Raw genomic sequence first — 57671 nt, 5'->3', positions numbered from 1 at the left:
CTGGCGATCTCGCCCGCCGGGGTGGATCCGCTCGCCGAGCCCGTGGCCTCGTTCGCCGAGACGGATTCGCTCGCCGAGCCCGTAGCCTCGCGCGGCACGGACCGTGGTGCCGGCACCCGCTCAGCCGCGAGGCAGCGGCCGGTCCCCGGGTCGAGCCGCAGACAAACGCGGCTGGCGGGCAGCCCGCCGAGCTCGTGGAGATCGAGGTCGTCACGCCCGGTGAGCAGCGCGAGGAGCGCCGCCACCACGGATGCGTCCGCCGCCACGACGACCGTGGCAGGAGGCTCGATCTCAGCGGACAGTCGGGTGAACGCGCGCAGCGCGCGACCGCCCAGAACGGCGGCGCCGAGCCAGTCGTCGTCCTCGTCCCGCAGCTGCACGACCGGGTGAGCCAGGCCGGCCAGCTCGGGATCGACGTGCAGTTCGCGGTCGAGGCGGTGCGCCAGAGGCGCCAGCAAGTCGGTGGCGCTCGGTTCGGTGCCGGCGAGCAGGGCCGTCACGGGTGGGTCGCTGCCGGCCAGCGTGCCGGCGAGATCCTCGGCGTCACCCGGTGATGTCCGAAGGCCGGCACGGACCAGTTCAACGCTCAGGACGTCACCACTGGGCTGATCGCTGGACGGTTCGGGCAGGGTGCGCATCGGCTGGCACCAGGATACGCCGTCAGCGGCCGCAACCGTGGAAGGTCGACCCGTCCCCACCGGCGGTTCATTCACTCCCCCCGGGAGCCCGGGCCACCGCCCGGAGCGCGACGTCGACGATGTCCGAGGCCCGGTGGAGCTCCGCAGCCATCACGGTCAGCGGCGGAGCCAGCGTCACCATGCGGTCGTTGGCGACCCCGCAGGAGAGTCCGCGCCCCCATGCGGCACGGCGAACGGCTTCAGCCGGTGATCCGCTGTCGGTGCATGACCCGCGGGGTGCGAGCATCAGGGCCCACAGCAGGCCGTCCCCGACGACGTCTTCCACGTGCGGGTGGCGCTCGGCGACGTCCGTCAGTTCGGCCCCCCACCAGACCCCGAGCTCGGCAGCACGTTCGGACAGCCCTTCCTCGGCGATGACGTCCAGCGTCGCCAGCCCGACCGAGGCGGCCCGCTGGGGCGGGGCGGCCGGATGCACAGGCACCCTTGTCACCGGAGACTCGAGGTGGTTGGTCGAGGAATCGCGGATCAATGCGCCATGGGCGGGCTCCCCGGCCTCGGACGCGGCCCGGAGGATCGCGGGCCCGGCGGTCACGGCCGCAAGGTGGGACTCCCCTCCCCCCAGTGCCTCCCCGGTGATGAAGAGGTCCGCCAGGCCAGCGAGCGGCTCACTCGCGAAAAGGTGGCCGGTTCTGCCGAGGCACGCCTCGGACCCGTCGACGATCAACGGGGCGCCATGCGACCGGCAGGCAGTGTGCAAGCGGTGCCAGAACCACGGGCTGGTGCGCCGCAGGGCCGGGTCCGAGGCTGCGACCACCACCGCCCCCAGGTCGCCCGCGTGCTCGAGGACACCTCGTATCAAGAGCGGGGAGGCCTCGTCACCGGGTGAACCGCCGTCTGTCCCGCCATCCGGGCGGACCCTGTGAGCCGCCGCCTCCTGTGCGTCCCACCACGTCACGACCTGGTGGCGACCCGTGGCCAGCCGAGCGAGCCGCACCGCGCCCTCGAGGGCGCTCCGACGATCCGTCGCGAGCCAGGTGCCACCGTTCCCCCGCCCCGCGGCGCCGAAAGGGCTCAGGGCCGTGAGCCATTCGGCCAGTGTCGCCTCAGGGGTCGGATCGTTCGGGGCCAGGCCGGCCGCGCGCCCCACACGGGACGATCGAGCGGCCTCCAGCACGCGTAGCACCACGGACCCGGCGCCCTGCATCGCAACGCCCGACGCTCAGGTGGTACCCCGGCCGGGCGCGCCGTTGGCCGCCCGTGACAATCGGCGCGTGGGTCACCCGTCGGTGCGGGTACCTGGCGTGGGACCCGTTCGGCAATCCGATCCCCCCTCGATCCCTTCTGGATGCGGGATCAGGCTGCACCGGGCGGATGTACGGATCGGAGCGAGCGTCTGATGGGTCAGTGGCGGTTCGGGGACGACCACGCGAACACCGGCTCCCGCCGTCAGGAACCGAACCGGCGCTCCCGGGACGCGTAGTCGCGCAGCGCGCGCAGGAAGTCGGTCTTGCGAAACTCCGGCCAGTACGCGTCGCAGAAGTGGAACTCGCTGTGGACCGACTGCCAGAGCAGGAATCCCGAGAGCCGCAACTCGCCGGAAGTGCGGATGATGAGGTCGGGGTCGGGCAAGCCGGTGGTGTAGAGGTGGTCGGCGACCTCCTCGAGGGTCAGGTCGCCGGCCACCGTCCCCAGGTCGTCGCCCGCGGCGAGGCGGCTGTGCAGCACCCCGCGGAGCGCATCCACGATCTCCTGACGGCCCCCGTAGCCGACCGCCACCTGCACGTGCAGCCGATCGCCGTCGGCGGTCGCTTCCTGAGCGTGCTTGAGCACCCGTCGAAGGGGGTCGGGCAGACCGTCGAGCGCGCCCACCGGCGTGATCTGGATCCCCCGTTGGGAGCTGCGGGCGACGAGGCGATCCACCGTCTGCCCGATGACCTCCAGCAGGTTCGCGACCTCGTTCTCGTCCCGCTGCAGGTTCTCGGTCGACAGGAGCCAGAGCGTGACGTACGGGATGTCGAGCTCGTGGCACCACTCGACGAGCTCGTCGACCTTGCGGGCGCCGAGTCGATGTCCCTCGCTCGGATCGCCGAGGCCGCGTTCCCGGGCGAACCTCCGGTTCCCGTCGAGGATGAGCGCGACATGGCGCGGCAGCACGTCGAGCCCAGCCGCGAGGCGACGCTCATAGAGACGGTAGAGGAGGTCACGCATGGCGGTGGGAGTCTAACCCGGCGCGGTCTCTCCCGGATCGCGATCGATGCCGAGACGCGAGTACGTGTTGTCCGCGAGCACCTTCCCCCCGGTCTGACATCCCGCGCAGTAGTGGACCGTGTAGGCGCGGTAGGCGACCTCCCGGACGACGTCACCGCACACCGGGCACGGTTCGCCCGTCCGACCGTGCACCGCGCTCGTGCGGTCGGCGGCGCGCCCGAAGTCGTCGCGGGCACGCTCCTCGGCGAGGCCCTCGGCGATGACCTCCTCGAGGGCCGTGTGGAGCCGGTCCACCATCGATGCGTCGAGGTTCGCGGTGCCCGCGAACGGCGAGCAACCCGCGCGGTGGCAGACCTCGTTCGCGAGCCGGCGACCCACCCCGGCCACCACCGACTGATCCCGCAGCGCGGTGTGCACCCGCGCTCGGCGGGCGCGCAGCCTCGCCCCGAGTTCTTCGACGGTCATCGCGTCCGCGTCCGGCCCGAGACCGGCGAGCGGCTCGACCTCCTCTGCCATCACCGCCTCCGGCGGGAGGACCCAGACCCCCGCGCGGCGCTCGGTGCCCGGCTCCGTCAACAACAACTGCGGGGCGTCGTCGAAGCGCCACCTCACGAGCCCGCCCTTGGGCCGTCGGGCGGTGGAGCCCCCGACGCGCAGCCTCCCGCCCTGCATCAGGTGGACGACGGCGACCGCCGACGGATGTAGCAGCAGCAGGTACTTGCCGCGGCGGGCAACCCGATCCAACGGCTCCCCCACCGCCGCGTCCGGGGACGGCGTCACCGTCTTCAGCGCGGTGAACGACAACGGCTCGACCGCCCGCAGCGTCGCGCCCCCCACCCGCGAGGTGAGCCGCTCGGCGTGCGCCTGCAGCTCCGGTAGCTCCGGCATCCCGCTCCTCGTTCCTCCTCACCACGGAAGCGTCGTCCCGTGTGGATCCACACAGCGAGCAGACGCGCACAGCGGCCAGCGGTCGGCTCAGCCGCTAGACTCGTCCGCTCTGGCATTACCCCTCGCTCCAGAAGGATCAACCCGTGAGCGACGATCCTGTGTGGCTGTCCCAGGAAGCGTACGACCGGCTCGTCGCCGAGCTCGAGCACCTCAAGACCGAGGGCCGTCGCGAAGCCTCGGAGGCCATCGAGAAGGCCCGCGAGCACGGCGACCTGAAGGAGAACGCCGAGTACGACGTCGCCAAGGACGAGCAGGGCAAGATGGAGCTGCGCATCCGCCAGCTCGAAGACATGCTCGCGCGCGCGGAGGTCGGCGACGCCCCTGAAGGCGACGTCGTGGCCGCGGGCACGGTCGTCACCACCGTCGACAGCGACGGCGACCGCGACGAGTATCTGCTCGGCAGCATCGAGGACAAGGCCGAGGGGCTGCGGGTGATCTCGACCGGCTCGCCGCTGGGCAAGGCGCTGCTCGGTGCCCGGGTCGGGGACACGGTGACCTACGACGCTCCCGCCGGCGAACTCTCCATCAAGGTCGAGGACGTCCGTCCCTACGAGGGAGCCTGAGCCACCGTCGGGATGCCGCCACCTCCCCGGCGCTGCGCGGACTTCTCCTCGTACATCGCGGTGTCGGCACGCTGAATCAGGGCCTCGGGATCGTCGCCCCCGTGGAGCATCGCCAGCCCGACGCTGGCCGAGAGCGGCACCTCGACGCCATCGAGCATCGCAGGGACGGCAAGGGCGTCCGCGAGACGGTAGCGGAGCCGCTCGGCCTCTGCCGGCGTCGCGACGTCACGGCAGACCAGGATGAACTCGTCGCCGCCGAGGCGGCTCACCGTGTCACCCTCACGCACGAGCGCACTCAGCCGCTCCGCCACGGTGCACAGCACCCGGTCGCCGACCTCGTGGCCGTAGCGGTCGTTCACGGGCTTGAACGCGTCGAGGTCCACGAACGCGACCGTGCCCCCGACCGCGCCCGCCGGCACCTCGGCCACGAGGGCCTCCAGGCGGGCCATCAGCTGGTACCGGCTGGCGAGCCGGGTGAGGCTGTCGTACAGCGCGAGCTCCCGGAACCTCGCCTCGCGGCGCTGGAGATCCGTACGGAGCCGCTCACGCTCCACGACGAGCCGACCGAGACGCCACAGGACCAGAGCCGTCAGCGCGGTCGCGCCGGCAGCGAGCGGCAGGACCTCGGAGCTGCGCGCGTCGAACTGGACCGCCTGGACCACCAGCAAGGCCGGGAGCACGAGCAACGCTGCGCCGAGCAGCAGCATCCGCCAGGGCGTGACGGGCCGCGCGGAGCCCTCCTCACGCTTCGTGAGGATGCGGATCGCGGGATGCAGCACGGCGGAAGCGATGAGCACCCCGGGACCGCGACGGGCCGCGTCGACGATTAGCTCGAGGGCGCCGTCCAGGCTCAGGAGCATCTGGGCGCCGGCCCCGACCGCGAACAGCGCGGAGGCCGCGACCAGCCGGAGCAGCACGGGCGCCGCCTCCCCGGCACGGAACGCGAGGCGCCATGTGACCGCGCACATCGCGAGCGCCACCAAGGCACTGACCGAGCCCACCGCCCCCAGGGCACTCCCCGAGCCCACCGCCCCCAGGGCACTCCCCGAGCCCACCGCCCCCAGGGCACTCCCCGAGCCCACCAACGGGACGGACAGGCCCGCGGATCCCCCCGCACCCGGGGCAGCACCGAACTGCCACCCGAGCAACAAGGCCGCGAGGACGATGGCGGCGGCATCGATCAGGCCGTCGTGCCCGCCCCGCGGGCGGCGCAGGGCCACGACGATGGTGATGGCCACGAGGTAGCAGGCACCCGTGACGAGGTGGAGGCCCACGAGGACGGGCCCGAGGATCCCGGTGGGCCCACGGTCGGGGACGACCCACGCTTCGATCCCGTACCCGGCCGCCGCGGAGGCGAGCCCTGCCGCCAGCGCGACGAACGGCAGACGCGGGCGTGGGGTGTGCCACCGGGCACTGAGCATCACCGCGCCAGCGGTCAGCCACAACACCACGCTCAGGTGCGCCTGGGCCGGTATCCCCGGCAGGAGGGCCTGGATGAGCGCCTGCACGAGGATCACGCCGGTGCCCACGAGGAGCACGCCCCTCGACATCGACGACGTGATCAATCCCAGCCCTCCTGCGGCGGCGCCCGCCGCTCACCCTTCGCGCTGAGGTCGGCCGCACGCCGCCGCGCTTGACCCGTTTCGCGCGGGACCGGCGTCCGGCCTCGCCGGAGGCCGCGCCGGCCGGGGCGACCACGGCCCAGCTCGTGGCGGCCCTTGTCGACGTCGATCGCGCGGTCAGCGCACGGGATCACGCACCACGGGACACGACATACAACGGGGTCCTCCCCGACCCCGCGGCAGCTCGGAGCCGGGGATCTCGAGCACCTCGATGCCGGCATCGGTGAGGCGCCGGTTCGTGTCGACGTTGCGCTCGTAGGCCACGACCGTCCCCGGTCGGACGGCGAGCGTGTTGTTGCCGTCGTCCCACTGCTCCCGGTCGGCCGCCACCTCGTCCTCGCCCGTGGTGATGACCCGCACCGCGTCGACACCCAGACCGCGGGCGAGGGCGGCGTCGAGATCGGACTCGCGGTGTACGCGCATCGGGCCGCCGTCGGGAGCCGGACGGATGCGGTAGAGCGTCGCGAGCTCCCGCACCCGCGGCCACAGCACGACGGCGTCGGTGTCGACCACGGTCAGCACCGTGTCCAGGTGCATCGTCCCCCGCGACTTCGGCAGGTCCACGGCGAGCACCTCATCGACGACGTCGGCGGCGAACAGGCGCGCGGCGAGGTTCTCGACCGCCACGGGGTGGGTGCGCTCGGACAATCCGATCGCCACGAGCCGGTCGGACAGCACGAGGACGTCGCCGCCCTCGAGCGTGGCCGGGAACCCCGGCCGGTCGTCGCCCCCGTACCACGTGGCCGCGGCCAGGCCCGCGAAGTCGGGATGGTGGTGGTAGACCAACTGCCAGAGCGCACGCTCGTCCTGACGGGCGGGGCGCTGCATCGGCGAGAGGACGACGCCCCCACCCACCCACGCGGACGGGTCGCGCGTGAACACCGCGTTCGGCAGCGGCGGAACGAGGAAGGCCGTGCCCCCGAGGACACCCCCGACGAACCCTTCGCGGGCGCCGGGGACCTCGTCGACAGTGACGCCGCCGACCAACCGCGTCGCCAGCTCGTCCCGCTCCAGCTCCGCGAGGTGCCGCCGCACACGTTCGACGAGCTCGACGCCGCAGGCGTCCACCGTGGCTCGCAGTGCCACGGCCTCGTCGCGCACGGCCCCATCGGCGAGCACCTCGACCAGCAGCCGATGGAGCGACCGAACACGGACGCCCTCCCCGGTGAGCACCTCGACGAACGCGTCGTGCTCCTCCTGCGCCTTGGCGACCCAGACGAGCTCGTCGAACAGCAACTCGTCCTTGTTCGCCGGGGTCAAGCGCCGCAGCTCGAGGTCCGGCCGGTGCACGATGACCTCTCGCAGGCGGCCGACCTCGCTGTCCACGCCAGGGGTTCTCGGGCTCGGATCCATGCGTCGCACACTAGGGCATGCCGAGCTCGACGCAGCGCACGAGAAGGGGCGCCGGAGCACGCCGACGCCCCTTACCGACCGGGACGAGCGGTCGACTGGCAGCGGATGAGTCCCTACCTGGTGATCGCCCTGGTGGCCGCGGCGCTACCTCTCGGCGCGCTGCTGGGTCTGCTGCTGCGCACTCCTGCGCGGGACCCCCGCGCCATGGACGGGACTGCGCCGATGTCACCAGCCGAGGGACGCGCCGCGCTCCGGGCGCACGCGAGCGATCCCCCGCCGCGCGCGGCCCTGCTCATCGCCACGATTCGGCCGACGAGCGCCGTGCCGGATGACGTGGACGGCGAGTTCGCCCCCGACATTGCGTCGTTCGCTCGGCGGCTCACCGCGCGCTTCAGCCCCGAACTGACCTTCCGGCTGGGCCAGCAGGAATTCGCCGTCCTCATCGAGCCCGCGGGCACGACCGAGGCCCAGGAGACCGCCCAACTGATCCTCCGCGTCGCGGGACAGTCCCGCATGTCCGGTCTGGTCCAGGTCGGTTTCGCGTTGGCGACGAAGGGTCGGGACCTCTGGGGCGATGCCGCCGCGGCTGCCGAGGAGGCCCGCCAGCGCGGGTCCGGGGCGGTCGTCGGGCACGACGAGATCCGCGAGACGGCGGTGACCGTCACTCGTGAGGACCTCGAACGCGTCGGCACCCTGCTCACCGACCGCCGGATGGCGATCAGCTACCAGCCCCTGGTGTCGTTGGACCGCCAGCGGCTGATCGGGTTCGAGGCGTTGAGCCGTCCGTCGAGCCGGTACGGGTTCGACGGCCCGGCGCAGGCCTTCGCGGCGGCCGCCCGCCTCGGTCAGGCCGCCGACCTCGACGCGCTCTGCCGCGAGGCCGTGCTCGACGACGGTCCCGGGTTCGAGATGCCCGCCGGGACGCTCCTGTTCCTGAACATCTCCCCCTCAGCACTGCATCACCCGTCGCTGCAGGGTCTCACCCCGATCCGCGCGGTCGAACGCGCCGGCCTCTCCCCCGAGCGCGTCGTCTTCGAGCTGACCAGCCCCAGTACCGTCGACCCGCAGGTCGTGGCCGAAGGTGCGGCGGCCCTGGCGCGCAAGGGCTTCAAGATCAGCATCGATGACCTCGGTGCACCGAACGCCGGTGTCGAGTGGCTCGGCGTTGTCCACGCCGACTTCCTCAAGATCGACGCGTCGCTGCTGGCCAAGGCAGGAGACGAGGAACGGTTCCGCGCGCTCGTCCGCGCGATCTGCGTCGTCGCGGAGCACACCGGGGCGACCGTGATCGGCGAGGGGATCGAGAGCCGCGAGATGCTCAGCCTCGCGCGCAGCCTGCCCGGCCAGGAGTCACGGCCGCTGCAGCTGCACGGCGGGCAGGGCTACCACCTCGGCGAACCCAAGCCGCAGCCGGTCGATCCCCGGCGGACCCACCCCGTGGCCGCCGAGGCCTGACGCGAACCACCGAGCCGACCCGCGCCACTGGGGGTGCGGCTGCCCGATGCGTGTTCATCGGCGACCGTTCCTATACCCTGACGTCGTCGCCGACCCAGGAGCACGTGTTGATCGGGTTCCTCATCATCGGGGTGATCGGGCTTGCCCTCCTGCTCGTGTCCGCGCTGCTGGGCGAGATCCTGGACGGGGTCTTCGACGCGCTCGACATCGGCGGGGGCGGGTTGTTGTCCGGCCCGGTCATCGGGGCGTTCCTGGCCGCCTTCGGGTTCGGTGGCGCTCTCACGATGAACGCGACGGAGGTCGGCGTTCCTGGCGGGGCGCTCGCGGGACTCGGCAGCGGCATCGTGGTGGGCGGCATCGCCTTCGGGATCACCCGCAGCCTCATGCGCATGCCGACCGACGAGACGATGCGCACCTCGGATCTCGTCGGCGCCACCGGCGTGGTGGTCACCCCGATCCCCGAGGGCTCGTTCGGCGAGGTGAACGTGCAACACCTCGGCCAGACGGTGAAGTACAACGCCCGCGCGAACCGGACCATCGACGTCGGCACGCCGATCGAGGTCACCACGGTGCTGTCGAGCTCCGCACTCCTCGTCAAGCGGCTCGACGACTCCTAGGCTGTCATCGGCACGGTGGTGCACCCCCTCGCCGTGCCCGCCATCCGAGCAGCACCAGCCATCGCGCCACACGGGGAGACGTCGCTCATGTTCGAGTTCCTGTTCGAGGCCCCGCTCGTGACCGGGATCATCGGGGCGGTCGTCCTGCTGATCCTCGTCGTCTACCTGATCGTGAAGCGCATCGCGGTGGCCGGGCCGAACGAGGCGTTCATCATCACCGGCCGCAAGGGCGAGGGGGCGGTGAAGAACCCCGAGACCGGCGAGGTTTCCACCGACCTGTCCGGCCAGAAGGTCGTGATGGGCGCGAGCGTGTTCGTGCTCCCGTTCATCCAGAAGCTGCACATCCTCGACCTGTCGAGCCGGCGCATCAGCGTGCGCATCACCGGCGCGGTCAGCCAGCAGGGCATCAAGACCGACCTCGACGGCGTCGCGGTGGTCAAAGTGGGCGGCAACGAGGACGCCATCCGCGCGGCCGCCCAGCGCTTCCTCGCCCAGCAGGGATCGATCGAGGAGTTCACCCAGGAGGTGCTCGCCGGGTCCCTGCGCGCGATCGTCGGGCGGCTCACGGTCGACGAGATCATCAAGGACCGTGCCGCGTTCGCGTCCGCGGTCGCCGAGGAGGCCGAGACGAGCCTCACCAACCAGGGACTCACGCTCGACACGTTCCAGCTGCAGGACATCCAGGCCGAGGGCAGCTACCTCGAGGACCTCGGGCGCCCCGAGGCCGCTCGCGTGCAGCAGGACGCCGAGATCGCCGAGGCCCGTGCGCGCCAGCAGTCCGAGCAGGAGCGGTTGCGCGCCGAGGAGGAGATCGCGGTCAGCGAGCGCCAGCTCGAGCTGAAGAAGGCCGAGATCAAGGCCGAGACGGATGAGGCCAACGCCCAGGCCGCGGCCGCGGGCCCCCTGCGGGAGGCCGCGCGCAACCAGGAGGTCGTCTCCGAGCAGGAGCGGGTCGCCGAACGGGAGGCGAGCCTGCGCGACCGCCAGCTCGACGCCGAGGTCCGCCGGCCGGCCGAGGCCGAGCGCTATCGCGTGGAGCAGGAGGCCGAGGGGCAGCGCAACGCCGCGATCTACGAGGCGGAGGCCGAGCGCGAGCGCCGCGCGAAGATGGCCGAGGCGACCGAGCTCGAGGGCCGCGCGGACGCGGAGGCGATCCGCGCGAAGGGTGAGGCCGAGGCCGAGGCCCGCCGCAAGAACGCCGAGGCGTTCCAGCTCTACGGCGACGCCGCGGTGATCGACCTGCTCACGAGCGTCCTGCCCGACATCGTGCGCGGGGCGAGCGAGCCGCTGTCCGAGGTCGAGAAGATGACCGTCATCTCCACCGACGGCGCCTCCAGTCTCACGAAGTCGGTCGCCAACAACCTCGAGCAGGGCCTGCAGGTCGGCAGCGATCTCACCGGCATCGACCTGCGGGGGCTGTTCAGCCGCCTCGGCCGCGGTGACGGCGACGAGTCCGCGCTGCGGGAGGCCGCGGGGGCGGCGATGCGCCGCACCGGGGACGGGGGCAACTCGGCCGAGGGCGAGGAGGACTCCTAGGCCGGCGCCGCGTCTCTCAGGCGATGATCAAGGGGCGCCACCGGGTCTCGACGCCGGCGGCGGAGCTCGAGCTCCGCTGGCGCGAGGCCGACGACGGCGCGACCGACCGGCCGCCGCTTCTGTTCGTGCACGGGGTCAAGGCGGGCGCATGGGTCTGGGAGCTGTGGATGGCGGCCGCTGCTGCCCGCGGCTGGCGATCGGCAGCGCTGAGCTTGCGTGGCCACGGGCAGTCGGGAGGCCGTGAGCGCCTCTCGCGCTGGCGGCTGCGCGACTACGAGGACGACGTGATGCGCGCCGTCGCCGAGATGCCGGAGCCACCGGTGCTCGTCGGACACTCGATGGGCGGCCTGCTCGTCCGACGTGTGCTGGTGCGCTCTACCCCACCCGCGGCCGTGCTCGTCACCCCCGCAGGGGCGCGGGACGGGTTGGGCGTGACGGCGCTGCTGGCTCGCCGCCGGCCCTGGCAGTTCCTGCGGTCGCTCGCGTTCCGCTCGATCCGCCTCGACGCGTCGGACGTCTTCTCGCCTGCCCTGCCGCCCGCCGCCGCGGAGGCCTACGTGGCGCAGCTGCAGGACGAGTCCCCGCTGGCACAGCTCGAGATCGCGTTCGCGCCGCGACCGCGCACCGCAGGCTGCCCGCTGCTCGTGCTCGGAGCCGGCGAGGACAAGCTCGTCCCGCCCGTCGAGTTCCCCCGGACCGCGCGGATCTACGGCGGCGGCTGCGTGATGTTCGCAGGAATGGGTCACGGGCTGATGGCCGAGGGCTTCTGGGACTGGCCGCTCGCGACGATGCTCGGGTGGCTGGACGCGCAGCGAAGGGACCCGTGACTGCTGGACGGTCAGGGGAACTCGAGGCGTCGCCGCAGCAGCTCCGCGCCACCCGCGAGTAGCGCGAGCACTCCGCCGAGCACGAGCACCGGCATGGGCAGGGGCTCGTCCGGCTCCATGACCAGGCGGTAGCGCGCACTGGCGATCGCCCCGTCGGGGCTGGCAGTGGGCTGCGCCTCGGCCGCCCGATCGCTCAACGCATCCAACTGCGCGATCTGCTCACGCGCCTCGTCGGCATCGTCGTCGAGCTGGCTCACCAGCTGCCCGAGCCCTTCGTCGGCGAGCTCCTGCAGGCCATCGCTGAGCTCGTCACCGCCCTCGGCCAGGCCCGCGATGGCCTCGCTGAGCCCGTCGATCAGCTCGTCGAGATCGCCGAGCTCGTCGAACCCGAGGTCCGCGAGCAGATCGTCCATGTCGAGGTCGAGCTCGGCCAGCAGCGCCTCGACCCCCGGGAGGTCCAGCCCGTCGAACAGCTCCGCCGGGTCGGGCGCGAGGTCCGCGAACATCTCCTCGAGCCCGAGATCGTCGGTGACGTCGGCGAGATCGGGCGGGTCGACCTGGTCCAGCAGGCCGGCCGGGTCCAGGCCGGCGGCGTCGAGGAGGGCCTCGACGTCGAGGTCCTCGGGATCGAGCAGGTCCTCGAGCTCGCCGAAGTCCAGCTCGTCGAGCACGTCACCGATCGCCTCGGCGAGGTCGATGTCCTCGAGGAGCTCCTCGAAGTCGATGTCGTCGAGCAGGTCGCCGGGCTCCAGATCGAGCTCGTCGAGCAGGTCCGCCAGTTCGGGTAGATCGGCGTCGTCGAGCAGATCCGACAGCTCGTCGAGGTCGATCCCGTCGAGCAGGTCGCCGTTCTCGAGCTCGCCGAGCTGGATCAGGTCGGCGAGGTCCAACTCGGCCAGGAGCTCATCGAGATCGAGGCCGGCCATCAGCTCCGCGGGGTCGAGATCGAGATCGAGCTCGTCCAGCAGCTCCGAGAGCGGGATCTCGTCGAGGATCTCGGCGAGAGGCACGTCGGCGACCGCGTCGAGCAGACGGTCGTTCGCGTCGAGCAAGAGCGGCTCGAGATCGACCACCGTCCCGTCCAGCCGATCGAGCAGGAGCTCCTCGAGGTCGGCCTCGTCACCGACCTCCTCGGCCAGCTCGTCGACGCGCTCGCTCGCGTCCCCCAACAGCTCCTCGAGGTCGGCCAGGCCCTGCTGCACCTCGGTCGCCGCCGAGGCGGCGGCATCCAGGTTCTCGCGGTCGACGCGCTCGACGAGCTGGTCCTCATCACCCAACAGAGCGCCCAGGCCGTCCATCTCGTCGGCGACCCCGTCGAGCTCGTCGGCCACGGCCCCGAACTCGTCCAGCAACGCCTCCCGGGTCCCGGCGACGTCGTCGCGAGCCTCGCGGATGCGATCGCGGGCCCCGGTCAGCAGGTCACGCAGCTCCTCGACCGGGTCGCCGTCCTCGGCCTCGAGCTCGCCCAACAGCTCGAGCGCCCGGTCGAGGTCCGCCCCGGTCTCCTCGAGCCGCGATTCGACGCGGGCGAGCCCGTCGAGCCCCAGACTCCTCAGGCCCTCGGCGCCGCTTCGTACGTCCGCTGCGAGGCGCTCGGAGAGTGCGGCGAGTTCCTCGTTGGGCGCGGTATCGATGGCGCCGGGAGCGTCGTCGCCGGCCTCCCCCAACGCGGCGAGGGTCGCTTCGGCGGCGCCTGCAGCGTTCTCGGTCAGGCCGAGCGCCCCGCCGAGGTCCTGGCCGAGCGCCTGCATGCGCTCCCTCTCGATGGTGCCGAGGTCGACGTCCAACTCGTCGAACAGCCCGGCCACCGCCATGGCGACGTCGACGTCGAGATCGGCGCCTCCGAGCAGTGTGGCGAGCAGCGTCTCCACGTCCAACTCGGCGAGCACGTCACCCACGGTGTCGTCGCCGAGGAGGTCGAGGAGTTGCTGTTCCAACTCCTCCGGATCGAGCTCCGGAAGCTCGAGCTCGTCGAGCAGGTCCTCGAGCAGCTCGTCGAGGTCGATGTCGCCGATGATGTCTTCGAGGTCGAGATCGTCGAGCAGGCCCTCGAGCGACACGTCATCGAGCCGGTCGCCGAGGTCGAGCTCCTCGTCGAGGTCGAGGTCGTCGAGCAGGTCGCCGAGGTCGAGGGCCTCGAGCAGGTCGGCGAGATCGGCATCCGGTGCAAGGTCGGCGAAGGCGTCCTCGAGGGCATCCTGCACGGCATCGTCGTCGAGGTCGATCTCCTCGAGATCGGGGGCGAGCTGCGCGATCAGCTCCTCGAGCAGCGCGTCGAAGTCGGCGTCGGTGAGCAGCGCGGCGGGATCGAACCGATCGAGGAGACCCTCGAGGTCGAGGTCGTCGAGCAGGTCGTCCGGGTCGAGGTCGGCCTCGAGATCGGCGAGGAGCTCCTCGGGGTCGAGATCAAAGGCGCCGGGATCCACCAGGTCGTCCAGCAGCGCTTCGGGGTCCAGCTCGTCCTCGAGGCCGGCGAACGCGTCATCGGCCAGATCCTCGGGATCCATCTCGTCGAACTCGGCCGTGGCCTCGGCCAGCCCCTCGTCGAGTTCATCGAGTCCCCCGGCCAGCTCCCCGGCCCCATCGGCGACCTCCGACAATGCCTCGAGCAACGTCGCGGCGAGGAACGCGCCCACTGCGTCGATGGTCGCGCGATCGGTGAGCAGGTCCTCGCCCGTGGCCAGCAGGTCACTCGAGTCCTTGGTGATGGGGGTCGCGTTGACCTCGAGGCGCGGCACGGACGCATCCTCGACGTAGCCCCGCACTTCGAGGTCGGTCGTCGACTCCCCGAACGGCTCGAACAGCGCGGACGACCAACGCACGTCGGTGCCGCCATCGACGCCCGCGCTCGCTCGGCCGGCGTCGGTGCGGACGCTCTGCCAGGAATCGTCGAGCGCGAGCTCGGTCTCCGCGAGCAGCGGGAGCGGAACGTCGGCGGCGTCGGCGGTCCGGTCCACGCCCTCCCCGACGAGGACGACCCGTGGCTCGGCGGTGGGGTTGCGCAACTGCACCTTGACGGCCGCGTCGCCCGTGGCCCCCTCGAGTTCTTCGGCGCCCACGGCTTCCCCGTCCAACTCGTAGCGCACCCGCGCGCCGAACGGAACGTCGGTCGGCGGATAGCCCTCGACGGTCCAGCGGGTCTGCGGCTCCGAGAGATCGAGCCGCCACACGACCGCGTCGCCGTCCATCGTCGGCGAGGCGAGCCGACCGGCCTCACGCACGTCGGGTCCGGCGGCCGGATCGGTGATCTCGACCTCCCCGTCACCCCGCACGTCGAGACGACGGTGCAAGGTCGCGTCCCGAACCTCCCCGTCGGCCTCGAGAGCCGCCTCCACGGTCTCGAGGACCCGCAGGTCGCTCACCTCCCCATCGGACGTCCCGGTCGCCGGCGCCTCGAGGGGCGCGACGAGCAGCACGGCCACGAAACCCCAGAGCAGCGGGATCGCGACCAGCCGGCCGGAGCGTCCGAGACGGGTCACGACCGCCCGTCCCCGGATTGCGCGCCGCTCGTCGCACTCTCCGCCGGCAGCCCGAGCACCGCCCGCGTGAAGCCGCGCAGCACCGGCTCGATGAGCTCGAGGTCCACGGTCTTGCCCGCCACGATCGGCTCGAAGGCCACCCCGGTCACCTGCCCGAGCAACGCCTGGGCGGTGATCCAGGGCTGGTCGCACGTGATGACACCGGCCGCGGCCTCCTCCTCGAGCCGGCGGGCCATCGGGCCCGTGACCTCGGCGTCCAGCCGCGCAACGATCTCGCGTGGCTCATTGGGGTCACCCGATATCCCCCACAGCTCGGTCACGAGCAAGCGGCAGAGCACCTCGTTCGCGGCGAAGAAGCGCAAGGCGACCAGGACGAGCTCCTCGGTCGGCGCGGACGCGACGGCCCGCTGCATCTCACCGACGAGATCCCCGAGCCCCCGGTCGAGCAGCGCGGACAGGAGCTCCTCGCGGGACCGGAAGTGGTAGTACACGCTCTGGCGGCTGAAGCCCGCGGCGGCGGCGACATCCTCCATCCGCGCGTCCCGAAGCCCGCCGCGCTGCAGAACCTCGAGGGCTCCCTCGAGGATCGCGTCGCGGGTCGATTCGCGTGTCGTGCTCGACATGCCCCCATCTTGACACGGTGACCAATCGCCTACACATGCTGTCTGGACACCGTGTCAAAGGGGGACGAGGGCTTCAGGCGAGCCCGCGGTCCTGCGAGCCGACCAGGCGCTCATCGAACAGGCGCTGGCTCACCCCGGTCTGGTCCAGGTACAGACAGATGCCGCCGTTGAAGAACGGCCACCCGGCCCCGAGCAACATGCAGGTGTCGATGTCCCGCGCGTCGGCGACCACGCCCTCGTCGAGCATGATCTTGATCTCCTCGGCCACCGCCTCGATCGCCGCTCGGCGGATCTCCTCGGGCGTCATCGGGGTGGCGTCGGCGTCCACCTGCCACCGCTCGACGACCTCGTCGTACGGCACACGGCCCCGGGACCAGTCGTAGATCCCGGGCAGGCCGGTCTGCGCGAGCTCCTGGAAGTTCGGGTCGAGGTCGAACCGGTCGGGGAACGCCTCGTGCATGACCCGCGCGACGTGGGCGTTGACCTCGAGCCCGACCAGGCCGATGAGCTCGAACGGCCCCATGGGCAGGCCCAGCGCCTTGATCGCGTCGTCCACCTCCGTGAACGGGGTGCCGGTCCGCGGGGCTCGCGCGCAGGCGCCCATGAAGCGGAACAGCACGCGGTTCACGACGAACCCGGGGGCGTCGCCGCACAGCACCGCGGACTTGCGCGTCCGCTTCGCGATCTCGAACGCCGTCGACAGGGCCTCGTCGCTGGTCGACTCACCGCGGATGATCTCGACCAGCGGCATCACCTGAACGGGGTTGAAGAAGTGCAACCCGACGACCCGCTCGGGGTGCGTGAGGTCGGATGCCATCTCCGAGATCGACAGGGTCGAGGTGTTCGACGCCAGGACCGCGCCCTCGTCGAGCACGCGCTCGAGGTCGGCGAACACCTTCTTCTTCACGTCCATGACCTCAGCGACCGCCTCGACGACGAGGTCGCTGCCGGCGACATCGGCGTCGTCGAGCGAGTACGTCACGTTCGACTTCAGAAAGCGCGCCTTGCCCGCGGACAGCCGCCCGCGCTGCACGCGCTTGTCCAGGTCACCCTCGATGGTCTGCCGGGCCTGATCCAGCACGTCCTGGTCGAGGTCCTTCATGACCAGGGGCACCTCGAGGCGCTGCAACAGCAGCCCACCGATCTGCGCGCCCATGAGACCCGCTCCGACGATCGCGGCCTGGGTGACCCCCCTCGGCTGGACGTCGGGCTTGCCCGGCTGTCGCCGCACGCGGCGCTGGGTGAGGTCGAAGCTGTAGACCGAGGCCTGGGCCTGCCGGGCGGGCAGGAGCTCGGTAAGCGCAGCGCTCTCCTTCTCGCGGCCCTCGCCGAGGTCCCCGCCGCGCCCGGCGAACTCGACGAGCTCGATCGCCCGGTAGGGCGCGGGCGTCGCGCCGTGAACGCGATCATCGGCAGCCTGGCGCGCTCGGTCGAGCGCCTCGTCGAGCCCGGTCGCCCCGCCCACGGTGGGGTCGATGCGCTCGATGGTCTCCTCGCCGGCGACGAGTCGAGCGAGCAGCGCGACGCTCTCGTCGAGGAAGTCCACGGCGGGTACGAGACGGTCGGCGAAGCCCCGCTCGACCGCCTCGGCGGCGTCCATCATGCGGTTGTTGGCCAGCGGCTTGTGGACGATGGCCTCCAGCGCCTGCTCGACGCCGACCACGCGGGGTGCGAGCTGTGTACCGCCCCACGCGGGCAGGATCGAGAGGAACACCTCGGGGAAGGCCACGTTGCCCACCGCAGTCGACATCGTGCGGTAGTCGCAGTGCAGCGCGATCTCGAGGCCTCCACCCAGGCACACGCCGTTGATGGCGGCCAGCGTCGGGATCGGCAGATCCGACAAGCGGGAGAACGCCTCGTGGCCGGTCCGACCCGCCTGCTCGGCGAACTCCGCGTCGACGCCGGCGAAGTGGTTGAGGTTCGCGCCGGCCGCGAAGACGTGCGGTTTGCCGGTGAGCATGAGGCCGATGACGTCCTCCCGACGCTCCACGTCGTCGAGGACGCGGTGCAGGGAGTCGAAGGCGCGGTCGCCGAACGTGTTCGGCTTCCGGTAGTCCTCGCCGTTGTCCATCGTCATGATCGCGAGGCGGCCGGCCCGCGGGGCCTCGTGATACCGCACGCTGAACTGGGTGATCGGGTCGCTCATGAGTCGCTCATCTCCTCGGGACGTCGGGTGGTGGGATCGTCCACGGCGGCGTCAGCAGCGCTCCCAGAGGACCGTGCAGCCCATCCCCATGCCGATGCAGAGGGTGGTGATGCCGTAACGCGCCTCCGGCTGGGCCCGGAAGGCGTGCGCCAGCTGCATCGACAGGCGGGCGCCGCTCATCGCGAGCGGGTGACCGAGGGCGATGGCCCCGCCGTAGGGGTTGACCTTCGGCGAGTCGAGCGGGAGGCCGAAGTGGTCGAGGAAGGCGACGCACTGCACGGCGAACGCCTCGTTCATCTCGACCAGGTCGATGTCGTCGATCGTGAGGCCGGCTCGCGCGAGGACCTGCTCGGTGGCCGGCACGGGCCCGTAGCCCATCGTCTCGGGCTCGACGCCGACGAACGCGTAGTCCACGAGGCGCATGGTCGGGGCCAGGCCCATCTCGTCGGCGGCCTCGCGGCTGGTCAACAGTGCGCAGCCGGCACCGTCGTTGAGGCCCGCGGCGTTCCCCGCGGTGATCCGCCCGCCGGGACGGAACGGGGTGGGCAGGGCGGCGAGGTCCTCGAGCGTGGTGCCAGGACGCGGGTGCTCGTCCTGGGTCACGACGCGCCAGCCGCCCCCCGGACCCTCGGCATCGTCGCTGGGGGCCTGCCAGACCGTCATCGGCACGACGTGGTCGTCGAACACCCCGTCGGCCTGGGCCTTGGCGACCCGTTCCTGGGACTGAAGTGCGTACTCGTCGCACCGGGCGCGGGTGACGCCGGGCAGCTCGTCGTGCAGGTTCTCGGCCGTGGCTCCCATGACCAGCGCGGAGGAATCGACCAGGCTCTCCGCCACGAAGCGGGGATTGGGGTCCACCTCTTCACCCATCGGGTGGTGGCCCATGTGCTCCACACCGCCGGCGATGACGACGTCCTGGGCACCGACCCGGATCGCGTTCGCCGCGTTCGTGATCGTCGTGAGCGCGCCGGCGCACATCCGGTCAACCGCGTAGCCGGGGACGCTCTTCGGCAGCCCGGCGAGCACCGCGGTCGACCGCCCGAGCGTGAGACCCTGGTCGCCGACCTGCGCGGTCGCCGCCCAGGCGTTGTCGTCCACACGGGCGGGATCGAGCCCCCCATTGCGTTCGAGCAGCGCACGGATCGTGCGCACGGCCATGTCGTCGGCACGAGTGGCGCCGTAGTACCCGTCGGGACGCGCCCGGCCGATGGGGACGCGCACTCCGTCCACGTAGACGGCGTCACGCAACTGTGCGGCCATGGGGACCTCCTGGTCGGGTCTCGGGGCGCGGGGCTCGAGCCACGCGCACCATATGTTACCGCCCAGTAACTACTCGGTCGACGAGCCTTGGGTGCTGCGCTAGTTGACCGGGTAGCCACCCTCGACCAGGGTGTTCACCAGCTCGTCGATGTGACCGGGGCCACGCGTCTCGACCTCGAGCTCCACCTCGACCTCGAGCACGCCCAGCCGGGTGTTGAGCCGGTGGTGGTCGACCCGCAGCACGTTCGCGCCGGTGGTCGCGATCCGGGCCAGCAGCGCCGACAGCGCGCCGGGGCGGTCCCTGAGACGGATGCGGAACGCGAAGTACCGGCCCTCCTCGAACAGCCCCGACTGCAGGATGCGGTGCAACAGGATCGGGTCGACGTTGCCGCCGCAGAGAACCGCCACGACCGGTTCCACGAGCGTCGCCGAACGATCGAGCAGGGCCGCGACGCCCGCGGCCCCGGCCGGCTCGACGATCTGCTTCGCCCGCTCGGCGAGCAGCAGGACGCCCCGGGCGATCGATTCGTCGCTGACCGTGACGATCTCGTCGACCCGCTCGGCGACGTGCGCGTAGGTCAGGTCGCCCGGCCGCTTGAGCGCGATGCCGTCCGCGATCGTCGAGACGTGGTCCAGTCCGCGGGGCTCCCCTGCGGCCAGCGACCCGGGGAAGGAGGCGGCGCCGGCAGCCTGCACGCCGACGACCCGCGTCCCGGGGCTCACGAGTTTGACCGCGCTCGCGACCCCGGCGGCGAGGCCTCCCCCACCGATCGGGACGACCACCGTGCCCGCGTCCGGAACGTCCTCCACGATGTCGAGCCCGAGCGTGCCCTGCCCCGCGATCACCTCGGGGTGGTCGAACGGGTGCACGTAGGTGCCGCCGGTCTCCTCGAGGAAGGCGCAGCTCGCCTCGTAGGCCTCCTCGAAGCCCGAACCGACCAGCCGCACGTCCGCGCCGTAGCCCCGCGTGGCCGCGACCTTCGGCAGCGGGGCTCGCTCGGGCATGAACACGGTCGCTCTCGCCCCGAAGCCCCGGGCGGACAGCGCGACGCCCTGCGCGTGGTTGCCCGCCGACGCGCACACGACGCCTCGCGCCCGCTCCTCCTCCGACAGGGCGGCGATGCGGTTGCCGGCCCCGCGCAACTTGAACGACCCGGTGCGTTGCAGGTGCTCGCACTTCAGCAGGGTCCGGGCACCCGCCTGCTCGGAGATCGTGCGGCTCTCCTCCACGGGCGTGTGCTGCACGAGGCCTGCGAGGCGAACCCGTGCCGCGTCGATGTGCGGTCGTGCGACCAGGTGATCGTCGGCCACCACGCCTCCCTCCGTCGCGCCGGACCGATGGACGTCCGGCGACCCGCTACAGCGGGGGCCAAGGGTAGGGGCGGCGGTGCTCCGGCGGGAGCGGCAGGCGCTCCAGCGTGGCCGCGTGGGCCGCGCGACGGGCCAGGGTGTCGATCTCCTCGGGCTCGAGCAGTCGCGTCAGTCGCCGCGCGACCCGCTCTCCGGCCGACAGCGCCGTCGCGGCGCACTCGAGGTCGTCGCGCCACGACGCCGGCAAGGGCACGTCGTGCAGATCCCACATCACGGTGCGCAGCTTGGCCTCGACGTGGAACGTCAGCCCGTGATCGATGCCGCGCAGCTCGCCGTCGGAGGCCTCGATGACGTGGCCGGCCTTGCGGTCGGCGTTGTTGGTGACGAGGTCGAACAGCGCGATACGGGCGAGCTCCTCGTGGCGACCGGGATCCTCCACGAGCGTGAAGTAGTGCTGGCTGGGATCGTGGGGCACGAACAGCTGCACCGAGCCCTCGCCGAGCGGCCCGTCCCGCAGGACCGTCGGGGGCACGAGATCCCATCCGAGGAAGGCGCTCAGCTCGTAGGCGGCGACCTCGCGCTGGCACAGCGTCCCACCGGGGAAGTCCAGCAGGGGCCGCTCGCCCGCGCGCGGTTTGTAGATCGCCAGCACGACCCCGTGGCGGTCGGGATCGGCGACGAGCTCGTCGGGGTCGACCGTCGGCGCGCCACCGACCGACACGAGCACCGTGCCGTTGCTGGCGTTCGCGAGGCGCCCCAGCGGAGCCAGCCGCGAGTCGGCGAGACGCGCCAGGGCGTCAGGTGGTGAGAGGGCCATGACCGTTCTGCGCGGGGCACACGTGCCCCTCGACGGGGTCGATGGGGCGGGAGCAGAGCCGGCACGTCTCGCGCGCCCCCGCTTCGACGGCGTAGGCCGCGTACGCGGCCAGGGCGGTCAGCTGCTCCCGGGTCATCCAGAACCGCGCCTCGCCAGGTTCCTCCGCGGGATCGAGCTCCTCGGGTAGTTCCTCGACCTCGAGCACGAAGCGCTCGGCCTCGTCGTCCATGCCGAGCGACATGGAGCCGGCGCGCCACCACGGCTCGACGGGCTCTCGCAGCCGCTGCGACGCCTCGTCGAGGTCGTCGGGCGTCACCGTGATGCCCGCTCGGCCGAGCAGCTCCTGCGCGAGTTGGGCCAGCGACCGGATCTGTGTCTTCTCGGCCAGCAGCGCGACACGCTGGCCCTCGCCCTCGGCCTGGACGTAGAAGGCGCGCTCGCCCGGCTCGCCGACGGCGCCGGCGGTGATGAACTCCACGGACTCGAACTCGACCGATTCGCCCATCGGGCTCACCCCTCGCTGGGACGACGGCTACGGGACCCGGCACGGGGCCGGCGGCTGGGTGGAGCCCGGAACGCCGCCGGGTCCAACGGCCCGTCGTCGTTGAGGCGCAGCAGGGCCGGTCGACCGCCGGGCGCGAGCTGCAGCGCGCTGACCGAGCCCGGCGCGATCACGAGCCGCTGGAAGAGGTCGAGCGGTTGGCCGAGGTAGAACGCGATCACTCCCTTGATGACGTCGGCGTGGCTCACCGCGGCGACGACATCGCGGCGGTGCGCCGCCACGAGGTCCTCCACCGTCGCCACGGCGCGTTCCTGGGCGCCGCGGATCGTCTCGCCCTCGGGGAAGGTGACGAGGCTCGGACGGTTCTGCACGGCCTCCCACAGCTTCGTCTTCGCGACCTGGGTGAGGGGTCGGTCGGTCCACCGACCGTACTCGACCTCGATCAGACCGTCCGCGCGGCGGGGGTCGAGGCGGCGGGCGGCGGCGATGTGCTCGGCGGTCTCCCAGGTGCGCCGCAGCGGGCTCGCATAGACCGCGCGGATCGGCAGCGAGGCGAGCCGCTCGGCAGCGGCTCGGGCCTGGGCCACCCCGCGCTCGTCGAGCGGGGCCTCGGTGCGACCTCCGAGCCGCTTGCCGGTCGCGGAGGTGACCCCGTGGCGGATGAGCAGGAGCGTCGTCACGTGCGATCCGGTTCGTCGGGTCCGGGTTGTCTCGGCGGTGCACCGGTCGGCCGGCGGGGCTCGGGCGTGCGCGCCTCACCGTAGGCGCGGTGCCGGCTCGTTGTCGTCGGCCGGGGCGACGCGGCGTTCTGACCCGCAGCAGGCGACCAGCGTGCGGCGGTCGGTGTGCCCGCGCTAGGTTGCCCCGCAATGCTTACCCCGCCGTGCAGGAGTGACGCATGAGGACCGAACGCGATTCCATGGGCGAGATGCAGGTCCCGGCCGGGGCCTACTACGGCGCGCAGACGCAGCGGGCGGTGCAGAACTTCCCCATCTCGGGCCAACGCATCCCCCGGCGGGTGATCCAGGCGCTCGGGCTGATCAAGCACGCGGCTGCCACGTTCAACGAGGGCGCGGGGGTCCTCGATGCCGACCGGGCCGGGGCCGTCCGGCGGGCCGCCGACGAGGTCGCGTCCGGCCAGCACGACGCCGACTTCGTCGTCGACGTGTTCCAGACGGGGTCGGGGACCTCGTCCAACATGAACACCAACGAGGTGATCGCCAACCGTGCCAACGAGCTGCTCGGCGGGCAACTCGGGGCCAACGACCCGGTGCATCCCAACGACCACGTGAACGCCGGCCAGTCGTCGAACGACGTGTTCCCCACGGCGGTGCACGTCGCGGCGTACCTAGCCTCGACCGAGGAGCTCCTGCCGGCGCTGCGCACGCTCGAGAGCTCCCTCGCCGGCAAGGCGCGGGCGTTCGCGGACGTCGTCAAGCCGGGCCGCACGCACCTCATGGACGCGACGCCGGTGACCCTCGGCCAGGAGTTCGGGGGCTATGCGCGCCAGCTCGCGCTCGGGATCGAGCGGGTGGAGGCGGCGCTGCCGCGGGTGGCGGAGCTCCCGCTCGGTGGCACCGCGGTGGGCACCGGGCTGAACGCGCCCGCCGGGATGACCGAGGCGATGCTGTCCGAGCTGCGCGAGCGGACGGGGGCCGACGCGCTGCGCGAGGCGTCCGACCACTTCGAGGCACAGGGTGCGCGGGACGGCCTGGTCGAGCTGTCCGGCGCGTGCAAGACGGTGGCGGTGAGCCTCACGAAGATCGCGAACGACGTCCGGCTCCTGGGCTCGGGTCCCCGCACGGGCATCGCCGAGCTGCAGCTGCCGGCGGTCCAGCCGGGCAGCTCGATCATGCCCGCCAAGGTCAACCCGGTGATCCCCGAGTCAGTGACCCAGGTCTGCGCACAGGTGATCGGCAACGACACCGCGGCGACCGTCGGGGGGATGAACGGTCACCTCGAACTCAACGTGTACATCCCGGTGATGGCCCGCAACGTGCTGGAGTCGGTGCACCTGCTCGCGACGAGCGCCGAGAACTTCGCGCGCCAGTGCATCGACGGGGTCGAGGCCAACGAGGCGCGAGCGACCGAGCTGGTCGAGAAGGACCTGGCGATCGTCACCGCGCTCGTGCCCGCGATCGGCTACGACAAGAGCGCGGAGCTGTCGAAGCGGGCGCTCGAGCAGGACCGTCCGCTGCGCGAGGTCGTGAAGGAGGCCGGGGTGCTCTCCGACGAGGAGGTCGACCGAGCCCTCGACACGAAGGCGATGACCGAGGGCGGCGTCATCGGCGAGTAGCCGCGGGGTCGACCACTCGGTGCAGCGTCGCCGCGAGGTGGTGGGTCATGGGCTCCCCCACCGCCGCCATCCGGAGCCGGTAGTCGAGCCGGTCCCCGACGACCTCGACGTCGCGCTCCAGCGCATCGACGCGTTTCGCGGTCGCGGTCGCGCCCACCGTGCGGGAGACCAGCCGCAGCCGATGGACGCCGTCCTCGACGTGCAGCTCGCCCTCCTCGACCTCGGCGAACCCCGTCGGGTGCGCGAGCATGAGCTCGACCCGCCCGGACGCGGGGCTGCGCACGTAGCCCACTTCGACGTGCAGCGGCGCTCCGCTGGTCGCGTCGAACGTCTCCTGCTCGTAGCGCAGGAACGGCTTCGGCATCGCCGTGAACTCGATGCGCTCCCGGTAGTCGAACGGGTCGATGGTGGGGTACTGCCCCCGCCCCTCGCCCTGCCAGACGCCCTCGAGGAAGGCGAGCGCCGCTGGCGGCTCGGGTGGGGTGTTCGGATCCGGGGGCACCATGCATCCTCCTCGGGCACGGTCGTGTTCACGCCTCGCGCGGGTCCCCCGCCGCCTCACGCAATCGGGAGGCGACCCGTCCGGTGTCGATAGGGCCACCGGAGGGGCGGACGAAGAACACGTCGCGAACCTCGGGACCCATGGTGGCGACCCGCGCTCCGACGACGTCGAGGCGCTCCTCGGCCAGCACTCGGCCGAGCCGGAACAGCAGGCCGGGGGCATCCGCACCACGCACCTCGACGCGGGTGAGTGTCGGCCCCCGATCGAACGTGACCTCGACCGGGGTCCGCGCGGGGCGTGCCAGGCCGGTGACCTCCCCATCCGCTCGGTCGAGGAGCGTGGCGACGTCGATCTCACCGGCGACGGCGTGGCGGAGGGTTGCCGGCAGCTCATCGAGGGCGGCCTCGTCGACCGACGACCCGTCGCCAACGAACCAGTCGAGCGCGACGCCGTCGCCGCGGGTGAACGCACGCGCCTCGAGCACGACGAAGCCGTGCGCGAGCAGGGTCCCGGCAACGTCGGCCATGAGGCCACGCCGGTCCTCCGCGACCACGGACACCGCCGTGGTGCCGTCGACCGGGCCGGCACGCAGGTCCACGGCCGGCGGCCCGGCGGCGAGCAACCGCGCGTGTGTGGCGACCTGCTCGGACGGGGCCACGAGCAGGTAGCGGCGCGGAAGGCCCCGGACCAGGTCATCGAGCTGGCCCGGCGTCATCGCCGAGATGCGTGCGCACGTCCTCGAGCCGGGCCTCGGGGCCGACGAGCTGGCGGGTCGCCTCGGGGTCGCCGGTCAGCACCGTACGCACACGCGCGTGCAGGTCGGCGAGCAGCCCGTCCTTCCACGACGACGTCGCCGCGGGACCGGTCGCGCGGGCGTCGGCGAGGGCGAGCAGGTAGAGCGCATCGAGGGTCGGCGCGTCGCCCACGCGATCGGCCACGCGGTCGATCTCGTCCTGATCGTCGAGGTCCCGCGCGGTCGCGGTCTCGGGCAGCAGCAGGTGCAGCCGCACGAGCTTGGCGACCCGGTCCGCGCGGCGCCGGTCGAAGCCCATGCGCAGCAGCCACTCACGCGCGATCTGAGCGCCGACGACGCTGTGGTCGCCGGAGGAGACCTTGCCGACGTCGTGCAGGAACGCACCCAACAGCAGCACGTCCGGGTCGTCGAGGCGTTCCCACACCGACGTGTGCCGCCAGTCCTCGGCGCCGTCCACCAGACGGACGAGCTCCGCCACGGTCCGCCGCAGGTGGGTGTCGACGTCGTAGCGGTGGTACGGGTTGCGCTGCGGTGCACCGCGGATCCGCTGCCAATCGGGCAGATGCGCGCCGAGCAGGCCCATCTCGTCCGCGTCGGCCAACGCCGGCTCCCCCGCCTCACCCCGGCGGAGGACCGCGAGCAGTGCCGCCCGCGCGGCGGCGTTCCACGGCAGCGTGCCGATCCCGGCGAGCTCGCGCCGCCACGCGCTCGCGGTCGCGCGGCCGAGGTTCGTCTCGCGCGCTGCAGCCGCCGCGACGGCGCGCAGGCCGAGCGCCGGATCATCCGCGAGACGCCGCCCGGGCTCGGCCTCGACGATCCCGTCGCGCAGCACGAGCCCGTCCTCGAGCGGCTCGGCGGGCGGCGCCAGGCGCGTGCGCCCGCGGCCGGCGTCGGCAACCAGGCGCGGCCAGGCGCGCGCGTGGAGGTGCGCGATCGACCGGGCGGCCAACCCCGCCCGGCGCAGCAACGCCCCACCATCACCTCCCATGCCGGCGACCTCGGCGACGTCGTCCTGTCGCTCCAGGCGGAGACGATCGGCCTCCGTGCCGGGCCGCACGGAGGGGCCGTGGCCGAGGTGCAGCGCCACTCGAAGGGCCAGCAACTCCCCCGCCGCGGAGGTCAGTGCGCGCTCGTCCGCGGCGCTCAGGTAAGCCGCTCCGATGAGGGCGTCGATGGATGGCTCGCCGAGGAGTCCGGCCGCGGCCCACCGAAGGGCGTGCACATCGCGCAGCCCGCCCACCCCCCGCTTCAGGTCGGGCTCGAGCTCACCGGCGACGCCGTCCGCGCGACGACGAGCCTCCACGGCCTCGAGCTCGGTGACGAGGCGACCGCCGCGGCGGCGCATCCACCGCTGCGCACGACCGGACAGCTCGTCGAGCAGCCCCACCTCCCCGGCGACCAGGCGCCGGTCGACCAGCGCGGTCGCGGTCTCCAGCCGCTCGGTCGCGGCACGGACCGCTTCGCGCGGCGTCCGCACCGCGTAACCCACCTCGAGCCGGGCGTCCCACAGCGGGTAGCAGACCGCGCGAACGAGCTCCTCGAGCCGGGAGTCCTTCCACCCGTCGTGCAGCAGGAGCAGGTCGACGTCCGATGCGGGACACAACTGCCGACGGGCATAGCTGCCCAGCGCGACGACCGCGACACCGCCCGCATCGACCGACGCGAGGCTCCGGGCCACGTGCGCGTCGACGCGGTTGCTCCACGCCTCCGTCCAGGCCCGACCGACGGGGGCGTCGACCGCGCGCACGTCGAGCGGGCCCACCGGTTCGCCGGCAGCGGGGAGAGCGGGGACGGCGTCGGCGATGTCGCGCTCGGGTTCGGCGGGTTGGGAGATCAGCGTCGCTCCGGCCGGGGTCCGGCGGCAGACTACAGCGCGTCGGGCCCGTGTTCCCCAGTGCGGATGCGCACGACCTCGTCGATCGGCATCACGGTGATCTTGCCGTCGCCGATCTTGCCGGTGCGTGCGGCCTTGGTGATCGCATCGATCACGCCGTCGACCTGCGCATCGTCGACCATCACCTCGACACGGCTTTTGGGGACGAAGTCCACCTGGTACTCCGCCCCGCGGTACACCTCGGTGTGCCCCCGCTGTCGCCCGAACCCGCGAGCCTCCGACACCGTGAGACCGGCCACGCCGACCTCCCTGAGCGACTCCTTCACGTCCTCGACCTTGAACGGCTTCACGATCGCCACGATGAGCTTCACGCCGTCTTCCTTTCGACCCGTGAGCGGGCGAGCCTCGCGAGCGCGCCGACGCCGTCTCCGCATCCTGCCGCCTCCAGCATGCGCCCGCGCGGTTTCCGCGCGGTCAGGTCGTCGTTTCGCCCCCGTAACATCCATCCCACGACACAGCCCCGGCGTCGCGCGACTACCCGTGGCCCGTTGCCCATGGCCTAGAGCTCCCCCTCGGAGTCGCCCTCGGCCGCACGCACCGAGAGGACGTAGTCGTCGGCCTCCTCGTCCCAGTCCATCGTGACGATGCCGCGGGTGCGGGCGGCCTTGCAGAACTGGAGAAAGCCGCCGAAGCCGAACTCCTTCTCGCTGAACCCCGGGGATTGCTTGCGCACCTGATCCTTGAGCCCCGACAGCGGGGGCGGGCCGTCGGCCTCCTCGAGCTCGGCCACGACGTCGCGCAGCAGACGGAAGGCCCCCGCCTCATCGGTGGAATCCTCGGGGAACGAGACCTCGGGGTCACCTCGTGCCGGTCCCTCGCTGATCTCGATCACCTTGCGGTCGGCGAGGTGCCGCAGAAGCTCACCGAAGGCGCGGAACCCGTGGTCGGCCTCGTTGAACGTGGGGTCCTTGCGCAGGATGGCGCGCTTGAGGTTCGACGCGAGCACGGCGCCACCGGAGGAGCGCAACAGACCGGAGAGCGTCTGTGTGACCAGCTTCGCGAGGTCGGCGGGCTCCTCCTCGCCGTCCGGCTTGTCGAGATCGGGCTCGTCGAGATCGGGCTCGTCGAGATCGGGCTCGTCGAGCGCCGACTCCTCGACCGCCGAGCCCTCGACGTCCGGCTCCTCGAGCACCGCCTCGGGGCTCGGAGCCGGGCCCACCGGCTCCTCGGCGTCGCCGCTCGAGGCTGCGGGGATCTCGGCCGGCTTGGTAGCGGCCTCCTGGGGGGCCGCAGCCGGCCCGCGGCCCCGACCGCCCCTGCGGCCCCCCCGCCGGCTGCCACGGCTGCGGCGGGCCGGGACGTTCACGCCCTCGAGACGCTCGTAGAACAGGAACTCGTCGCATGCGGGGGGCAACAACTGCGAGGTCGAGGCCTGCAGCCCTACCCCGATCACGCGCTTGTCGAGCTCGCGGAGCTTGTCGACGAGCGGTGTGAAGTCGCTGTCCCCCGTGCAGATGACGAACGTCGTGATGTAGTCGCGCTCGAACGACAACTCGACCGCGTCGACGGCCATCTTGATGTCGGCCGCGTTCTTGCGGACCGCGCCGAGCCGCTGCGGAATCTCGATGAGCTCGACGTGCTGCATGGCGAGCATCCGCCGGTCCTTGTCGAACGAGCTCCAGTCGGCGTAGGCGCGGCGCACGATGACGCGGCCCCGCTCGGCGAGCGCATCCGACAGGGGCTTGAGGTCGAAGGCCATCCCCCCGAGGTCCTCGCGCGCCCCGATGGCGAGGTTCTCGTAGTCCAGAAACAGCGCGATTCGCTCTTCGTCAGCAGGCATGGTCGTCCAGCGTAGCTGATCCGCGTCCGTGCCCGACGCGGGCCTCCGCGACAGGGAGACCGCGACCGATACCCTTCCGGCGAGCGGGGGCGTGGCCCAAACGGCAGAGGCTGGCCGCTTAAAACGGTCGACGTGTGGGTTCGAGTCCCACCGCCCCCACTGCTCCGGTAGGTAATGTCCCGTTCTTAAACCGTCGGGTCCCTATGGTGGCGGACTCTGCCGTGGTTTGGGGCCGCTCTCCGCTCTTGGTGTGACTCCACGGTCGAGGCAACAGTGCTCGGAGCACGGCCTTGGAAGTTCGGACCGTTCCACGCGTCGTCGCCCGAGCCCGTACCCTCGCGGTGAGGCTCGGAGGGGGTGGGTCCCGTTGGAACAGCCTCCGACACAATCGTGACTTCGATCGCTCGCCGGGCCGACGCCGGACGCGCACAATCGTCACCGAATGGACTTCCCCTTGCGGCGGCGCGGATCCGGTGGTCTGTAGCCCGACCTGGTTCTGCGCGCCAAGGGCCGCACAGGGTGGCGCGCTAGAGACGCACTTTGAGGACGCCTGCCCCCGGGGGCGTCCCGGTAGTCGTGCCGTCGGAGGGCGGGGCCCTTCGAGGAGGAGGTGGAGCAGGCGCGGGGCGACCGCGGCGGCGTAGCCGGTTGGGACGCTCGGGAGCGGTCGTGCCAGCAGTTCGACGAACAGCCGCAGGCGCCTCGGCGGAGACGCCGTCGCGCAGCTCGCCGTGGAGCCGCCTGCCAGGGCGCCACGCGGCGGCAGGTACGGTTAGCGGCATGATCGTCTTCGTCGTCCTGCTGTTCGGTGCGGTGATCGGCGCGCTGGCCCGCTTCATCCTCCCCGGCCGTCAGGACCTCTCCGGCAGCGCGACCATCCTCGCTGGGCTCATCGGTGCCGGCACGGTGGGCACTGCGCTCGCAGGTGTCACCGACCGGGGGTTCGACTGGCCGGGCCCGTCGATTCCCGGGTCGGTGCTTGGAGCAGCGGTGGTCGTATCACTGCTCGAATGGGTGAACCGAAGGAGAACCGCGCGCACCGGCAACGTTCCCACCGAGCAGCTGCTCTCCCGAGACGAAGGCGCGCGCCTGGAGTTCAAGAGCAGCGCCCGGCACAACCTCATGACCGGCGACAAGGACGCGCGTGTCGAGTTGGCAATCGCACGCGCCGTGTCCGGATTCGCCAACACCGAGGGGGGCGCTCTGATCATCGGTGTCGATGATGAAGGCCAACCAATCGGGCTCGACGCCGACCTGGAGCATGTGAAAGGTAGGGATCTCGACCGCTACGAGCTGTGGCTGCATGATCTGCTCGAACGCTGTCTCGGCCGGCGTGTGTTGCGCCACGTGGCGCTGACCTTCGACGACATCGGCGGTCAATCGGTCTGCCGGATCGACGTCACGCCTGCGGACGCTCCCGCCTACCTGCGGCCGCACACGGGCGAACGGCGCCCGCAGTTCTACGTCCGGACGGGCAACTCCACACGAGAGCTCGCTGTGGACGACACCGTCGACTACGTCACCCGGCAATGGCCGCAGGGAACGCTCTCACGCGCTGGCGTGGCTGCCCGGAGGCGACTCGCACGTCGATGAGGCCTGTCGCAGAGCCCAAACCGTCCGAAGGAGCCGATTGCGGGGCCGCCGTTGAGCGCATATCGAGTCCCGCGGGGGCGGCGTAGAGCGCTCGGGTCAGCGATGGGCAGTGACCGGAATGTCCGGGAGGCCTTCGAATCCGCTGGGGTCGGCGGTGACGATCGTCCGCGAGGACGCTGCCGCCGTTGCGGCGATGATGAGGTCGTGCGCTCCGCGGGGGCGCCCCGCCCGACGGGTGGCCGCGAGCAAGTTCGAGTGGACCTCCGCGACGCGCAGGTCGTAGGGCAGCACGGGCAGTACGTCGAGGAGGTCGTCCACGAACGCTTGGCGCGCAGCGTGGTGGTCGGAGGTTGCCAGCGCCACCCCTACGAGAGCTGTCCCTTCAGGCCCACTGACCCCTGGTTGCGGTACTGGAACACAGGTGGTCCTCGGCGACGGTGCTGGGCCGGCCACCGGTGCCGTGTGCGTAGACGGATCGGGTGACCGGCGTCCGGCCGAGGAGGAACGGCTCGAGGTCGACGGACCAGCGCTGGCGGGTGCGCCGATCGGACAACGTGACGGCCCCACCAGGGATGGGTTACGAGTCCGGGCGGTTCCAGCGGCAGGGTGTGGGGCATCAGTTGGTCTCTGGGTCGTGATCCCGTCAGTCGGAACGGGCCGAGGACTCGCTGTCGTCCGGGCCCGGTGACGTCTCCAGCTCGTAGCGCAGCTCCGCACCCTTGAAGCCCTCGGCCTCGTGCAGGGCGGTCATGACCGCGGCGAGCGCCTCGTTGGAATCACGCGCCGCCACCCGCACGCGAGTGCGCAGGCACCGACGTCCCTCCTCGTCCTCCCAGGCCTCGACCTCGCCGACGGTGCCGAGCGACCGCAGCGCCGGACCGAGCTGCTCGCGGGTGGTGGTGGCGACCTCCCCCGCCCGAGCCACCACCGAGACCGTGTGGAGCTCCTCGTCGTCGGGATGGGTCGAGGGCTCCGGTGCCGGCTGGCCGGCCCGAGCGGTCGCCTCGTCGACGTCCTCCGCCTTCGGCCCGACGTCGATGGCCACGAGCAGCGTCGACTCGGGCGCCTGCCACGCAACGTGGGTCGTCGCGGTTCGCAGGCCCGAGACCGTCGGGGCCACCGGGACGATCACGAGGTCCCCGGCCTCGGCCGCCGCGCCGATGGCGGTGGCATACCGCCTCGGGTCGTGGTGGACCCGGTCGGACAGCGCCTGCATCTCGGGCGGCAGTGAACCGACGTCCTCGTCGCCGGTGCGCAGCAGGCGCACCGTGCGTCTCGCGTCGGGCCCGAGCCGCTGGGCGAGATCGGCCGCGAGCAGGAGGCCGCCCGCGCCGGTCGGGCCCAGGTGCTCGTTCGAGACGGGCAGGAGGACCCGCTGTGGCTCGCGCTGACCGAGCCGCACGACGGCGGTGGGCGTGCGGGAGCGCCCGACCACGGTGTCGATGAGCTCGCCGAAGACGTTGCGTTGCGTGCTGCGGCCACGCCAGCCCATCAGGACCAGCGTCGCGGCACAATCCCGGGCTGCGTCGAGCACCCCGTCGGCCACCGATTCGTGCACTCCCACGAGCCCTTCGGAGGGCACCCCCAGCTCGGCCCCGGCCGCGTCCGCCGCGGCGATGAGCGCCTCCGCGTCACCGCGAATCTCCGCGCCCGCGTCCGGCGGGACGACCGTGACCGGGACGACGGTGCCGCCCTCGCGATCCACGAGCTGGTCCGCCATGCCCATCAGCCCCGCGACGCTCGCGGGGTTGGTGAGCGGCACGAGCACGACCCGACCCAGCGACATGTCCCTCCTTCGCGCCCGCACCACCCGGGGGCGGGCCGTCCTCCGGCGGCGCCGGCATCGTGGGCCGCAGCGTAGCTCACGCAGGATCGCTCCCCGGTCCCGCACGGCACAACGACCCGATCCGGCTCCTGCAGCGCGCCCGGCCGCCTGCCGGAGGGCCGCGGGATCCGCCGTCCTCGCCGGCGGATCGGCGCCGATCACTCCCGCCAGCCCGGCGAGGCCGTGCCGGCGGAGAGGGCCAGCCGCGCCGGGGGACGGTCCTTGCGGGCCACGACCAGCTCACCGGCGAAGGGTCCGACCCCGGCCTCCGAGAGCCCCCCGACCGGTGCGCCCGCCACGACGGTCGCATCAGCGGCCAGCACCTCCCCCACGAGGCCACGGGCGGTGTCCAGCCCCGTCGGGACGTCGATGGCCACGACGGGTGCAGACTGCCGACGCAACGCGAGCACCACTGCACGGGCCGGCTCCCGCAGCGGCCCGCGCAGACCGCTGCCAACCAGCCCATCTACGACCACGTCGGCGGCGGGCAGCTCGACCTCCCGAGGGGCCTCCCCGGCCTCCCCGGCACCCCCGCCCTCAGCGGCCACCCCGGCACCCCCGGCACCCCCGGCCTCCGCTGGCGCCCGACCCGTGGGCCCGGACTCGCCGTGCCCCACGTCAAGCACCATCGCACTCCCCCCGCGACGCTCCAGCGCAGCCACGGCAGCGCGAGCCACGGCCCCGTTGGCGCCACCGCCCGCCAGCACGAGCGCCCGCGGCTCCGACGCCCCGGTGGCGCGGCTCGCGAGGTGCACCGCGACATCGGCCACCGCCTCGGCCACCTCGTCCACGGGGGTGTCCGGGCCGTCGCGGGACACCGGCCTCGCGGGCAGCTCGTCCCACGTGACCTCCGGCAGCCCCGTCAGGCGCTTGCGGTCGGGGGCACGCGACGCTTCGGCCAGCCAGGGCAGCACCTCGCGATCCGCCCCGAACGACCGCGGGTCGGCGCCGGCCCGCCATCCCGGCTCGAGCGCGTCGAGCAGCCCGACCGTCACGAGGGCGGTCGCGCCCCACAGCACGTGTCCACCGTCGAGCTGCCAGGCCCAGCTGCGACCGGAGGCCGACAGCCGCACCACGCGCCACCGCTCGGGATCCAGGAGCTGAGCCACCGGCACCTCGAGGATCTCCGCGACCTCCTCCTGCTCGGGAGCAAGGGGGTGCGGCGCGTCCCACCGGGCAACGATCGTCTGCAGCCAGAACCTCGACGGCGGGATGTAGAACGCGTCCGTCGCGCCGAGCGGGGTGACCGTGCCGGGATCGAGGCCGATCTCCTCCCGTGCCTCGCGCAGGGCGGCGCTGCCCACGCTCTCGCCCGGCTCCACCCGCCCACCGGGGAAGCTGATCTGCCCGGGATGGGTGCGCAGATCCTCCCGGCGCTTCGTGTAGATCACACCCATGCGGTCCCGGGACCGGGGCGCGAGGAGCGCGAGCGTCGCTCCCACCCTCGCGGATCCTGCCTGCTCGCGGGCGTTCGCCTCCCCGAGCGCCTCCCGGAGCCGCTCCCAGCGGGCCGTCTGCGGGTCACCGCCGCCGGTCATCGGCTCAGCCGGACTAGCTGCCCGGCATCACGATGGCCGAGGCGACGAGCGCGACGGCGAACAGCACGACCACGAAGATCACGACACCGCGTTGCTGCCGGGGGTTCATCATCGTTGCGTCTCCTCCTCCAGCGCCTGTTCGAGGCTGGCGACCTTGTCGGCGCCACTCTGGTCGCGGTCGCCGCGCACGTCGAACTTGCACGTGAACGATACGCGCGGGGCGGACTCCAGCACGGCCTCGCGTGCCGCGGCCAGCGCGTCCATGCAATCGTCCCAGGTGCCCTCCACGAGCGTGCCCGACGCGTCAGTCTCGCACCGCAACCCGGTCGCCCGCACCGCGGCCACCGCGCGTGCGACCTCCCGGGACACGCTGGGTGAGCCCGTTCCGATCGGCGTCACCGAGAACCAGACCAGCATGCCGTGCCCTCCTCTCGACGTCCGCGCGTCCGGTCGTGGGCATGCCCGGCCCGCCGGCGGGGTACGCGCAGGGCATGGCTCGAGACACACGGATCTCCGACGTGATGACGACCGACGTGCTCACCCTGCGGCCCGAGATGCCGCTCGAGGACGCGTTCGGGCTCCTCGCCGAGCAGGGTGTGTCCGGGGCGCCGGTCGTCGATACGGAACTGCGGCTCCTCGGCCTCCTCGACGACAGCAACCTGCTCACCAGCCACGCGCGCCTGCACGCCCCGACGACGATCGAGCTCCTCGGAGCGTACATTCCGCTGCCGGGCGAGGTCTCGCGCTACACCGAGGAGTTGCGTCGCGTCCTCGCCCAGACCGTGGGCGAGGCCATGACCGAGGACCCGCCCTCGCTCACGCCCGAGGACACCGTCGAGGACGCGGCGACGATGCTCGTCCGCCACGACCTCTCGCGCGTGCCGATCGTCGAGGGGGAGACGCTGGTGGGGCTCGTGAGCCGAGGGGACCTCGTCATCGCGCTGGGTCGCGCCGGGGAGGACACCGCCCTCTAGCACGCAGGGTCCTGTCTGCGCGGGGATCGGCTCACGTCCGCACATCACCCCGACCAGGTGGCCCGAACCCGAGCAGTTGCGCACAGCCCCCGTCGAGCAGGTCGGCCTCGCTGACCAGGGCCGCGGCGAAGCCGAGCCGCTCGAGCGCACGCTCGAGGATCACCGCCCCGGCCAGGAGCACGTCCTCGCGACCGGCAGCGACCGGACCCCGTTCCGCGCCCGGGGCCGCCCCCCATGCCGCGATCCGGGCCGTCGGCGTGACCGCGAGCGTCTCGGCGAGTTCGGTGACGGCCTCGGCGGGCAGGGTGGTCCCGTGGATCGCGTGCGCGTCGTATCGATCCAGACCCAGGTGCAGCGCGGCGAGGGTCGTGGCGGTGCCCGCGACCGCGACGATCGACCGCGCGTGCTCACGGACGCCCGGCGCGGCCGCGTCCAGCCGATGGAGCGCGCGGGCCAGCGCCTCGTCCGCGATCCCGCGGGCTCGCTCGACCGCCTCGGCCGTGGGGGGGTCACCCGGCAAGGCGAGCTCGGTGAGACGCACGCACCCCAGGTTCTCGCTCACCAGTGCCTCGGGAACGTCGTGACCCGCGATCAGCTCGGTCGATCCCCCACCGATGTCGAGCACCAGCGCCGGCCGGGCAGCCTGTGCCCCCTGCACCGCGCCCGCGAACGCGATGGAGGCCTCCTCCTCACCTGCCAGCACGTCCGGGTGCACGCCCGTGGCGTCGTGGACCGCCGCGACGAACCGGTCCCGATCGGCCGCGTCCCGCACCGCGCTCGTGGCCACCACCCGCACGGGATCCGCGCCGTGGGCCCGCGCGGTCGCGACGTACCCGGCGACCGCCTCGACCGTGCGCTCGAGCGCGCCGTCGGCGAGGTGCCCGGAGGCGTCCACGCCCTCGCCGAGGCGGGTGACGATCATCTCTCGGGCGATCGGCCGCAACCGGTCACCGTCTCGGGCGGCCACCAGCAGCCGCACCGAGTTCGTGCCGCAGTCGACGAGCGCGACGGGTCCGGCGCGGTCCCCGGCGTCGGGCGAGGCGGTGCTCACTCCCGCCACCCGCCGCCGTCGACCCGGTGGCACGGGCCGGGGCAAGCGAGCGGCTCGATCTGCTCGCCGACCCACGCACCCACGGGGTTGGCGCCGGTGGCCAGGTAATGGGCGTAGAGGCTGTGCAGGCACTTCACCCGATCGGGCATGCCGCCGGCGCTCGGGTTACCCGGAACCTCGGGACCGAGACGGTCCCGCAGCGCCACGTACCGCTCGTGCGCGTCCGCGTGCCCCGTCGCCAGGACCTCGTCGTGGCCGAGCCGGTCGGCGAGCTCCGTCATGACACCAGCCGCCTCCAGGCGTCCGCAGGCACGGTTCGCGAGGGGGCAGGCGAGCCAGAAGGTTGTGGGGAAAGGCGTGCCGTCGTCGAGCGCCGGGTCGACGCGCAGGACCGCGGGCAGGCCCCAGGCGCAACGCACCGCGGTGGCCGGCCGACCCCGCGCGGGGCGGCCGATCAACCGGTCGGCGAGCGCACGCTCGGTGCGGTCCAGCGGCCGCCGGGAGAGCATCGCCTCGTCCGACGCATCCGGGGAGGGCCGGAGCGCGTCGTCGGCCGGGGAGGCGCCGGAACCGTCCGAGCGGGTGGAGACCATGGCCGCCAGCCTCTCCCCAGGATGGCCGACCCGCAACTCCAGGGCGGTCCGCTCCCCGTCCACGCAGGGCTCGGCCAGAAGGGTCGGGGCGCCGTTGCTCAGTCCAGGTGCGGGGGGAGGCTCGGATCCGCGAGCCTCGCGGCGACGGCGGTGAGCATGCCGGGCAGGGTGCGTCCGAGGCTGAGTGACGGCGGGTCGGAAGGGTCGAACCAGCCGACGTCGTCGGTCTCGACCCCGTCGGCGCGAGGGACGGCCGAGGGGTCACGTGGCTCACATCGCACGAGCAGCTTCCAGACGCGGAACGGGTGTGGTGCCAGATCGGGATGGCCGGCGCGGTCGAAGACCCCCAGCAACCCGACCGGATCGACCGAGAGGCCCGCTTCCTCGCCGACCTCGCGCGCGGCGGAGCGCCCCGGCGAATCCATCGGGTCGGCCCATCCCCCCGGCAGCGTCCACCCGCCGTCGCTCACCTCGCGGACGAGCAGGACGCGCGACCCCCTGGCCACGACCCCGCGCACGTCGATCTTCGGGGTCGCGTACCCGTCATCCAGCGCCAGGCGAGCCTCCACGCGCTCGGCGTCGGCGTCCCCGCCCTCGGCGAGGATCTCGGCCGCGATGCGGCGGACGTCCGCGTAGCGCTCCAGGTCGAAGCCCGACGCGAAGTAGCGCCCGTTCTGCGCGATGGCGGCGAGCTCCCGCCCCCATGCCAGCCAGCGTGGTTCGGTCATCGCCGTTCCATCGGCACGTGCGGGATGCCGTCCTCCTCGTAGGTCTCGCCCGTGCGCACGAAGCCGAAGCGCCCGTACCACTCGGCGAGGTGGGACTGCGCCCCGAGACGCACCGGCGGCGTGCAGCAACGCTCGAGCACGTGCTCCACCAGCCGTGTCGCCAGGCCTTCGCCGCGCGCCGACGGAGCGGTCACCACCCGCCCGACCCGGCTGCCGCCCCCGGCCTCGTCGAGCACGCGAAGATAGGCGACCGGTTCGCCGTCACGCTCGATCCAGCAGTGCACGGCGGTGGGCTCGAGGTCCCGGCCGTCCAGTTCCGGGTAGGCCGCGCCCTGCTCCACCACGAACACGTCGACGCGCAGCCGCAAGAGCCGGTAGAGCGTCCCGGGGGCCAGCGCAACGAGCGGCTCGGCCCTGACCGGCTGACCGTCACCGGACAGCTGGCTCACTCCCCGGCCAGATGCTCGCCGAGCCACCGGCCCGCGCGCCGCCACCAGGGCGCGTCCTCCTCGTCCTCGTCGGACTCCCCGGCGGGCTCGGCGTCCTCGGCCTCGTCCCGCGCGTCGTCCCGCACGTCGGGATCGGGAACGACCACCACCGGGTCCTCGCCCGGGCGGACGAGGCCGAGCTCCCCGCGCGCCAAGAGCTCGAGCTCATCGGGGTCCTTCAGACGCCGTTCGCGCTCCTCGAGCTCGTCGGCCTCCTCCCGGAGCTCGTCGCGCTCGGCCTCGAGCTCGTCGACCCGCTGGGCGGCTTCGCTGAACACCTGCACCGGCCCGATCGCGACGACCGCGATCGCGACGACGAGGCCGACGAACAACAGCACGAACGGCCGGTCGCCCTTGAACAGCTGGTCACGCAGGCGCGACGCGCCGCGGCGGCTCCCCGCGGGCACGTCCCGTGTGCCCCCGCCGCGTGCGCGCTGCCCACGAGCCATGGGTCACACGCCTCCCCGGCCGGCGCGGGGGAAGGCGTCGGGCCCGGCGTACCGTGCCGCATCGCCGAGCTGCTCCTCGATGCGCAGGAGCTGGTTGTACTTGGCGACCCGGTCGCTCCTCGCCGGCGCACCCGACTTGATCTGACCCGCGTTCGTCGCGACGGCGAGGTCGGCGATCGTCGTGTCCTCGGTCTCGCCGGACCGGTGGCTCACCATGCACGTCCACCCGGCGCGGTGCGCGGCCTGCATCGTGTCGAGCGTCTCGGTGAGGGTCCCGATCTGGTTGACCTTGACCAGAAGGCTGTTCGCGCTCCGCTCGGCGATCCCGCGGCGGACACGGTTGATGTTGGTCACGAACAGATCGTCACCCACCAGCTGCACACGATCGCCCAGCTCGGTGGTCAACAGCTTCCAACCCTCCCAGTCCTCCTCGTCGAGGCCGTCCTCGATCGACACGATCGGGTACCGGCTGCACAGGTCGGACCAGAGCGAGGTCAACTCCGCGCTGGTGAGCGTGCGCCCCTCGCCGGCGAGCGCGTACTGGCTGTCCCCCGCCTCGTCCCGGCTGTGGAACTCGCTCGCCGCCGGGTCCAGCGCCAGGGCCACGTCGCGTCCGGGCGCGTAGCCGGCCTGCTCGATCGCCTCGACGATGAGGTCGAGCGCCGCCGTGTTGGAGTCGAGGTCGGGGGCGAAGCCTCCCTCGTCACCGAGCCCGGTGGACAGCCCGCGCCCACCGAGGACCTTCTTGAGCGCATGGTAGACCTCCGCGCCCCAGCGCACGGCCTCGGCGAAGGAGGCCGCGCCCACGGGCGCCACCATGAACTCCTGGAAGTCGACGTTCGAGTCGGCGTGGCTGCCACCGTTCAGGATGTTCATCATCGGGACCGGGAGCACGTGCGCGTTCGGCCCCCCGAGGTACTGGTACAGGGGCAGTTCGCGGGACTGCGCGGCGGCCCGGGCGACCGCGAGGCTCGCGCCGAGCAGCGCGTTCGCGCCGAGTCGGCTCTTCTCGTCGGTGCCGTCGAGATCGAGCAGGACCCGGTCGATCAGGCGCTGGTCGGTCGCGTCCATCCCCGACAGGGCGGTCGCGATCCCCTCGTCGACGTGATCGACCGCGCGCGTCACGCCCTTGCCCCCGTACCGGGACTCGCCGTCCCGCAGCTCGACGGCCTCGAACTCCCCCGTCGAGGCGCCGCTCGGCACGGCGGCCCGCCCGGCGGACCCGTCGGTGAGCAGACAGTCCACCTCGATGGTCGGGTTCCCCCGGGAATCGAGGAGCTCCCGGGCGAGCAGGGTCTCGATCTCCACAGGCCGAGCCTTTCCGTCGCGTCGGATCGGGGTTGTACGCGGCAGGCAGCGCGGGCCCCGTCGGGCCGTGCGGCTGGTCGCATGCTATCGCTGCAACAGCGCGAGACCGCGCCGGCTCCGCGGTCCACGGGCCCAGGGCGACGCGCCCGCGACCGCATCCCGGGCAGCGGGTGCTCAGTACAGGAACATCGGCTTCCCGCCGACGTGGCGAACCTTCGGGCGGTACTCCTCGGCGTCGTAGAGCGCGTCGACGTCCACGCGCTTGGCCCCCTCGTGCGTCACCGAGATCGGCACGTTCGTGTAGGTGCCGCTGCGCAGCGCCATCATGCGCCCGCGGGATCCCTCGACGGCGAGGTCGGCCGCCATGACCGCGTAGTTCGTCGCGACCATGAGGTCTAGGGAGTCCGGCGACCCGGAGCGCATGAGGTAGCCGAGCTGCTGGCTGACGATGCCCTCGCCGGTCCGCTCCTTGAGCGCCTCCCCGACGATCTCGCCGATGCCCCCGAGCTTGCGGTGCCCGTAGGCGTCCTCCTCGCCGCGCAGCAGGATCTCGCCACCCTGGTGACGCGCGCCCTCGCTCACCGTGACCATCGTGTAGTTCGAGGGGTTCCTCGCCTTGTCGGCGACCACCATCTTCGCGAGCTTGTCCACATCGAAGGGGACCTCGCTGATGAGCGCCCGGTCCACGCCGGCGAGGTACGCGCTGATCAGGCTCGTCTCCCCGGAGTAGCGGCCGAAGAGCTCGACCACGGCGATGCGCTCGTGGCTGCCGGTCGAGGTGCGCAGCTGATGGATGAACTGCACGCTGCGGGTGATCGCCGTCGAGAACCCGATGCAGTAGTCGGTGCCGTGAACGTCGTTGTCCATCGTCTTCGGGATCGCGACGACGGGAACGCCCTCCTCGTGCAGCCGCAGCGCGTACGAGAGCGTGTCGTCGCCCCCGATGGGGATGAGCGCGTCGATCCCGAGGCGCTCGAGGTTGCGCAGCACGTGCGGGGTGAAGTCGTGCGGCTCCTGCGGGCCGCGCTGGTCGCGCAGGTGCCCGGGAACGTCCTTGTCGCGCACGCGACTGGGGTTCGTGCGGCTGGTGTGCAACATGGTCCCGCCGGTCCGGTCGATCGTGCGCACCACACCCGGGTCCAGCGGCAGGATGCAGTCGGCGACGGAACGCTCGTCGTCAGGGTCGCACTCCAGCAGGCCTCCCCAGCCTCGGCGGATACCCACGACGTCGTGGCCATCGTCGACCACCCGGTTCACCACCGCTTTGATGCACGGGTTGAGGCCAGGCACGTCCCCACCCCCGGTCAGGACGCCGATGCGCATAGGTCACCTTCCTCGGCTCGCTGTCCCTGTCGACGCTAGCCGAGGAGGCGACCACACGCGAGCGGGGCGGGGCTCCACCGCGAGCGGGGCGCCCAAGCGGAGCCCGGCGCGACTACACGAAGATGACGATGAGCAGAACGATGATCACGAGCGTGCCGAGTCCGATGTACATGGTCGGGCCTCCTGTCGAGAATCCGTTGTGGTCGCGCGTGCTCACGCACGAGTTGTGCACGAGTCCACGGATTCCCGACGGCGGCGGTTGCACACCGGCCACGCCCGGACGGACAGCCACGAAAGGACCAAGTGTGAGGCCGCTGCCGCACGGTCGGATGCCGTCGACGCGGCGAATCAACCCGCCCCGTGCGGCCGCTTCGCGGACTCCCAGCGCGCCAGCCACTGGTCGGGGGTCAACGCCTCGAGCGGCTCCTCGCTGGATTCAACCACCCGCTCGAAGCGCGCACGGAACCGTTCCGCGCTCCCGCGCAGGGCCGCCTCGGGGTCGACGCCATACCAGCGTGCGAGCCCGGCGACCGCCGCCAGGAGGTCGCCGATCTCCTTCGCCCGCTCCCCGTCGTCGGGGGCATCGACGACCTCGGCGAGCTCCGCGCGGACGTCGTCGAGCGGGCCCGACTCGTCGGACCAATCGAATCCGAGGCGCGCCGCCCGCGTTTGATACTTGGTGATGAGTTGGAGCGCGGGCAGCGCGGTCGGCACGCCGTCGAACGAGCCCGTGCGCTCGGGTTTCTCGTCCGCCTTGAGCTCCTCCCAGCGCGTGCGCACCTGCTCGGGGGTCGAGGCGTCCCCGTCGGCGAAGACGTGCGGATGACGCCGCACGAGCTTCTCCCGGATCGTCTCGGCGACGGCGTCGAGGTCGAACGAGTCCCGTTCGGCGGCGACCTGCGCGTGGAACACGACTTGCAGCAGGACGTCGCCGAGCTCCTCGCGGATCGCGTCGGGGTTCCCGGAGCCGATGGCTTCGAGCAGCTCGTAGGTCTCCTCGATCGCGTGGGGGCCGAGGCTGACGTGATCCTGCTCGCGGTCCCAGGGGCATCCGTCCGGCGCACGCAGGTTCGCCATCACGCGGGCCAGCCCGGCCACCGCCGCGCCCCGGGGCTCGGCAGCGCGGTGCACGTCGGGATCCCACCCCCGGGCCTCGGCCGCGCGGGCGAGCTCGGCGACGTGGTCCGACGGCTCGCCGGGGGCCCGGAGCCACACCACCGGTGCCGAGGACGGCCGATCGTCCTCGGGGGAATCCGGGATCGCAGCAGTCGGCGACGGCGACCCGACCACGGCGCCCGCACGATCCAGCACCGCCGCGGTCCAAGCCGCACTGCCGTCGGCCTCGGGGACGAGGATCTGCGGCGGGCGCTCGTCCGCGTCGAACTCGGCCATGAGGGGGTGGGAGGCGATGCTCGTGAGCACGAGCTCGCTGCGCCCGAGGGCCACGGCGGTGCGAGCCGGCACCCAGCCGGGCAGGTGCTCGCTCGTGTCGACGAGGACCAGCCGGCTCACGAGCCGGATACCCCCTCGTCGTCGGCGTCGTTCGCGGCCTCGGGCGTCTCGTCCGTGTCGTCAGCGCGCTGCTCCAGGGGCCCGGGCCGGTCCAGGGCGCCGGCAGGGTCGACCTCGAGCATCTCGGTGTTCCAGGCACCGAAGCGCGGGTTCACCTCGATCTCGGTGTCGGCCGCCACCCCCTGGATCCACGCCGTGAACTCCTGCTGGCCGACCTCCTGGCGCACCTGGTCCTCCGCCAGCTCGTCGTCGGGGTCCTCGAGGCGTTCGATGACGTGCCAGCCGAACTCGCTCTCGACGGGGTCGGAGACCTCCCCCACCTCGAGCTCGTGCAGCGCGTCCTCGAACTCCGGCACGAGCTCCCCCGGCGCGATCGTGCCGAGCTCGCCGCCCTGCTGCGCGCTCCCCTCGTCGATCGAGACGTCCATCGCGACGTCCTCGAAGTCCTCGTCGTCGAGCCGATCGATCGCGTCCTCGGCCTCCTCCTCGGACTCGACCAGGATGTGGCGGGCACCTCGGAGATCCTCCAGGCCCTCGGAGAGCTCCTCGTCGTCGACCAGCTCCTCGAGCACGGCCTCCTGCAGCGCGAACAACCGCAGGTCCTCGTCCTCGATGCCGGCCTGCTCGAGGCCCTCGGGACCGCCGAACTGCGCCTCTAGCTGCTCGCGTTCCTCGGCGAGGTCCTCCTCGGTGGGCTCCACGCCCAACTCGCCCGCCCCGATCTCGAACAACTCCACCACGATGAGCTGGGTGAGTGCCTGCGCCTCCGACGCGCGCGCCGCCTGCGGATCGAGATCGGCCTCGGTCTGGGCGACCTGATCGCCCTGCTCGTCGGCCGTCTCGCTGACCTCGTCGAGGGCGATCGTCCGCTCCCCGACCTGGGCGGCCATCGTGGGGTCGCCCGTTCCCGTGACCTCGGCGCACGCCGCGAGAGCGAACGCCAGCACGACGAGCACGGCAGTTGGGCGCGCGGGCAAGAATCTCGGCACGGCGGACCTCACGGTTCGGCGGGTTCGGGCTCTCGGTCGAGTGTGCTGATGGGGGCGCCCCGGAACGAACGACCGCGGGCACCCGTCATGCCCAAGTCTAATACCGGGAACCGCCGACGACCCGCTTCAGCTCGCCGGCGACCCACCCGACGAGCCCGGACTCTTGCGGCAGGTCGCGCGACGGGGGGATCGGCAGCTCGATCGCCTGCTGCTCGGTGTTGTGCACGGCGGCCGGGTGGTGCCGGCGGAGCGTGACCTCCTGGCGCTCGGTGAGCTGCACCGGCGCGATACGCACGGTGCCTCGCGGGGTCGTGGTGATGTCGGTGATCCCGTAGCGACGCGCAGCCGCCCGCAGCGCCGCCACCGTGAGCAGACGGCGAGCCGGCGGCGGGGGCTCGCCGTAGCGGTCGGTCAGCTCGGTCGTGACCTCCTTGACGCCCCGTGCGTCGCGGACCGCGGCCACCTTCCGGTACGCCTCGAGCCGCAGCGCCTCGTCCGGGACGTAGGCGTGCGGGAGGTGGGCGTCGACCGGTAGATCGACGGTGATCTCGGGTTCGCTCGCGGCCTGCCCCCACCCGGGCATCGCCGTCGCCTCGCCCTCACTGGTGAGGTCCGCGACGGCCTCCGCCATCAGCTGGCTGTACGCCTCGAAGCCGACGCTCGCGACCTGCCCGGACTGATCGGCCCCCAGGACGCTGCCCGCTCCGCGGATCTCGAGGTCCTTGAGCGCGATCGACAGCCCCGAGGACATGCCCGTGTAGGTCGCGACGGTCTCAAGGCGCTTGTACGCCTCCTCGGTCATCACCTGGTCGGCGGGGTGGAACAGGTAGGCGTACCCCCGCTGGCTCGAGCGTCCGACCCGACCGCGCAGCTGGTAGAGCTGCGCCAGCCCGAGCAGGTCGCTGCGCTCGATGATCAGCGTGTTCGCGTTCGGCACGTCGAGGCCCGACTCGATGATCGTCGTGGAGACGAGCACGTCGAACTCGCGCTTCCAGAAGCGCAGCATGATGCGCTCGAGCGTCGCCTCGTCCATCTGCCCGTGCGCGATCTCGACACGCGCGCCGGGGGCCAGGCGCCGGACCTGCTCGGCGGCCGCGTCGATGGTGTTCACCTGGTTGTGCACCCAGAACACCTGGCCGTCGCGCAGCAGCTCGCGACGCACGGCGAGGGCGGCGAGCGACTCGTCCCACTCCCCCACGTGGGTCACGATCGGCTGGCGCTCCTCGGGCGGGGTCTCGATCGTGGAGAGGTCGCGGATCCCGGTGATCGCCATCTCCATCGTCCGCGGGATGGGCGTGGCGGTCATCGTCAGCACGTCGACGCTGGTGCGCAGCGCCTTGAGCTTCTCCTTGTGGGTGACGCCGAAGCGCTGTTCCTCGTCGACGACCAGCAGGCCGAGGTCCTTGAACCGGACGTCCTCGCCGAGCAGACGGTGGGTGCCGATGACGATGTCGACGGTCCCGGCCGCGACGCCGTCGAGGATGCGTTTCGCCTCGGCGGCGCTCGCGAACCGGGACAGGACCGCGATCTCGACGGGGAAGCCGGCGAACCGCTCGGCGAACGTCTCCCCGTGCTGTTGCGCCAGCAGGGTCGTCGGCACGAGCAGCGCGGCCTGCTTCCCGTCGAACACGGCCTTCGCGGCAGCGCGTACCGCCACCTCGGTCTTGCCGAACCCGACGTCGCCGCAGAGGAGGCGGTCCATCGGCACCGGGGCCTGCATGTCCTCCTTGACCGCGTCGATCGCGGCCTGCTGGTCGGGCGTCTCGACGTAGGGGAAGGCGTCCTCGAGCTCCCGCTGCCACGTGCTGTCGACGCTGAACGCGGTGCCCTCGGCGTGCATCCGCGCCTTGTAGAGCCGGATCAGCTCGGCCGCGATGTCGCGGACCGCCTTGCGGACCTTGCCCTTCGCGCGCTCCCACTCGGCCCCGCCCATGCGCATGACGCGGGGCTCCTCACCACCGACGTAGCGCGCGATCGCGTCGACGTTGTCGCTCGGCACGTAGAGGCGGTCGCCCCCTGCGTACTCGAGGACGACGTAGTCCCGGGTAACGGTGCTCGACCCACCCCCGACGTCGCGCGTGGGTCCCCGCAGCTCGCGGGTCACGATGCCGACGTAGCGGCCGACCCCGTGGCTGGCGTGCACCACCGGATCGCCGGGCGCGAGATCGAGCACGGTCTCGCTGGCGGCCTTGCGGCTCGGCAGGCGCCGGTGCGCGCGGCTGCGGCGCGGACCGAACAGGTCCCACTCGCCGAGGAGGGCGAGGTCGAGCTCGGGAGCGTGGAAGCCCTCGGGCAAAGGCGACTCGACGATGACGACCCCGCTGTCGTGGGGGTCGGTGAGCCGCTCGGCCGTGCGCGCCGCGATGCCCGACTCGCGCAGCACCTCGCCGAGGCGCAGCGCCGCGCCGTGGCCCGGCGCGGTGAGGACCACGAGCTCACCCTCGGACGCCAGCGACCGCGCGCGGCGAGCGACCCCGTCCATGTCGCCGCGGAAGGAGGCCCACGGCTCGCCGGGGACGTCCTCGGTGCCAAACGGATCGACGGTCCACACCGGCCCGCGCGCTCGGGCCTGCACCCGTGGCCACTCCCCGAAGCCGGTGAGGCCGGCCCCGTTCGCGGCCTGCGCACCGTTGCCGCCCGCCTGCCCGCCGTGGCCGCCCACCTGCCCGCCGTGGCCGCCCACCTGCCCGCCGTGGCCGCCGGCCTGCTCGATCGCGCCGTCGGCCCGCACGCCGTTGTCCTCACTCCGCTCGGTCGTGCCCGTGGCATCGCGCAGGGCAGCGAGCGTGTCCGCGGCCTCCTCCCGGTCGTCGGCCTCACCGGCCGCTCCACCCCAGCCGGCGACCAGGAGCTCGGCAGCCTGCGCGCGCAGCTCCTCGGCCCGACTGGTCACCCGCACCGGGTCGAGAACGGCCATCCCCGACTGGTCGGGGAAGAAGTCGGGCAACCACGCGGGCGTGGGGTGGATGGCGGTGACCAGCGCCTCCATCCCCTCGAAGGCGATGCCGTCCGCGAGCTGGAGCAGCTGATCGCTGAGGGCGGGCACCTGCTTCGCGACCAACCGGGCGGTCGCGGCGGTCTCGTCGTCCAGCACGAGCTCGCGGGCGGCGTCGATCGCGACGTGCTCGAGCTGCTCCACGGTGCGTTGATCGGCGGCATTGAACGTACGCAGCTCGTCGACCTCGTCGCCGAAGAACTCGATGCGCACCGGGTCGTCCGCCGCCGATGGGAAGACGTCGACGATGCCGCCGCGCACCGCGAACTCCCCTCGGGACTCGACGAGCGGCACCCGGGTGTACCCCAGCGCCGCGAGGCGCTCCACCAGCGTGTCGAGGCCGAACTCGCTCGCCGGCGTCAGGTGAACGGGCTCGCGCTCGGCCAAGCGCGGGTCCATCGGCTGCAGGGCCGCACGGACGGGCGCGACCACCACGGTCAGGGCGTCGTCGCCGGCCCGCAGACGATCGAGGACCCGCAGGCGCCGCCCGACCGTCTCGGCGTGCGGGGACAGCCGCTCGTGCGGCAGGGTCTCCCAGGCGGGGAAGTGCGCGACACCGTCCTCGCCGAGGAACGCGCTGAGGCTCTGGGCGAGCTGCTCCGCGTCGCGCTCGGTCGGGACGATGGTCAGCAGCGGCGCGGGACCGGCGGGGTGTTCCGGTGGCGGGGGGCCGGTCGCGAGCAGCGCACAGGTGAGGGCGCGCGTCGCCGGCCCCGCATGCACCGGGCCGGTGTCGAGGGGGGCGGTGAGGCGTTCGCGCGCACGGTCGAGGAGGGCCGCGAGGGGCGCGTCGGTCGTTTGGAGTCGCACCCCCGTAGAGTGCCCATCGGCGGTCGCTGCGGCAACGCGTCGTGCCACCGGTTCCACGGGCAGGGGGACGGAGGCTCCCCGTTGCCTGCGCGCTCCGGGGGCTCGCGGCGCGCACTGGCTCGGCCCGGCTGCCACCGGAGGTGTGGACGAGTTCGCAGGTCGCACCTGCGGATCCCTCCACACCCGCCGTATCTGGAGGCCGCACTCACCCGCGGTGTGGACCGAAGCGGCAGCCGGAACCCACGATCTCGTCCACGCCTCGGATCGCCTGTCGGAGCTGTGGACCGCTTCGCCACCCTCTACTGCCGCGGCTGTCCACACCTCCGCAGCGACGACCTCTCACGCGAGCAGCTACGCGAGTTCGTCACCGAGCGGCAGCTCGCGCTCACCGCGCAACTCGAGTCCTGGCAGGACCTCGTCGAGTTCGCCACCCCCCATCTCCAGGGACTCGAGCCGGTGATCGTGCGGCACACGCTCCGACGGCTCGAGGCCGAGCTGGCCTGGCACGAGGAGCTGCTCGCGTTCCTCGACGAGTCAGTAGCTGAGTAGCCCAGCGATCGGGCGCGGCCGTCGACCTCGCCCACAGCGCAGGACGACGCGAGGCACTTGGGGTGGCGGGGCCGACGGAGTCGAGCCTCAGCGCGTGCGCTCCTGGAACATCCACGCCCCCGCGAGCGCGGCACCCGCCAGGCAACAGGCCACCACGGCGCCCCACCCGACGGCATAGGAGCCCGTGGCGTCGACGGTGGATCCGAACCCGAGCGGGCCGAGCATGAAGCCGGCGTAGAGCCCCAGGCTCACGATCCCCGAGGCGCGGCCCGTCGAGCCCTCGGGGGACCGCTTGATGACGAGCATCATGATCACGGCGTTGACGGCGATCGCGGATCCGCCGAAGAGGATCAAGCCCAGCCACAACATGACCGGCGTGCCCTGCTCGGCGGTGAGGATGAGGCCCACGCCGAGCGCCGCCACGATCGCGAACGCGAGCAGCATCCGCGCGGGCCGTGCCGAGCGCTCGACGGCTCGGGACCACACGATCCTCGCGGCGATCCCGGTCACCGCGAGCACCCCTGTCGAGAACCCCGCGACCGTCGGGCCGAGCCCCACCTGTTCGTGCGCGTACAACGGGGTGTAGACAAGCACCGCCTGGACCGTGAGGCCGAGCACGAGGATGTACCCGGTCAGCCACCAGACCCCGGGGTCGAGGGCCTCCCGGTGCCCGCGCGGGCGCGGCGGACCCCGTAGCGATCCGGGCGGGATCACCCGCCAGACCGCGACCGCGCCCAGCGCGGCGAGCACGACGCCGACCCAGAGCGAGCCGCGCCAACCGACCCACACCGCGAGCGGGGGGAGCGTCAGCGCCACCAGCGTCTGGACCATCTGCACGCCCGACTGCTTGACCCCCGTCGGCACACCTCGTCGGCCGGGAGGCGACAGCTCGGCGACGAGCTGGTTGGTCACCGGGATCGACACGGCCTGGCTCAGCCCGCCCAACAGCGCGCCCACCCACAGCCACGGCAAAGACCGCGCACCCATCATGGCGGTGACCGCGAGCGCACCCGCGAGGAACACCGCCAGCAGCACCCGGCGACCACCCGCGCGCGTCGCCCGGGCGCCCACGAGGAAGCTCACCGCGCCGGCGACCGCGAACGTCAACGTGGGCAGCGTCCCCAGTTCCGCCCGCGTGAGGCCGAGCTCGGGCACGACGCGCGGAGCCAGCACGCTGATGGCGTTGACCGCGAACGGGCCGATCCCCATCGAGAGTGCGAGCGTGGCCGTGAAGGCCACCTGCCGGCCCTGCGTCGCCTGGCTCACCCCGCGTGATGACGGTTCTGGGCGGCTTCCAGCCCCGAGGCGACCAGGTCGAGGACCGCATCACCGCCGCGCTCGCGGGCGAGCTCCGCGTCGTCCTGCTCGTGTGCCCCGAATCGCTTGAGCACGTAGTCGCGGGCCGGCTGGCGACCCTGCGGACGTCCGATCCCCACGCGCACGCGCAGGAAGTCCGGACTGCCGGTGCGTTGCGCGATGTCCTTGAGACCGTTGTGCCCGGCGGTGCCGCCGCCCCGCTTCAGCCGGATCCGCCCGAGCTCGAGGTCGAGGTCGTCGTGCACCACGACGAGCCGTTCATGGTCGACCTTGTAGAACTGCGCGAGGGCCTCGGCGGGACCTCCCGACTTGTTCATGTAGCCGTGGGGCACGGCGAGCACGAGTGCCGGACCCCCGGGCTCGTTCCGCGTCTCGGCGACGTTGGCCCGGGCCTTGTGTGCCTTCAGCGAAACGCCGAGGCGTTCGGCCAACCTCCGCACGACGTCCGAGCCGACGTTGTGGCGGGTACCGCCGTACTCGTTGTCGGGGTTGCCGAGCCCGAGAACGAGCCAGCGCTCGCCGTCCGCCACGTCGTCGCGCCGTCCGCGTAGGCGGTCGAGGATTCCCACCGTCGGCTAGGCGTTCTCCTCGTCGCCGGCCTCGCCCTCGTCGCCGGAGTCCTCGACTCCCTCGTCCTCCTCGGCGGCTTCGGCGATCTCCTCCTCGGTGAGGCCCTCCTCGCCCGGCTCGGGCACGTCGAGCTCGGCGTAGGAGATCGTTACCACGGGGCTCTCGGGGTCCTCCGTCACGTCGACGCCCTCGGGCACCGGCACGTCGGCGACGCGCAGCGTGTCCCCCACGCCGAGCTCGGAGACGTCGACGACGAACTCGTCGGGCATCTCCAGCGGGAGCACCTCGACCGGCAGCGAGTAGAGCGGCTGCTCGAGCACGCCGCCCTCGTCGGTGCCGGGAGCCTCGCCCTCGACCCGGATGGGGATGTCGGCCGAGACCTTCACGCCCCTGGTCACCGCGACGAAGTCCACGTGCTGGTAGTGCCGCTTCACGGGGTGCCGCTGGATCTCACGGGCGAGGGTGAGCTGCTGCTCCCCCTCCCACTCCAGACGCAGGATCGCGTTCTCGCCGGCGGCAGTGTTGAGGGCGTGATAGAGCTCGTTCGAGTCGACCGACAGCGGCGTGGCGTCCATCTCGCGGCCGTAGGCGATCGCGGGCACCCGGCCGTCGCGCCGCAGCGCGCGGGCCTCTGAGCTACCACTGCCGGCGCGGGGGCGGGCGGCGAGCGGGACCTGCTTCGACATCGGAGAGCGCTCCTGTTCGCGGTTGCATCGGGTGAGGCGGACTCGACTCAGCCTCGGGCGGCGTCAGCGCGGACCTCGGCCGCGGGTGGCGGCCGGCATCGACCCATGAAGGCATCGACCATGAAGGCCCGGCTCGCGGCACGACGGTACGGTGCGCCTCGCGCGCAGCCCGAGTCTACGGCCCAGCCACAGCGGCCGCCACCGCCTCCCGACCCGCAGGAGCTATGGCAGCTCCAGGTCCTGGCCGGCCTGCAGGTCCCCGGGCTCCTCGAGCTCGTTCAACTCGGCGATCGCGTCGGCGCAGTCGGGGTCGCCGTACACGTCCTCGGCGATCGCCTGGAGGATGTCGCCGGCCTCGACGGTGTAGGTCCCGTCGTCCGCGCCCGAGCACGGCCCCTCGTCCCCGCCGTCCCCTTCGACGACCTCCGCGGGCTCCTCCTGCTCGACCTCGCCCTCGGGCAGGTCCTCGGTGGGATCGTCGAGCAGTCCGCCGTCCTCCTCGAACTCGACGGCCCCCCCGAGTTGCTCGAGGGCCGCCGGGGCGGCGACCGCGACGAGAATGCCGAGGGCGAGCAGCGCGCCGACCCACTTGAGTGGTTCAGGTACCCGCATGGCGCCTACTGGTTCTGGTCATCGAACAGCTCGCTCACGGACTGGTCCTCGAAGATCGCCCGCATCGTGCTCGCGACGATCGGCGCGATCGAGACCACCTCGATCTTGTCGGAAACCCCCTCGGGGATCGGCAGCGTGTTGGTGACGACGACCCGGTCGATCGGGCTCGCGTCGATCCGCTCCAGCGCCGGACCCGACAGCACCGGGTGCGTCGCGAGGGCGAGAACCTTCCGCGCGCCCCGCTCCATGAGCGCCTCGGCCGCCCCGCAGATCGTCCCCGCGGTGTCGATCATGTCGTCGACGAGCGCGCAGACCTTGCCCTCGACATCGCCGGTCACCGCGAGGGTGCGCGCGACGTTGTGTCCCGTGCGCGTCTTCGCGAGGTAAGCCGGCGTCGCGCCGGGCAGGTGGGAAAGGAATTTCTCCATGAGGTCGACGCGGCCAGCGTCGGGGGAGGCCACGACCAGCTCCTCCTCGTCGAACCGTCCCCGCAGCCAGTCGACGAGCAGCGGCAGCGCCGTCAGATGGTCGAGGGGCTGGTCGAAGAACCCCTGCAGCTGCTGCGAGTGCAGGTCGACCGAGACCACGCGGTCGGCGCCGGAGACCGTGAGCATGTCCGCGAGCAACCGCGCGGTGATCGGCTCGCGCGAGCGCGCCTTCTTGTCCTGACGCGCGTACCCGAAGAACGGCGCGACCGCGGTGATGCGCTTGGCCGAGGCCCGCTTCGCGGCCTCGATCATGATGCAGTGCTCCATGATGTTCTGGTTGATCGGCGAGCAGTGGGTCTGCACCACGAAGACGTCGCAGCCGCGGATGTTCTCCTGGTAGCGGCAGTAGATCTCCTCGTTCGCGAAGTCGTCGATGGCGACGTCGCCGAGTTTCATGCCGAGATGCTCGGCCACCGCTTCGCCGAGGTCCGGGTAGCCACGGCCGGAGAAGATCTGCATGCGCTTCTTGGTGACGAGCTCCATCAGGCGGGACCTTCCTCGGGGGCTGAGCCGTCCTGACCGTCCCGGTGGCCCGCCCCGTGGCTCGTGCCACCGGCCGTGGCCTGCCGCCGGTCGTGCTTGGCGCGCTTGCGCTCGGCGAAGCCGTCGATGATTCGCTGCTCGGTCCGCTCGACACCGAGCGCCCCGTCGGGCACGTCGGTGGTGATCACCGAGCCGGCGCCGGTGTAGGCCTCGACACCGATACGGACGGGCGCCACCAGCATGGTGTCGCTGCCGACGCGCGCCCGGTCCCCGATCACGGTGCGGTTCTTCTCGAACCCGTCGTAGTTGACCGTCACGGTGGCCGCGCCGATGTTCACGTCCTCGCCGATCTCGGCGTCGCCGATGTACGCGAGGTGCGGCACCTTGCTGCGCGCCCCGATCACGCTGCTCTTGGTCCCGACGAACTCACCCACCTTGGCGCCCGCGGCCAGCCGCGTTCCGGAGCGCAGGTGCGCGTACGGGCCGACGGACGCGCCGGGCCCGATGTTGGCACCGGAGGCAACGCTGTAGGCGACGACCGCTCCCTCCTCCACGCGCGTGTCCACCAGGCGCGTGTCGGGGCCGACCTCCGCGCCGTCGGCGATGCGGGTCGCGCCTTCGAGGTGTGTGCCCGGGCGCAGCAGCGCATCGCGCCCGACCGTCACGTCGGCCTCCACGTACGTGGTCTGCGGGTCGACGACCGTCGCGCCCTCACGCATGACCCGCTCCAGGATGCGGCGGCGCAGCACGGCCCCCGCGTCCGCCAGCTGCACCCGGTCGTTGATCCCGGCGACCTCGTCCTCGGGGGCGAGGGCAGCCCCGACCCCGTGCGGGACCAGCGGCGCGATCACGTCGGTCAGGTACTCCTCGCCCTGCGCGTTCGCGCTCGACAGCGCCGCGAGCTCGGAGGCGAGCCGCCGAGCGTCGAACGCGTAGATCGCCGTGTTCACCTCGGTCACCAGACGCTCGTCGTCGGTCGCGTCCCCGTGCTCGACGATGCGCGTGACCCGGCCGTCGGCGTCCCGGAGCACCCGTCCGTAGCCCGCGGGATCCGCCGCGTCGAAGGTCAGGACGGTCGCGGCGGGATCCCCCGCGTCGAGCACCGGTTCGAGTGTCCGGGCGCTGAGCAGTGGGACGTCGCCGGGCAGGACGATCACGCGGTCGATGCCCTCGAGCGCCCCGTCGTCCACGGCGCAGCGGACCGCGTGGCCGGTGCCTCGCTGCTCGGACTGCAGCACGGTCACGAGCCCCGGGAGTCCGGAGGCCTCGGCCTCGGCCCTGACCTCGTCGGCCTGGTGACCCACGACGACCACGACTCGGTCGAGCCCGAGCGGCCGCAACGCCTCCAGCACCCACCGCAGCATGGTGCGGCCGGCCACCCGGTGCAGGACCTTGGCTCGCTCCGACCGGAACCGGGTGCCCTTCCCGGCGGCGAGCACGACCGCACCACGCCGCCCGGCGTCGTCGGGGGCGGTGCGTTCGGCAGCGGCGTGTTCGCTCACGAGACCCTGACGGGACGGGGACGGTGACGCATGCGGGGGTCGCGCACCTGCGGCGCACCACCGTAACGCTGGGAGGGCAGGGATCGAACCTGCAACTCCGACTCCAAAGGACGGCGTGATGCCATTTCACCACCTCCCACCGGGCGACGGTCGGGACCGTCGTGACGGGCCCCCAACTGTAGCCGACGAACGGGCCGGCTCGATCGCGGCTCGCGCGCCCTCCCTCGTCGGCGGGCATCGTGTCGCCGAGGTCCCGGGCCGGTCCGACCGCCCACGATCATGACGAACGTCCGTGACCGGGGCCCGACGAGGTCGTCGCCTTCAGCTCGGGGCCGCCGGCCGGCGAGGACACCACCACCGGCTCACGGGCGCTGAGATCGCGCACGTCGTCGGCGAGACGACGCGCGTGCTCGGCATCGCTCGCGAGCGCGAGCAGGGTCGGCCCGCTCCCGGACAGCACGGCTCCGAGCGCCCCCTTGTCGAGCAGGGCCTGCTTGCGGTCGGCGAGGGCGGGGCGCAGCGCCACGGCGGCCGGCTCCAGGTCGTTGTGAAGCGCCGCACCCAGCGCCAGCGCGTCCTCGGCCCGTAGGGCCTGGAGCACCGCGTCCGGCTCGACCTCGCTCGGCTCGCAGTGGGCGTCCCACGCACGGTAGACGTCCGGCGTTTCGAGCGGCTCGTGATCGAACACCACGACCCAGTGGAACTGACCGCGGCACAGCACGCGGGCGAGGGAGGTGCCGCGCCCGGTCGCCAACGCGGTCCCCCCGATCACGCAGAAGGGGACGTCGCTGCCGACCTCCTCCCCGAGGTCGCGCAGTCGCTCGCGCGGCAGGCCGCAGCCCCAGAGTTCGTTGAGCGCGACGAGGGCCGCCGCCGCGTCGGCCGATCCTCCCGCCATGCCACCGGCCACGGGGATGCCCTTGGTGAGCTCCAGCAGCGTCCGGGGGTCCCGCTCGCCCTCGGATGCCCCGCCCTCGAGCGCGGCGAGCCCGGCCAGGCGCCCGAGCACGCGTGCCGCGCGGACCGCCAGGTTGGCGTCACCCGATGGCAGGGCCTCGTCGTCGGGCTCGGCGAGTTCGAGGCGCATCCGGTGCCGGGACGCCGGGTGCTGGGACCGTTCACTGGGGCCGACCAGCGTGGCGGTCACGCGGTCGTGGACCGACACGGTCTGCAGCACCGTCGTGAGCTCGTGGTAGCCGTCCGGGCGTGCGCCTCGGACCGCGAGGAACAGGTTGATCTTCGCGGGCACGCGCACGACGCACCGGGACGCCGTCGTGCGATCGGCTGGCACCCGTGGCTTCCTCCCATCGAGGCTCGGGCAGACTGCCCACCGGCGCGTCGTGCCCGCTATCCCGACGCCGGCGGGACCGGGTCGCCGCGATCCGCGCACACCCGCTACAGCGGTGGCCGGTACCGGGTACGGGCGCGACACGGGTCGCGTGCCGCGTGCCGCAAAGCCCCTCGATCGGCATCGTAGGCGCGTCCCTCGGCCCGGGGCAAAGCGCCGGCGTCCTGCGCACGGCCGCCCCGGTCAGGAACGGTCGAGCGCGCGGGCGAGGGCGATCCACGCTTCGAGGTCCAGCTCCTCGGGCCGCGCCGTGGTCGACAGGCCGGCGCGTGCGAGCGCATCCTCGATGTGGGCGGGCCCGCTCCCCTCGCGGGCGAGGGTGTTCCGCAGCCGCTTGCGGCGCTGGGCGAAGCCGGCCTCCACGAGGCCCAGCACGCGATCGCGAGGCACATCGGCGTGCCAGGGCCGCGGCTCGAGCCGAACCGTGACGGAGTCGACATTGGGCTGCGGGTAGAACGCACGCCGGGAGATCGCCGCATCGACGCGTGCAGCGGCATGAGCGGCGACCTTCACGCTCACCGCGCCGTAGCGGGGATGTCCCGCCCGCGCGGCCCACCGCTCCCCCACCTCGCGCTGCACCATCGCGTGCAGTCGGGTGAAGGCACCGCTGGCGAGTGCGCGCAGCAGGATCGGCGTGGCCGCGTGGTACGGGAGGTTCGCGACGAACACCGCCGGCCGCTCCAGCCACTCGCTCCAGTCGATCGTCATCGCGTCAGCGTGAACGACGTCCACCCCGTCGAGACCGGGGAGCACCACCTCGCGCAGCGCGGTGACGAGGCCTCGGTCGACCTCGACCGCCAGTACGTGCGCACCGGCCTCGCGCAGGACGAGGGTCAGGGCGCCGAGGCCCGGTCCGACCTCGACGACCAGGTCCCGCGGACCCACCTCGGCACGAGCCACCAGGGCCCGCACCGTGTTCGCGTCGACGACGAAGTTCTGGCCGCGCCGTCGGCTCGGGGCGAGACCCCGAGCAGCCAGGAGCTCGCGAGTCTGGGCAGCGGTCAATGGCGCGGGCAGCGGGCACCCCGGGTGATCGCGGTCGCGGTCTAGCGCAGCCCCAGCTTGCTCGAGCACGCCGGCCAGGCACCCCAGCCCTCGGACTGCAGCGTGCGCTCGGCGATGGCGATCTGCTGTGCGCGGGTCGCCTGGTGGGCGTTGGGAGCGTACTCGTGCCCGCCGTACCGCGCCCACGTGTTGGCGTGGAACTGCAGACCACCGTAGTAACCGTTGCCGGTATTGATGGACCAGTTGCCGTTCGACTCGCACTCGGCGAGGCGGTCCCAGACACCGGAGCCGGCACCCCCGCCTCCGGTGTTGGACGCCGCGGCCGCGGGCTCGGAGGTCCCGACCTCGACGACCTCGTTGACCGGCTCTGCCACGGACTCGTCGACCACCTCGCGGGCCTCCTCGTCGCCCTCGACGAACACGACCTCCTCGACGATCTCGCGCTCGCCGGGCTGCCCGGACTGCACGACCACCTCATCGCCCCGCTCGCGGTCCTCGGTCTCTCGGCGGACCGTCTCGTAGGCGAGCGCCTCGGTGCGCACCTCCTCGACCGTCTCGGCGCGCGCGATCTCGACGGTGTCGTCCTCGCTCAGCACTTCCTCGGGGTCGGCATCGACCCGGTCGTGCTCGTCGAGTTCGACGTCCTCGACGGCCAGGAACGCCTCGACGGTCCGCGCGGCCGTCTCGACCTCGGCCTCCTCGTCGCCGTCGACGAGGGTCACGGGGATCACCGGCGGATGCGCACCGCGGCTGCCGAGGTCCCGGCTCGACTCGTCGTGGGCCTCGGCCGCCGCGAGAGCGGAGATCCGCTGAGCCTCGGCCTCGTCGTCGCCGATCGACTCATCGATCGGCCCGGCGATCCGGTCGGGGGTGGGCGTGGCCGTGGTCGCGGCGACCGGAGTCCCGTCGTCCCCGGTGGCCGGGGCGACCGCGAACGCCGCGGCCGCGAGCAGAGGCAGCGCGGCGAACATCGTCGCCACGGCGACGACGCGTCGGGACGGCAGGCGTCCACGGGCAGAGCGGAGTTCGTAAAGGTTTGGCATCGGGTAAACGTTACCGAGCGCACATTCCGACCGGAAGCTGACGCCTGGCTAACCGCACACTGTCCTCCGACAGCCGTCGGCGCCCCGAATACCCGAAACGCCTAGCCCGCGGCGTTCGCGGGAGGTGCAAGGAGACCGAACGCGCGTCGCGCGTTCTGGCTCGTCACGCGCCCCATCTCGTAGGTGGTCGTCCCGTGGACGTCGGCGAGCTCCTCCGCGACGAGGGACACGCGAGCCGGCTCGTTGGGTTGACCGCGGTGCGGGTGCGGCGAGAGGTACGGACTGTCCGTCTCGGTGAGCAGGAGGTGGAGCGGCACCACGGAGGCGGCTTCGCGGAGGTCGGGAGCGTTCCGGAAGGTCACGTTCCCGGCGAACGAGCAGTACCAACCCTCCTCGGCGCACCGCTCGGCGAACTCCACGTCGCCCGAGAAGCAGTGCATCACGGTGCGCTCGGGTGCCCCCTCGTCCTCGAGCACCCGTAGGAGGTCCTTGTGGGCCTCCCGGCAGTGGATCACGAGCGTCCGGCCGAGTTCCTTGGCGAGGCGCAGCTGCTCGCGGAACGCCTCCTCCTGGCGCACGGCCGGCGAGTGGTCCCTGAACCAGTCGAGGCCCGTCTCACCGATCGCCACGACCTGGGGGTGTTCGGCCAGGGAACGGAGGTGGCCCAGCACGGCCTCGGTGGCCTCGATCGCGTTGTGCGGGTGGATCCCGACGGAGGCCCAGACACCGTCGAACGCGGAGGCGGTGCCGACGCACTCGGC

52 protein-coding genes and 2 tRNA genes (2 of these 54 cut by a window edge) are annotated in these 57671 nt (G+C 72.5%); 10 read left to right on the top strand and 44 right to left on the bottom strand.

Annotation, left to right across the window (positions count from 1 at the left end):
• The 4 genes from ER308_RS17275 to ER308_RS17260 form a co-directional block, all read right to left on the bottom strand.
• Window positions 1-638, bottom strand: partial view of a hypothetical protein gene (locus ER308_RS17275; protein ID WP_131156142.1) — the 5' portion only. Its footprint begins 22 nt before the window's first position; only the first 638 of its 660 coding nucleotides appear in the window; the start codon lies at window positions 636-638; its stop codon lies beyond the left edge, outside the window.
• A gap of 67 nt (window positions 639-705) precedes the next feature.
• The gene (locus tag ER308_RS17270) at window positions 706-1842 is read right to left on the bottom strand and encodes an aminotransferase class III-fold pyridoxal phosphate-dependent enzyme (protein WP_131156141.1); all 1137 of its coding nucleotides are present in this window, start codon (window positions 1840-1842) and stop codon (window positions 706-708) included.
• A gap of 242 nt (window positions 1843-2084) precedes the next feature.
• Window positions 2085-2846 (bottom strand): polyprenyl diphosphate synthase, encoded by a 762-nt coding sequence (gene uppS, locus ER308_RS17265; RefSeq protein ID WP_131156140.1) that lies wholly within the window; start codon window positions 2844-2846, stop codon window positions 2085-2087.
• A gap of 12 nt (window positions 2847-2858) precedes the next feature.
• The gene (locus ER308_RS17260; RefSeq protein WP_131156139.1) at window positions 2859-3734 is read right to left on the bottom strand and encodes a DNA-formamidopyrimidine glycosylase family protein; all 876 of its coding nucleotides are present in this window, start codon (window positions 3732-3734) and stop codon (window positions 2859-2861) included.
• 143 nt (window positions 3735-3877) lie between these two features.
• Between ER308_RS17260 and greA the strand changes: the two genes are divergently transcribed.
• Entirely contained in the window at window positions 3878-4357 is a 480-nt protein-coding gene (gene greA / locus ER308_RS17255; protein WP_131156138.1) for a transcription elongation factor GreA, read from the top strand.
• Here greA and ER308_RS17250 read toward each other — a convergent pair.
• Complete coding sequence (locus ER308_RS17250; protein ID WP_131156137.1) at window positions 4342-5922, bottom strand: GGDEF domain-containing protein; 1581 nt, start codon at window positions 5920-5922, stop codon at window positions 4342-4344. The two genes, greA and ER308_RS17250, sit on opposite strands and share 16 nt — an antisense overlap.
• 174 nt (window positions 5923-6096) lie before the next feature.
• Window positions 6097-7305, bottom strand: a complete 1209-nt coding sequence (locus tag ER308_RS17245; RefSeq protein ID WP_205745696.1) for an arginine deiminase — start codon at window positions 7303-7305, stop codon at window positions 6097-6099.
• A gap of 132 nt (window positions 7306-7437) precedes the next feature.
• On the opposite strand from ER308_RS17245, the gene ER308_RS17240 reads away from it, so the two are divergent.
• The 4 genes from ER308_RS17240 (at window position 7438) to ER308_RS17225 (ending at window position 11767) form a co-directional block, all read left to right on the top strand.
• Complete coding sequence (locus tag ER308_RS17240) at window positions 7438-8787, top strand: EAL domain-containing protein (RefSeq protein ID WP_131156135.1); 1350 nt, start codon at window positions 7438-7440, stop codon at window positions 8785-8787.
• 107 nt (window positions 8788-8894) lie between these two features.
• Window positions 8895-9404 (top strand): NfeD family protein, encoded by a 510-nt coding sequence (locus tag ER308_RS17235; RefSeq protein WP_131156134.1) that lies wholly within the window; start codon window positions 8895-8897, stop codon window positions 9402-9404.
• An 87-nt stretch (window positions 9405-9491) separates the two neighbouring features.
• Window positions 9492-10940, top strand: a complete 1449-nt coding sequence (locus ER308_RS17230; protein WP_131156133.1) for a flotillin family protein — start codon at window positions 9492-9494, stop codon at window positions 10938-10940.
• 23 nt (window positions 10941-10963) lie between these two features.
• On the top strand, window positions 10964-11767 hold the full coding sequence (locus tag ER308_RS17225) for an alpha/beta hydrolase (RefSeq protein WP_131156132.1): 804 nt from the start codon (window positions 10964-10966) through the stop codon (window positions 11765-11767).
• 11 nt (window positions 11768-11778) lie between these two features.
• On the opposite strand, the gene ER308_RS17220 is transcribed toward ER308_RS17225, so the two are convergent.
• The 8 genes from ER308_RS17220 to ER308_RS17185 form a co-directional block, all read right to left on the bottom strand.
• A complete protein-coding gene (locus ER308_RS17220) occupies window positions 11779-15246 on the bottom strand; it encodes a hypothetical protein (RefSeq protein ID WP_131156131.1) in 3468 nt (1155 codons plus the stop codon).
• Entirely contained in the window at window positions 15243-15869 is a 627-nt protein-coding gene (locus ER308_RS17215; RefSeq protein ID WP_131156130.1) for a TetR/AcrR family transcriptional regulator, read from the bottom strand. The genes ER308_RS17220 and ER308_RS17215 overlap by 4 nt, the downstream gene beginning before the upstream one ends.
• Window positions 15870-15942: 73 nt before the next feature.
• On the bottom strand, window positions 15943-18015 hold the full coding sequence (locus tag ER308_RS17210; protein ID WP_131156129.1) for a 3-hydroxyacyl-CoA dehydrogenase NAD-binding domain-containing protein: 2073 nt from the start codon (window positions 18013-18015) through the stop codon (window positions 15943-15945).
• A 51-nt stretch (window positions 18016-18066) separates the two neighbouring features.
• A complete protein-coding gene (locus ER308_RS17205; protein ID WP_131156128.1) occupies window positions 18067-19275 on the bottom strand; it encodes a thiolase family protein in 1209 nt (402 codons plus the stop codon).
• A 99-nt stretch (window positions 19276-19374) separates the two neighbouring features.
• Window positions 19375-20586, bottom strand: a complete 1212-nt coding sequence (gene ilvA, locus ER308_RS17200) for a threonine ammonia-lyase (RefSeq protein WP_205745695.1) — start codon at window positions 20584-20586, stop codon at window positions 19375-19377.
• A gap of 46 nt (window positions 20587-20632) precedes the next feature.
• Window positions 20633-21403 carry an SCO1664 family protein gene (locus ER308_RS17195; RefSeq protein ID WP_131156127.1) on the bottom strand — a complete coding sequence of 257 codons (771 nt, stop codon included), beginning with the start codon at window positions 21401-21403 and terminating at the stop codon, window positions 20633-20635.
• Window positions 21384-21908 (bottom strand): DUF3090 family protein, encoded by a 525-nt coding sequence (locus ER308_RS17190; protein ID WP_131156126.1) that lies wholly within the window; start codon window positions 21906-21908, stop codon window positions 21384-21386. The genes ER308_RS17195 and ER308_RS17190 overlap by 20 nt, the downstream gene beginning before the upstream one ends.
• 5 nt (window positions 21909-21913) lie before the next feature.
• Window positions 21914-22585, bottom strand: a complete 672-nt coding sequence (locus ER308_RS17185) for a histidine phosphatase family protein (RefSeq protein ID WP_131156125.1) — start codon at window positions 22583-22585, stop codon at window positions 21914-21916.
• A gap of 218 nt (window positions 22586-22803) precedes the next feature.
• On the opposite strand from ER308_RS17185, the gene ER308_RS17180 reads away from it, so the two are divergent.
• Window positions 22804-24201 (top strand): class II fumarate hydratase, encoded by a 1398-nt coding sequence (locus tag ER308_RS17180; protein WP_131156124.1) that lies wholly within the window; start codon window positions 22804-22806, stop codon window positions 24199-24201.
• Here the strand turns inward: ER308_RS17180 and ER308_RS17175 are convergent.
• The 5 genes from ER308_RS17175 to ER308_RS17155 all read right to left on the bottom strand — a co-directional run bounded on the left by ER308_RS17175 (window position 24188) and on the right by ER308_RS17155 (window position 29131).
• A complete protein-coding gene (locus ER308_RS17175; protein ID WP_131156123.1) occupies window positions 24188-24706 on the bottom strand; it encodes a heme-binding beta-barrel domain-containing protein in 519 nt (172 codons plus the stop codon). The genes ER308_RS17180 and ER308_RS17175 overlap by 14 nt on opposite strands.
• A 25-nt stretch (window positions 24707-24731) precedes the next feature.
• On the bottom strand, window positions 24732-25418 hold the full coding sequence (locus ER308_RS17170) for an ACT domain-containing protein (protein WP_131156122.1): 687 nt from the start codon (window positions 25416-25418) through the stop codon (window positions 24732-24734).
• Window positions 25396-27219: a [protein-PII] uridylyltransferase family protein gene (locus ER308_RS17165; protein WP_131156121.1), complete on the bottom strand. Its 1824-nt coding sequence runs from the start codon at window positions 27217-27219 to the stop codon at window positions 25396-25398. Before ER308_RS17165 ends, ER308_RS17170 begins: the two co-directional genes overlap by 23 nt.
• Before the next feature lie 104 nt (window positions 27220-27323).
• A complete protein-coding gene (locus ER308_RS17160) occupies window positions 27324-27662 on the bottom strand; it encodes a P-II family nitrogen regulator (protein WP_131156120.1) in 339 nt (112 codons plus the stop codon).
• A 188-nt stretch (window positions 27663-27850) separates the two neighbouring features.
• The gene (locus ER308_RS17155) at window positions 27851-29131 is read right to left on the bottom strand and encodes a PIN domain-containing protein (RefSeq protein ID WP_131156119.1); all 1281 of its coding nucleotides are present in this window, start codon (window positions 29129-29131) and stop codon (window positions 27851-27853) included.
• Between the two features lie 85 nt (window positions 29132-29216).
• On the opposite strand from ER308_RS17155, the gene ER308_RS17150 reads away from it, so the two are divergent.
• Both ER308_RS17150 and ER308_RS17145 read left to right on the top strand, forming a co-directional pair.
• Window positions 29217-29290 (top strand) — tRNA-Leu (locus tag ER308_RS17150).
• Window positions 29291-29911: 621 nt separating this feature from the next.
• Window positions 29912-30724: an ATP-binding protein gene (locus ER308_RS17145; protein ID WP_131156118.1), complete on the top strand. Its 813-nt coding sequence runs from the start codon at window positions 29912-29914 to the stop codon at window positions 30722-30724.
• A gap of 96 nt (window positions 30725-30820) precedes the next feature.
• On the opposite strand, the gene ER308_RS17140 is transcribed toward ER308_RS17145, so the two are convergent.
• The 4 genes from ER308_RS17140 to ER308_RS17125 all read right to left on the bottom strand — a co-directional run bounded on the left by ER308_RS17140 (window position 30821) and on the right by ER308_RS17125 (window position 34504).
• The gene (locus ER308_RS17140) at window positions 30821-31087 is read right to left on the bottom strand and encodes a PIN domain-containing protein (RefSeq protein ID WP_131156117.1); all 267 of its coding nucleotides are present in this window, start codon (window positions 31085-31087) and stop codon (window positions 30821-30823) included.
• 280 nt (window positions 31088-31367) lie between these two features.
• Window positions 31368-32510, bottom strand: coding sequence for a universal stress protein (locus ER308_RS17135; protein WP_131156116.1), 1143 nt, complete (start codon window positions 32508-32510; stop codon window positions 31368-31370).
• 197 nt (window positions 32511-32707) lie between these two features.
• Complete coding sequence (locus ER308_RS17130) at window positions 32708-34087, bottom strand: NAD(P)H-hydrate epimerase (protein WP_131156115.1); 1380 nt, start codon at window positions 34085-34087, stop codon at window positions 32708-32710.
• Between the two features lie 108 nt (window positions 34088-34195).
• Window positions 34196-34504, bottom strand: coding sequence for an MTH1187 family thiamine-binding protein (locus ER308_RS17125; RefSeq protein WP_131156114.1), 309 nt, complete (start codon window positions 34502-34504; stop codon window positions 34196-34198).
• Between the two features lie 74 nt (window positions 34505-34578).
• Here ER308_RS17125 and ER308_RS17120 point away from each other — a divergent pair, with 74 nt between their 5' ends.
• Window positions 34579-35061, top strand: a complete 483-nt coding sequence (locus ER308_RS17120; protein ID WP_165492199.1) for a CBS domain-containing protein — start codon at window positions 34579-34581, stop codon at window positions 35059-35061.
• A 31-nt stretch (window positions 35062-35092) separates the two neighbouring features.
• Here the strand turns inward: ER308_RS17120 and ER308_RS17115 are convergent, their stop codons facing one another.
• The 10 genes from ER308_RS17115 to mfd all read right to left on the bottom strand — a co-directional run bounded on the left by ER308_RS17115 (window position 35093) and on the right by mfd (window position 47307).
• The gene (locus tag ER308_RS17115; protein WP_205745694.1) at window positions 35093-36112 is read right to left on the bottom strand and encodes a Ppx/GppA phosphatase family protein; all 1020 of its coding nucleotides are present in this window, start codon (window positions 36110-36112) and stop codon (window positions 35093-35095) included.
• The gene (locus ER308_RS17110) at window positions 36109-36705 is read right to left on the bottom strand and encodes a DUF501 domain-containing protein (protein WP_131156112.1); all 597 of its coding nucleotides are present in this window, start codon (window positions 36703-36705) and stop codon (window positions 36109-36111) included. The genes ER308_RS17115 and ER308_RS17110 overlap by 4 nt, the downstream gene beginning before the upstream one ends.
• A gap of 98 nt (window positions 36706-36803) precedes the next feature.
• Window positions 36804-37433 (bottom strand): NUDIX hydrolase, encoded by a 630-nt coding sequence (locus ER308_RS17105; RefSeq protein WP_131156111.1) that lies wholly within the window; start codon window positions 37431-37433, stop codon window positions 36804-36806.
• Complete coding sequence (locus tag ER308_RS17100; protein WP_205745693.1) at window positions 37430-37882, bottom strand: GNAT family N-acetyltransferase; 453 nt, start codon at window positions 37880-37882, stop codon at window positions 37430-37432. Before ER308_RS17100 ends, ER308_RS17105 begins: the two co-directional genes overlap by 4 nt.
• Window positions 37879-38370, bottom strand: coding sequence for a septum formation initiator family protein (locus tag ER308_RS17095; RefSeq protein WP_131156110.1), 492 nt, complete (start codon window positions 38368-38370; stop codon window positions 37879-37881). The genes ER308_RS17100 and ER308_RS17095 overlap by 4 nt, the downstream gene beginning before the upstream one ends.
• 3 nt (window positions 38371-38373) lie before the next feature.
• Window positions 38374-39678, bottom strand: coding sequence for a phosphopyruvate hydratase (gene eno / locus ER308_RS17090; protein WP_131156109.1), 1305 nt, complete (start codon window positions 39676-39678; stop codon window positions 38374-38376).
• A 174-nt stretch (window positions 39679-39852) separates the two neighbouring features.
• Window positions 39853-41001 (bottom strand): 6-phosphofructokinase, encoded by a 1149-nt coding sequence (locus ER308_RS17085; protein ID WP_131156108.1) that lies wholly within the window; start codon window positions 40999-41001, stop codon window positions 39853-39855.
• A gap of 348 nt (window positions 41002-41349) precedes the next feature.
• On the bottom strand, window positions 41350-42513 hold the full coding sequence (mazG, locus tag ER308_RS17080; protein WP_131156107.1) for a nucleoside triphosphate pyrophosphohydrolase: 1164 nt from the start codon (window positions 42511-42513) through the stop codon (window positions 41350-41352).
• Window positions 42510-43502, bottom strand: a complete 993-nt coding sequence (locus tag ER308_RS17075; protein ID WP_131156106.1) for a peptidylprolyl isomerase — start codon at window positions 43500-43502, stop codon at window positions 42510-42512. The genes mazG and ER308_RS17075 overlap by 4 nt, the downstream gene beginning before the upstream one ends.
• Before the next feature lie 97 nt (window positions 43503-43599).
• The gene (gene mfd, locus ER308_RS21790) at window positions 43600-47307 is read right to left on the bottom strand and encodes a transcription-repair coupling factor (RefSeq protein ID WP_165492198.1); all 3708 of its coding nucleotides are present in this window, start codon (window positions 47305-47307) and stop codon (window positions 43600-43602) included.
• A 279-nt stretch (window positions 47308-47586) separates the two neighbouring features.
• Here mfd and ER308_RS17065 point away from each other — a divergent pair, with 279 nt between their 5' ends.
• A complete protein-coding gene (locus ER308_RS17065) occupies window positions 47587-47856 on the top strand; it encodes a hypothetical protein (protein WP_131156105.1) in 270 nt (89 codons plus the stop codon).
• A gap of 87 nt (window positions 47857-47943) precedes the next feature.
• On the opposite strand, the gene ER308_RS17060 is transcribed toward ER308_RS17065, so the two are convergent.
• From ER308_RS17060 to ER308_RS17010, 11 genes are all read right to left on the bottom strand, one after another.
• Entirely contained in the window at window positions 47944-49122 is a 1179-nt protein-coding gene (locus tag ER308_RS17060; protein WP_131156104.1) for an MFS transporter, read from the bottom strand.
• Window positions 49119-49742: an aminoacyl-tRNA hydrolase gene (gene pth, locus ER308_RS17055; RefSeq protein ID WP_205745692.1), complete on the bottom strand. Its 624-nt coding sequence runs from the start codon at window positions 49740-49742 to the stop codon at window positions 49119-49121. The genes ER308_RS17060 and pth overlap by 4 nt, the downstream gene beginning before the upstream one ends.
• Window positions 49743-49748: 6 nt before the next feature.
• Entirely contained in the window at window positions 49749-50429 is a 681-nt protein-coding gene (locus ER308_RS17050) for a 50S ribosomal protein L25 (protein ID WP_131156103.1), read from the bottom strand.
• A 222-nt stretch (window positions 50430-50651) separates the two neighbouring features.
• A complete protein-coding gene (locus ER308_RS17045; RefSeq protein ID WP_131156102.1) occupies window positions 50652-51041 on the bottom strand; it encodes a LysM peptidoglycan-binding domain-containing protein in 390 nt (129 codons plus the stop codon).
• Window positions 51042-51046: 5 nt separating this feature from the next.
• A complete protein-coding gene (locus ER308_RS17040; RefSeq protein WP_131156101.1) occupies window positions 51047-52012 on the bottom strand; it encodes a ribose-phosphate diphosphokinase in 966 nt (321 codons plus the stop codon).
• Window positions 52012-53514: a bifunctional UDP-N-acetylglucosamine diphosphorylase/glucosamine-1-phosphate N-acetyltransferase GlmU gene (gene glmU, locus ER308_RS17035; RefSeq protein ID WP_131156100.1), complete on the bottom strand. Its 1503-nt coding sequence runs from the start codon at window positions 53512-53514 to the stop codon at window positions 52012-52014. The genes ER308_RS17040 and glmU overlap by 1 nt, the downstream gene beginning before the upstream one ends.
• Before the next feature lie 68 nt (window positions 53515-53582).
• Window positions 53583-53653: transfer RNA gene (locus tag ER308_RS17030), tRNA-Gln, on the bottom strand.
• A 138-nt stretch (window positions 53654-53791) separates the two neighbouring features.
• A complete protein-coding gene (locus tag ER308_RS17025; protein ID WP_165492197.1) occupies window positions 53792-54805 on the bottom strand; it encodes a 4-(cytidine 5'-diphospho)-2-C-methyl-D-erythritol kinase in 1014 nt (337 codons plus the stop codon).
• 240 nt (window positions 54806-55045) lie between these two features.
• Complete coding sequence (gene rsmA / locus ER308_RS17020; protein ID WP_240732120.1) at window positions 55046-55762, bottom strand: 16S rRNA (adenine(1518)-N(6)/adenine(1519)-N(6))-dimethyltransferase RsmA; 717 nt, start codon at window positions 55760-55762, stop codon at window positions 55046-55048.
• Between the two features lie 146 nt (window positions 55763-55908).
• Window positions 55909-56910: a resuscitation-promoting factor gene (locus ER308_RS22865; RefSeq protein WP_131156098.1), complete on the bottom strand. Its 1002-nt coding sequence runs from the start codon at window positions 56908-56910 to the stop codon at window positions 55909-55911.
• Window positions 56911-57011: 101 nt separating this feature from the next.
• Window positions 57012-57671, bottom strand: the 3' portion of a protein-coding gene (locus ER308_RS17010; RefSeq protein WP_131156097.1) for a TatD family hydrolase. It continues 123 nt past the right edge of the window; only the last 660 of its 783 coding nucleotides appear in the window; its start codon lies beyond the right edge, outside the window; its stop codon occupies window positions 57012-57014.

Origin of the sequence: Egibacter rhizosphaerae (assembly GCF_004322855.1) — a bacterium.
Classification (GTDB): domain Bacteria; phylum Actinomycetota; class Nitriliruptoria; order Euzebyales; family Egibacteraceae; genus Egibacter; species Egibacter rhizosphaerae.
The sequence above is the reverse complement of the archived record's forward strand: the minus strand, read 5'-3'. Positions and strand labels throughout refer to the sequence as shown.

Coding starts and splice junctions, on each gene's coding strand:
- ER308_RS17270 (WP_131156141.1), bottom strand. CDS start 1,842: ATGCAGGGCGCCGGGTCCGTGGTGCTACGCGTGCTGGAGGCCGCTCGA.
- uppS (WP_131156140.1), bottom strand. CDS start 2,846: ATGCGTGACCTCCTCTACCGTCTCTATGAGCGTCGCCTCGCGGCTGGG.
- ER308_RS17260 (WP_131156139.1), bottom strand. CDS start 3,734: ATGCCGGAGCTACCGGAGCTGCAGGCGCACGCCGAGCGGCTCACCTCG.
- ER308_RS17240 (WP_131156135.1), top strand. CDS start 7,438: ATGAGTCCCTACCTGGTGATCGCCCTGGTGGCCGCGGCGCTACCTCTC.
- ER308_RS17230 (WP_131156133.1), top strand. CDS start 9,492: ATGTTCGAGTTCCTGTTCGAGGCCCCGCTCGTGACCGGGATCATCGGG.
- ER308_RS17225 (WP_131156132.1), top strand. CDS start 10,964: ATGATCAAGGGGCGCCACCGGGTCTCGACGCCGGCGGCGGAGCTCGAG.
- ER308_RS17215 (WP_131156130.1), bottom strand. CDS start 15,869: ATGTCGAGCACGACACGCGAATCGACCCGCGACGCGATCCTCGAGGGA.
- ER308_RS17210 (WP_131156129.1), bottom strand. CDS start 18,015: ATGAGCGACCCGATCACCCAGTTCAGCGTGCGGTATCACGAGGCCCCG.
- ER308_RS17205 (WP_131156128.1), bottom strand. CDS start 19,275: ATGGCCGCACAGTTGCGTGACGCCGTCTACGTGGACGGAGTGCGCGTC.
- ER308_RS17195 (WP_131156127.1), bottom strand. CDS start 21,403: ATGGCCCTCTCACCACCTGACGCCCTGGCGCGTCTCGCCGACTCGCGG.
- ER308_RS17190 (WP_131156126.1), bottom strand. CDS start 21,908: ATGGGCGAATCGGTCGAGTTCGAGTCCGTGGAGTTCATCACCGCCGGC.
- ER308_RS17180 (WP_131156124.1), top strand. CDS start 22,804: ATGAGGACCGAACGCGATTCCATGGGCGAGATGCAGGTCCCGGCCGGG.
- ER308_RS17175 (WP_131156123.1), bottom strand. CDS start 24,706: ATGGTGCCCCCGGATCCGAACACCCCACCCGAGCCGCCAGCGGCGCTC.
- ER308_RS17170 (WP_131156122.1), bottom strand. CDS start 25,418: ATGACGCCGGGCCAGCTCGATGACCTGGTCCGGGGCCTTCCGCGCCGC.
- ER308_RS17155 (WP_131156119.1), bottom strand. CDS start 29,131: ATGCCTGCTGACGAAGAGCGAATCGCGCTGTTTCTGGACTACGAGAAC.
- ER308_RS17145 (WP_131156118.1), top strand. CDS start 29,912: ATGATCGTCTTCGTCGTCCTGCTGTTCGGTGCGGTGATCGGCGCGCTG.
- ER308_RS17135 (WP_131156116.1), bottom strand. CDS start 32,510: ATGTCGCTGGGTCGGGTCGTGCTCGTGCCGCTCACCAACCCCGCGAGC.
- ER308_RS17130 (WP_131156115.1), bottom strand. CDS start 34,087: ATGACCGGCGGCGGTGACCCGCAGACGGCCCGCTGGGAGCGGCTCCGG.
- ER308_RS17125 (WP_131156114.1), bottom strand. CDS start 34,504: ATGCTGGTCTGGTTCTCGGTGACGCCGATCGGAACGGGCTCACCCAGC.
- ER308_RS17120 (WP_165492199.1), top strand. CDS start 34,579: ATGGCTCGAGACACACGGATCTCCGACGTGATGACGACCGACGTGCTC.
- ER308_RS17110 (WP_131156112.1), bottom strand. CDS start 36,705: ATGGTCTCCACCCGCTCGGACGGTTCCGGCGCCTCCCCGGCCGACGAC.
- ER308_RS17105 (WP_131156111.1), bottom strand. CDS start 37,433: ATGACCGAACCACGCTGGCTGGCATGGGGGCGGGAGCTCGCCGCCATC.
- ER308_RS17095 (WP_131156110.1), bottom strand. CDS start 38,370: ATGGCTCGTGGGCAGCGCGCACGCGGCGGGGGCACACGGGACGTGCCC.
- ER308_RS17085 (WP_131156108.1), bottom strand. CDS start 41,001: ATGCGCATCGGCGTCCTGACCGGGGGTGGGGACGTGCCTGGCCTCAAC.
- ER308_RS17050 (WP_131156103.1), bottom strand. CDS start 50,429: ATGTCGAAGCAGGTCCCGCTCGCCGCCCGCCCCCGCGCCGGCAGTGGT.
- ER308_RS17045 (WP_131156102.1), bottom strand. CDS start 51,041: ATGCGGGTACCTGAACCACTCAAGTGGGTCGGCGCGCTGCTCGCCCTC.
- ER308_RS17040 (WP_131156101.1), bottom strand. CDS start 52,012: ATGGAGCTCGTCACCAAGAAGCGCATGCAGATCTTCTCCGGCCGTGGC.
- ER308_RS22865 (WP_131156098.1), bottom strand. CDS start 56,910: ATGCCAAACCTTTACGAACTCCGCTCTGCCCGTGGACGCCTGCCGTCC.